This is a genomic window from Pelomicrobium sp. G1 (assembly GCF_051905455.1).
In the GTDB taxonomy this organism is placed as follows: Bacteria; Pseudomonadota; Gammaproteobacteria; order Burkholderiales; family UBA6910; genus Pelomicrobium.
In genome coordinates, this window is record NZ_JBQACR010000014.1 from 27,440 (window position 1) to 82,993 (window position 55,554).

The window sequence follows — 55,554 nt, forward strand, 5'->3', positions numbered from 1 at the left end:
GGGTTGTTCCTGCTTTCCATGCTGCTCGACCGGGCCGACGGTGAGCTGGCGCGGCTTTCCGGGAAAAAAAGCGCTTTCGGCCAGAAATACGATCTGGTGGCCGACGGCGTGTGCAACACGCTGGCCTTCGTGGGGCTGGGGTTCGGGCTCAAGACCGGGACCCTGGGCCCGTGGGCGATTCCCCTGGGCGCGCTGGCCGGCCTGGCGATCGCGGCGACTTTTTACCTCTTGTGGCGATGGGAAGCGCTCACCGGAGAAGACACCGCTCCATTGGGCGGTGCCGCGGGCTTCGACCCGGACGACGCGCTGATCGTCGTCCCGATCATGCTCTGGCTCGGGTTTGCCGAGCACCTGCTGGTGGCCGCCGCGATCGCCGCGCCGGCATTCGCCGCTTTCGTTTACTGGGGTCTCGTGCGCAGGCTCGGCCGCCCGACCGGCCGGCACCCCCAGTCTTCGTAGCCTAACTTGTGAGAAGCGATGGTTCAGCCGCTGACCCAAGAGCAGATTGAGAGCTTCCACCGCGACGGGTTTCTGATCGTCCGCGGTCTCTACGGGCGCGAGGCCGCGGCGCGCATCGCTGCCTGGACCGAGGAGATCGCGGGCTACCCGGAGGTTCCGGGCAAGTACATGATGTATTTCGAGACAAGCCGCCTGGAGCCGGGCCGGCGCCTGCTTAACCGGATGGAGAATTTTTGCCCCTACCACGCCGGCTTCGACGCCCTGCTCAACGGCCCCGGGCTGCGCGACGCGGCGGCCCAGCTTTTCGGCGCGCCGGCGGTCCTGTTCAAGGACAAGATCAACTTCAAGCTGCCGGGCGGGGGCGGCTTCACCCCGCACCAGGACGTACAGGCCGGCTGGGACCGCTACGCGAGCCTCCATATCACCGCGCTCGTCAGCATCGACGCCGCGACCCGGGACAACGGCTGCCTGGAGCTCGCGGCAGGGCGCCACCGGGAAGGACAATTAGGCCCCAGTTGGGCGCCGCTGCCGGAGGACGTGACTGCCCAAATGGACTTCATAGCGTGCGAGACGAAACCGGGCGACGTGGTGTTCTTCGATTCCTATACCCCCCACCGCTCCGCCCCCAACCTGAGCTCGCGGCCCCGGCGGGTACTCTACGTGACCTACAATAGACTGGACGAAGGCGACCACCGGGCCCGGTACTACGCCGACAAGCGCAAGAGTTACCCGCCCGACTGCGAGCGGGAGCCAGGCAGGGAGTACGTGTTTCGTGTCTGAGGCCCCTCGTTTCGGCTACGCCGACGCGGCCTGCCGCACCCGCCAATGCCCGACCCCCAGGCCCTAATTCTCGCTGCCGGCCGGGGAACGCGGTTCGCCGGCGACCCGGAGCACAGGCCGCTTCCCAAGTGCCTCCTGCGCTTCGGCGGGCGTAGCCTGCTCGAGCGCCATCTGCGGCTGCTGACGCGGGCCGGCGTGAGGGACATCTGCGTCGCGGTGGGTTACGGGGCCGAACGTGTCCGGGACGAACTGGCGCGCCTGGATTCCGGGGCCAGGGTGACGACGGTGTTCAACCCCGATTACGACCTGGGCAGCGTCGTGACCGTGTGGTGCGCCCGAGCACGGCTGCTGGCGGGGCGCGAGACCTTGCTCATGGACGCGGACGTCCTCTACGACGGGCGGATGCTCGCGCGCCTGCTGGGTTCGGCCCATCCCGATTGCCTGCTCATGGACCGCAACCTCGAGCCCGGCGAGGAGCCGGTCAAGGTGTGCGTGCGGGCGGGCCGCATCGTGGAGTTCCGCAAGCGCCTCGCCCCGGGACTGACGTTCGACCATTGCGGCGAGTCGGTGGGGTTCTTCCGCCTCTCGGCGGACACCTGCCTGGCCCTCGCGGCCCGGGCGACCGCCTACCGGGAGGCGGGCCGGGGCATGGAGCCCCACGAGGAAGCTCTGCGCGACCTGATGCTGGAGGCGCCGGAGCGCTTCGGCGCGGAGGACGTGACCGGGCTGCCCTGGATCGAGATCGATTTCGCCGAGGACGCGCGGCGGGCGCGGGAGGAGATCCTGCCGCGGTTAGAATGCTAGTTCCCGAACCGGCGCGGCCCGAGCACGATCCAATCCTCGTCATGGACAGACGCCCACGCCCCGCATCCAAGGCTGCCGCCCTGCGGGCGCTGCTCGCCTCCCCCGAGCTGGAATTCCTGATGGAGGCCCACAACGGCCTGAGCGCCCGCATCGTGGAAGAGGCCGGCTTCAAGGGCATCTGGGCGAGCGGGCTCACCCTCTCGGCCCAGTTCGGCGTGCGCGACAACAACGAGGCGAGCTGGACCCAGGTGGTGGACATGGTGGAGTTCATGGCCGACGCCACCCGCATTCCGATCCTCATGGATGGAGATACAGGCTACGGCGACTTCAACAGCATGCGCCGTCTGGTGAAGAAGCTGGAAAGCCGCGGCGTCGCCGGGGTGTGCATCGAGGACAAGCTGTTTCCCAAGACGAACAGCTTGATCGACGGCCACCGCCAGCCGCTGGCGGATGTCGCCGAGTTCCAGGGCAAGATCCGCGCCGGCAAGGACAGCCAAAGCGATCCGGACTTCGTCATCGTGGCGCGGGTGGAGGCGCTGATCGCCGGCTGGGGCCTGGACGAGGCCCTGCGCCGGGCCGAGGCCTATCACGCCGCCGGCGCCGACGCCATCCTGATCCACAGCAGGAAAAGCCGCGCCGACGAGATCCTGGCCTTCGCCCGGGAGTGGGCCGGACGCTCGCCCCTGGTGATCGTGCCGACCACTTACTACAGTACCCCCACCGACGTGTTCCGCGCCGCCGGGGTGAGCGTGGTGATCTGGGCCAACCACACCCTGCGGGCGGCCATTTCCGCCATGCAAGCCCTGGCCCGGGAACTTCACGCCACCGAAACCCTGGTGAACGTGGAGGACCGGATCGCGCCAGTGAGGGAGATCTTCCGCTTGCAGCGCGCCGACGAGCTGCTGGCGGCGGAACGCCAGTACGCCGCTCCCCGGGAGCGAACCACCACCGCGGTGGTGCTGGCGGCGAGCCGGGGGGAGGGGCTGGACGAGCTGACCGAGGATCGCCCCAAAGCCATGCTGCCGGTGGCCGGCCGCCCCCTGCTGCGCCGGCTGGTGGACGAGTTCAAGAAGCAGGGCATCGACGCCGTCACCGTGGTTGCCGGTTACAAAGCCCGGTCCATCGACCTGCCGGGCGTCGAGGTGGTGGAGAACCCGGGGCACGCCGAGAGCGGCGAGCTGGCTTCCCTCGCCTGCGCCCGCGAGGCCATCGGCGAGGACACGGTGGTGAGTTATGGCGACCTTTTGTTTCGCAGCTACATCCTGCGGGACCTGCTGGAGACGCCGGGCGAGCTGGCGGTGGTGGTGGACTCTTCGCCGGTGCCGGAGAGGCCGGAACGGCGGCGGGATCTCGCCTACTGCTCGGCCCCCGACGACCACGCCCTGTTCCCCCAGGACGTGAAGCTCCTGCGGGTGGACGCCCGGCCGCGACCGGGCGCGGGTGCGCCCAGCGGGCGCTGGATCGGCATGCTGCGCGTGCGGAGCGCCGGGCGCTCGTGGCTGCTCCAGGCGATGGACGCCCTGGCGCAAAGGCCCGACTTCCACCGGCTGGGGCTGCCGGACCTGCTCAACCACCTGACCGAGGCCGGCCGTCCGGTCCGAGTGCTCTACGTGAGCGGCCATTGGCTGGACGTGAACGACCCGGACGACCTGCGCCGCGCGGTGGATTTCGCCTACGGGAACCCGGGCGCCCAGGGCTCCGGCGAGGTCGTCCCGTGATCGAGGCGGCGGAATTTCTGCGCCAGGCGGCGGCCCTGGGCTACCGTTGGTACGCCGGGGTGCCCTGCTCCTTCCTGGCGGCCCTCATCGACCAGGCGAGCGCCGACCCGGCCCTCGCTTATGTTTCGGCGGCGAACGAGGGCGACGCGGTGGCCGCGGCGGCGGGGGCGTGGCTCGGCGGCCGGGCGAGCGTCGCCCTGATGCAGAACTCGGGCCTCGGCAACGCGGTAAGCCCCCTCACGTCGCTGAATCACGTGTTCCGCATTCCGGTGCTGCTCCTCGTCACCCTACGCGGCGAGCCGGGGATCGCCGACGAGCCCCAGCACGCCCTGATGGGGCGCATCACCCCCGCGTTGCTGGACACCCTGGAGATTCCCTGGGCCCGTCTGCCGGATTACCCCGAGGCCCTGGGGCCTACCCTGGCGAAAGCCCGGGCGGTCATAGAAGAGACCGAGCGCCCCTACGCCCTGCTGGTGGGCAAGGACAGCTTCTCCGCTTCTACGGCATCTCCAGGCGGCGCCCGGCCGCCGCGACGGCATTCCGGCGCCGTGCCCCGCGCCCGCTGGCAAGGGTCCGAGGCGCGGCGGCCGAGCCGGCGGGAAGCGCTGGAGCGCATTGCGGCCCTCGTCCCAGAAAACGCCGGCGTCCTGATCGCCACCACCGGCCACACCGGGCGGGAGCTCTACGCCCTGGGCGACCGCCCCCATCAGCTCTACCTGGTGGGCTCCATGGGATGCGCCTCGTCCCTGGCCCTGGGGCTCGCCTTGGCGCGCCCGCGGCTGCGCGTCATCGTGCTCGACGGGGACGGGGCGGCTCTCATGCGCATGGGGAATCTAGCCACCATCGGCGCCTATCGGCCGCCCAACCTGGTCCACGTGCTGCTGGACAACGAGGCCCACGGGTCCACGGGCGGCCAGGCGACGGTGTCGGCGGGCATCTCGTTCGCGGGCGTCGCCGCCGCCTGCGGCTACCCTGCGGTGTGGGAAGGGAACGCGCTTTCGTTGCTCGACGAAGCGCTGGGGCCGACCCAGGTCTCGGGTCCTGTCTTCGTGCATCTCAAGATCGCCCCCGGCGCCCCGGCCGGGCTGCCGCGCCCTTCCCTCTCGCCGGTCGAAGCGCGGCGGCGCTTCATGGCCCACATCGACGGCCTGGAGCTCCCTTGCGCGAGATCGACATGATCCTGCTCAACCCCGGTCCGGTGAACCTGAGCCCGCGGGTGCGGGCGTCGTTGACCTCCCCCGATCTATGCCATCGCGAAAGCGAGTTCGGCGATCTGCAGGAAGACGTGCGGCGGTCGCTGCTGGCGCTCTACGGGCTCAATCTCCTGGAATGGGCGCCGGTGCTCCTCTCCGGCTCGGGAACGGCGGCGGTGGAAGCGATGCTAGCCAGCCTGGTCCCGCCCGGCGGCGCCCTCTTGGTGATCGATAACGGCGTCTACGGCGCGCGAATGGCGGAGATCGCCCGCTGCCACGGCATCCGCCATGCCGTCTTGCGCCAGGAATGGGGCGCGCCGGTGGACCCGGAGGCCCTCGCCCGCCGGCTCGATGAGGCGCCGGAGACCAGCCACGTGGCGGTGGTCCACCACGAAACCACCACCGGGCGATTGAACGACCTCGCCGCCATCGCCCGCCTGTGCCGAGAGCGCCACGTGGCGCTGCTGGTGGACGGGGTGAGCAGCTTCGGCGCCGAGGCGCTGGAGTTCTCCGCCTGGGGCGTGAGTGCCTGCGCCGGGAGCGCCAACAAGTGCCTCCACGGCGCGCCGGGGTTAAGCTTCGTGCTGGTTAGGCGGGACGCACTGCCGCCGGGCGGCGCCGGCCGCGGCCTCTATCTGGACCTGGCGCGGCACTTGCGAGCCCAGGACGGGCGCGACACCGCCTTCACCCCCGCCGTGCCCCTGTTCTACGCCCTGAGGGAGGCCCTCCACGAGCTGCTGGAGGAAGGCGGCTGGCCCGCGCGCCACGCCCGTTACGCGCGCCTCGCCGCCGCCGTGGAGGACGGGCTTGACCGGCTCCAGGTGGAGCCGCTGCTCCGATCCGGCCCGCGCTCGGTGGCGCTGCGCGCCTACCGGCTGCCGCAAGGCATCGACTACCCGATGTTGCACGACGGGCTCAAGCGGCGCGGGTTCGTGATCTACGCCGGCCAGGGGGAGCTCTCCAAATCCATCTTCCGGGTCTCCACCATGGGCGCCATCGCCGCCGCCGACCTGGAGCGCTTCGTCGCCGCGGTGGGCGAGATCCTGGACGGGGCACCCTCCAGCGGAGGCTCCGGGTGAATCCTCCGGGCTCGCCGGCTGCGGCCGAGGACCCGCCATGAAGGCCGGTAGGCTGCGCCGGTTCCTGCGCCTCAGCTTGGTCGGCGGGCTGGCCTTGTTCCTGTATCTGGTGATCGAGCGGGGCACGGTGGAGCTGGCGGCGGCCTTGAAGACCGCGGGATGGGGGCTCGCGCTGGTGGCGGCGTTCCACCTGGCGCCCATGGCCGCCGACACCCTGGGCTGGCAGCGCCTGGTACCCGCGGCGGCGCGCCTGCCCTTCGCCACCCTGCTGTGGGCCCGCTGGATCGGCGAGTCGATCAACGGACTGCTGCCGGTGGCCCAAGTGGGGGGCGATCTGGTCAAGGCCCGCCTGCTCGGCCAGCGGGGCATGCCGGGGGAGATCGCCGGCGCCAGCGTGGTGGTGGGCTTGACCCTGGCGGTATTCACCCAGATTCTTTTTACCCTCCTTGGGGTGGTCCTCCTGGTCCTTCACCTGGGCGGGGAGCGCTTCACCGACGCCCTGCTGGCCGGGACGGCGATCATGGGCGCCCTGTTACTGGGCTTCTACTGGGCCCAGCGCCGCGGCCTGTTCTCGGCCCTGGTGGCGGCTCTCGGGCGCCTCGCCGGCGGCAGCGACTGGCGGGCCCTGGCCGGGGGCGCGGCCGCCCTGGACCGGGCCATCTCCCGCACCTACGCCGACCGCCGGGCGCTCCTGGCGTGCTGCGCCTGGCTGCTCGCGGGCTGGCTCTTGGGAGCCGGAGAGGTCTGGCTGGCCATGGCCTTCCTCGGCCATCCGGTGGGATGGGCCGAGGCCCTGCTCCTGGAGAGTCTGGGCCAGGCAGTGCGTGCCGCCGCCTTCCTGGTGCCCGGTGCCCTGGGCGTGCAGGAAGGCGGATACCTGCTGCTCGGCGCGCTCCTGGGGCTCGAGCCGCCCCTCGCCCTGGCGCTGTCCCTGGCGAAACGCGCCCGGGAGCTGGCCCTGGGCCTCCCGGGCCTGGTGGCTTGGCAGATCGCGGAAAGTCGTGGATGGTGGCGGGGGCGCCGGCGGCGGTCACCGCGGGCCGGGGTCCGTCCAGATGGGGGATGAGCGCCCCGCCCCGGATCGCCGGGAGAGCGCAAGGGAAATCAAGGTGGAACGGGATCAGGCGGAGACGCGCTTGAGGAGTGGCTGACATGGAGAGATCACTGAACGGGGCCAGGTCCCGGCGGGCGAGCCCCAAGGCGCTGGCCGCCTTCGCGGTGGCGGCGATTTGCGCCGCGTTCGCGCCGCTCGCCGCCGGGGCCGAGGAGAACCCGGCGGCGGTGGTCGAGGGCTTCCAGGCGGTGCTCGTATCGGTGATGAAAGACGCCGGCAAACTAGGCTACGCCGGTCGATACAAGCGTCTCGCCCCGGCGGTGGAGGAGAGCCACGATCTGCAAAGCATCGCGGCGTTCGCCGCGGGCAGGTACTGGCAGCCGTTGAGCGACGCCCAGAAGTCCCTGCTCGTGGCCACCTTCAGCGAGTGGAGCATCTCCACCTACGCGCACCGCTTCGATGCCTATTCCGGGGAAAGATTCAGGACGCTCTCGGTCGAGCAAACCCCTCGGGGCGAGGCGTTGGTGCGCAGCGAGCTCGTCAAGCCGGGGGGCGAAACCCTCCGCTTCGACTATCTGCTGCGCCGCCGGGAGGAAGGCTGGCGGATCGTCAACATCGTCGTGGACGGGGTGAGCGACCTCGCCATTCGGCGATCGGAGTTCGCGAGCATCCTGCGCACCGAGGGTTTCGACGCCCTGATAAAGAAGCTGAAGGACAAGATTGCGGCCCAGTCGAAGTCTGCGGGCTCTTGAAGGCGCGCGGCGGCTCCTGAGCGCCACGGGCGAGGCGTACCGCCGCGGCCTGGTCCGGCTGGTCACCGGGTCGGGCCGGGCCGCCCCCTGGGTATTGGGCGCGGCGGCGCTCTCGAGCGCTGCTCTCCTGTACTACGGGGCGAGCCGCCTCTCGATCAACACCGACACGGCGGACATGCTGGCGCCGGAACTCCCCTTCCGCCAGGCCGACCGGAAGTTCGAGCAAGCCTTTCCGCAGCTCTCCGACCTCATCGTTGTGATCGTGGAGGCCGGCGTCGCGAGCCGGGCGAACGATGTCGCGGACCAGCTCGCCGGGGCGCTCGCGCGCTCGAACGGCCCCTTTCGTTACGTCTACCAGCCCGGCCGCGGCCCTTTCTTCGCGCGCAACGGCCTGCTCTACCTGGACACGGACGAGCTCTGGCAACTGAGCGAGAAGCTCGCCGAGGCGCAGCCGTTCCTGGGAGCGATGGCCCAAGACCCGAGCCTGCGCGGTCTTTTCTCCGTGCTGGGGCGCGCCCTCGGGGAGAACTTGGGCACCGAAAACCGGGCGGCCCTCAAGAAAGTGCTCAACGAAATCGACGCGGCGGTACAAGCCCTGCTGGCGGGCACGCCCCAGCCGCGCTCATGGCGGGAAGCGCTGCTGGAGGGCGGCTCTGCGTCCAGGGACAACCATCGCAGCTTCATCCTGATCCAGCCGCGCTTCGACTACGCGAGCCTGAGGCCGGCGAAAGAGGCGCTGGACCGGGTGCACCGCCTCGCCCGGCAGGTGGAGGCCGAGGAACCGGGCGTGCAAGTCCACGTCACGGGGGAAGTGGCCATGGAGGACGAGGAGCTGGCGAGCGTATCGAAAGGGGCGGGTATCGCCACCTCGGTCGCTTTTGCCCTGGTCTGCGCCATCCTCTTCCTGGGGCTGGGCTCACCGCGGCTCGTGGCCGCCATCCTGGTCACCCTGGGCATAGGTCTCACGTGGACCGCCGCCTTCGCCGCCGCCGCCATCGGCCATCTGAATCTGATCTCGGTGACCTTCGCCGTCCTGTTCATCGGCCTGGGGGTGGATTTCGGCATCCAGTTCGCGATGCGGTACAAAGAGGAACTGGACGCGACGCACGACCATGTCGCCGCCCTGGAGCGGGCTGCGGCGGGCGCCGGCGGCACCCTCACCCTGGCGGCCCTCGCCGCCGCCTTGAGCTTCCTTTCCTTCGCCCCCACGGATTACCGGGGGCTGGCCGAGCTGGGCGTCATCTCCGGCTTCGGCATGATAGTCGCCCTGGGGGCGAACCTGACGGTGCTGCCCGCAGCGCTCAGCCTGATGCAGGTCGGCCCCTACAAGGGAAGGACCGGGGCGGGCCCGGTGGAGACTCTGTCCCTGAGAGTGCTCACCGTCCAGCGCAACCGGCGGATCCTGCTCAGCGCCGCGGCGGCGGCGGCCGCCGGCTCCCTCCTCCTGGTGCTCCAGGCCCGTTTCGATTTCCATCCCCTCAACCTGCGGGACCCGACCACCCCGTCCGTTGCCGCTTTCCTGAGCCTCTTGCAGGATCCATCCACCACCCCCTACACCATCGAGATCCTGGCCCAGGACCTGGAGGCGGCCCAGGCACTGGCCGCCCGCCTGGAAAGCCTGGACGCGGTCGACCGGGCGCTCACCCTGGCGAGCTTCGTGCCGGCGGATCAGGAGGAGAAATTGCGCATCATCGGGGACATGAACCTGGTCCTCGCGCCCCTGGTCACCCCCCCTGCACCCGCGGCGGCCCCCACGCCCCAGGAAGAGGCGATGGCCGTGGAGAAGTTCCGCCAGGACCTCGTGGCGGCCGGCGCCGGCGGAGACGAGCTGGCCGCCAGCGCCGAGCGGCTCGGCGGCACCCTGCAACGGCTCGCGGCCATGCCGGGCTGGCCCGGGGCGTTGGCGGAGGAATTGCGGCGCAGCGTCATCGGCGACCTGCCCCAAGTCCTGAACGAGCTGGGGCAGCTCCTGGCCGCAACCCGGGTCGCCCTGGCGGACCTTCCCGAGGACTTGAGGCGGCGCTACTTGAGCCCCGACGGGCAGGCCAGGGTCGAAGTCTTTCCCAAGGAAGACCTGAGGGACAACCCCGCCATGCGCCGGTTCGTGCGGGCGGTCCAAGCGGTCGCACCGGCGGCCACGGGAACCCCCGTCATTTTTGTGGAGGCCGGGGACGCGGTGGTGGAAGCGTGCCTGCAGGCCACCGCCATCGCCCTCCTCGCCACCCTGGTCCTCACGCTGGCGGCGTTGCGCAAAGTGGGGGATGCGCTCCTGGTTTTGCTCCCCGTGGTGCTGGCCGCCTTGTTCACGGCCGGCGCCGCCGTCCTGCTGGACATTTCCTTCAATCTGGCCAACATCATCGCCCTGCCCCTGCTGCTCGGCCTGAGCATCGCCTTCGGCATCTACCTGGTCAAACGCAGCCGCGCCGGATGGGACGTGAACCGCCTGTTCCGCAGCAGCACGCCCCGCGCGGTTTTCTTCAGCGCCCTCACCACGGCCGTCTCCTTCGGCGCCCTCGCCTTCTCCGAGCATCCCGGCATGGCGGGCATGGGCCGGCTCCTCGTGCTCGCCCTGTCCTTCACCCTCGTCTCCAGCCTTCTGGTCCTGTCCGCGATCCTGGCGGAGCTCGAGGGTCAACGTTCCTGAGCCGTGTAGGCAAGGGGGAACGGGTATCCCCGCAGGGCACGAGCTCAGGCGTTTCCGGCCGGACTCGAAACTTTTACTTTAAGCGGCCTGTCGAGCCCGGCCTGCAAAGACAGGCTTCCTGGTCCGACTAAATACCACATAGGCGAGCTGCCGGAAGTCCCGAAGCGTACCGGGAGCGGTCTCGCGGCCACCGCCCCCCAAGTGAAGCGGGCCGCGAGCAAAGGCGGAGGAGATTTCATGAACAATCTCTATCGGTCCATGGTTGCGGGTTTCGTTGCCACCGCCGTTATCTCGATCTTCATGGAGATCAAAACGATGGCGGGGTTCGCGCCCGAGCTGGACTTGATCCGGATGCTTAGCGCGATCTTCGGCGCTCCGAGTTTCCCGATCATCGGCTGGATGTTTCACTTCGTCATGGGAACGATTTGGTGGGGATTGTTGTTCGCGTGGTTTAACGAGTACCTGCCCGGTTCCAGACAATGGCAGAAAGGGATCTGCTTTGCGATCCTCGCCTGGTTGCTGATGATGATTACGATAATGCCTTTGGCGGGCGCCGGATTTTTCGGGGTACGCCTGGGCCTGACGGCGCCTGCCCTGATGCTGGTTCTGCACCTCGTCTATGGCGCCGTGCTTGGCACCACGTACAGAGCGCTTCTGGGCTCGCCCTTGCTCAAAAGAAGATGAGCGAACGGAAAAACGAGCCGCCGCCTAGGCCGCGGGCATCGGCCGGAGTGGCATCTCAGCATTCAGCGGAAATAGCCGTGCCGGCGAAACCAGTCGATGGCGTCCTGCAGCGCCTCGTCCGCCGGGCGAAAACGGTAGCCGAGCTGCCGCGCCGCCTTGTCGCTGGAGAAATACATCCGCTTGCGCGCCATGCGCAGCGCATCGCGGGTGACCCGCGGCTCGCTTCCGCCGGCCCACGACCACGCCTCCATGACCCACGCCACGGGAAAGAGCGCCGCCACCGGGAGTCGCACGCGGGGCGGGCGCCCGCCCGCCAGGCGGGCGATGCGGGCCAGAATCTCCCGCAGCTCCAGATTCTCGCCGCCCAGGACGTAGCGTTCTCCGGGAACCCCATGCCGGTAAGCCAGCAGATGGCCGTAAGCCACATCGTCCACGTGGACCAGGCTGAGGCCGGTGTCCACGTAAGCCGGCGTGCGGCCGCAAGCCGCGTCAAGCACCATCCGGCCGGTGGGGGTGGGCCGCCGGTCGCCGGGCCCCACCGGCGCCGACGGGTTCACGATCACCACCGGCAGGCCTTCTTCCCGGGCGAACCGCATCGCCTGCTCTTCGGCGAGAAACTTGGAGCGCTTGTAGGGGCCGATCATGTCCTCCAGCCGCGACGGCGTCGTCTCGTCGGCCGGCGCCCCATCGGCGCGGCAGCCGAGGGTGGCCACGCTGCTCGTGTAGACGACGCGCTCGACCCCGGCTTCCGCTGCCGCGCGCAGCAGGTTTACGGTACCCTGCACATTGGCGCGATGCATGGCCGACGGATCCCGCGCCCACAGGCGGTAGTCGGCGGCCGCATGGTAGACCCCGCGGCAGCCCGAAGCGGCCCGCCGCAGGGAATCCGGGTCAAGCAGGTCGCCGACCGCGGTCTGCACCGGGAGCCCCTCCAGATTGCGCTGGTCGCTGGTCGGACGCACCAGCACCCGCACGGGCTCGCCGGCGCCGACCAAGGCACGCACGATGGCCGCGCCGACGAAGCCGCTCGCGCCGGTGACCAGAAAGGGAGCGCTCATGAGGGCGGCACGAGGGCTCCGGACGCGCCGGCGGCCAGGCTCGCGCGCCGCAACGCCCGTCGAGCGAGGAGGAAGCCGGGAACGAGGGTCGCCAGGGGGGGCAGCTCCCGGGGACGGCGGGCGAGGGCGAGCAGCAGGGCTTTCGGCTGCAGGGCGCCCCCGGGACCCAGCGCGGCCAGGGCGCTTCCCGGGACGCTCCGGCTCACCGTGTCGGTGACGGCCCGCACCGCGGCGAAAGGGATCCCCGCCTCCCGGGCGACCCGGGCGATGGCCGCAGACTCCATGTCCACCGCCGCCATGGCGGACGCCCCGCGGTGGGCGGCCTTGGCGCCAGCCCCTCGCAGCGGGTGCAGCGCCTCGCCGATTGGCTCCGTGCTCACTTGCAACCGCGGCGCCAGGAGGCTGGCGAGCAGCCGCCCGTGCCACTCGGCGTCCACGGGAAAGCGCTCCCCGTCAGCAGCGATCACCAACGGCGGAAGGACGATCGCTCCGGAGCGCAGACGCGGATCGAGCGCCCCCGCGAAACCCCAGCTCAGAAGGGCCCGGGCGCCGGCGGCCACCCCGGCCCGGGCCGCCCGCTCGGCGTTCTCGGGACCGACGCCGGCGATCCTCACATGGACCGACACTTCCCCCGCCGATTCGTGGACAGGCGCTTTAGGCAAGCATCGGGCCTCGGCATGCAAGGCCGCCACCACGTCCACCCTCATCCCCATGGGGCGAGGACGCTCTTTGCCCGGGCCAACGCCCACAAGGGGAAGTAGACGCTGTAGCCGTGGTACTTGAGGTAGAACACCCGGGGAAAGCCCGGCGCGGTGAACTCCGGATCGTCCCAGCGCCCGTCGCTTTCCTGGGTGCGCAGCAGGTATTCCACGCCGCGCCACAACTCAGGCGCCCCGGTCTCCCCGGCCGCTAGAAGCCCGAGCACGGCCCAGGCGGTCTGGAACGCCGTGCTGCGGCTGGCCCGGCCGGCGAGGCTCGGGTCGGCGTAACTGTCGTTGGTCTCGCCCCACCCGCCGTCCGGCCGCTGCACCCGTTTGAGCCAGGCCGCCCCCCGCTGGAGCGCCTCCCGGGCTCGCGGATCGCCGCTGTGCTCGAGCGCCATGGCCGCCGACCAGGTGCCGTAGATGTGGTTCGTGCCCCAGCGGCCAAACCAGGATCCATCCGACTCCTGCTCGCCGAGCAGGTAGGCGGTGCAGCGCTCGAGGGCGCGGGCGTGCTCCGGGTCCTTCTTCAGGAGGGTGAGCAAGGTGGCGCAGCGGGCCGACACGTCGGCGGTGGGCGGGTCCAGCAAAGCGCCGTGATCGGCGAAGGGGATCTCCAGCAGGTAATCATGAGTATTATCGGCGTCGAAAGCGGCGAAGCCCCCGTTGCGCGATTGCATGCCGCAAATCCACCGGGCGGCCCGCTCAATGGCGACGCCATAGCGGGCCGCATCGGCACGCCGCATCGCCCAGGCCACGACCGCGGTATCGTCCAGATCGGGGTAGTGATCGTTGCGGAACTGGAACGGCCAGCCGCCTCCTGGCAAGTCCGGCCTCGATTCGCGCCAGTCGCCCTCGGCGTCCAGCAACTGACGCGCCTCCAGCCAGTCGAGGGCCTTGCGCGCCGCCCGGCGCCCCGGCTCGCTGCCTTCCTCCAGCAGGGCCAGCGCCGCCAGAGCCGTGTCCCAGACCGGAGACACGCAGGGCTGGCAATAGGCTGAGTCGTCGCGAACCACGAGCAGCTTGTCGATGGCTCTACGGGCAGTGCGGCAGAGAGGATGTTCCCGGGGATACCCGAGCACTCTGAAGGCCTCAAGGGTGTTGACCATGGCGGGAAAGATCGCGCCCAGCCCCCCCTCCCCGTTGAGCCGCTCGACGATCCAGCGTTCTGCCCGCGCGATCGCCGCTCGGCGTACCCTGCCCGGAATCAAAGGCTCCAGCAGCCGCACCGTCCGCTCGAGGCGGAGGAAGAGCCCGTTTAGCCGGGAGCGCACCGGGAAATAATCGCGCTCCTTCTCCGGATCGACGGTGAACAGCTCCCGCACATGGATGCCTTTCGGGTTGCAGGCCCGCGCCCGCAGGGAATAGAGGATCGCCAGGGGCACCATGACGGTACGGGACCAGTAGGAGACCTTGCTCAGGTGAAACGGAAACCAGCGGGGCAGCAGCATGATCTCCACTGGCAGGAAGGGCACCGCGCGCCACGGCACCTGCCCGAACATGGCCAGCAGGTAGCGGGTGAACACGTTGCTGCGGGCGGCGCCGCCCCGGGCGATGATCGCTTCCCGGGCCCGGCGCATGTGCCCCTCGCCGGGCGCGTCTCCCGCGAGCTTGAGGGCGTAGTAGGCCTTCACCGTACAGCTCAGATCCAGCCCGCCCCCCGGGTAGAGGGGCCAGCCGCCGTCCTCCTGCTGGCGGCTGCGCAGGTAGGCGGCGAGCCTCGCCTGCAGCGCCTCGTCCACCTCGCCGAGGAAGTGCATCATGCAGATGTACTCGGCGGGGATGGTGCAGTCCGCCTCCAGCTCGAAGCACCAGTAGCCCTCCGGGTGCTGGCGCGCGAGCAGCGCGTCACGGGCGCGCTCGATGGCCGCCGAAAGTTTCCGGGCCTGTTCGGTGACGGCGGGAGAAATCAAGTTCACCCTGGATTTGAGATCAACGTGTCCCATACGCCTCCCTGCACGGGAACGTCATTCCGCGACGACGGCAGTCCCCCTGGAGCCCGCCGGCTCCCCCACGCCGCCGACGGCGGGCACCGGCCTGGGCAGCCCGGGGATGGTGAGGGCGAAGGTGCGCGACACCTTCCAGGATCCGGTCCTGGTACTCCAGATCGGGTGGGCCGGCACTTGTCATCCCGCTCGTCCCGGGGGCGTAACGCCCGCGCTCGCCTGGGAGTAGCTACGCCCCTTCCATTGGACCCCGGCGCCGCGCCAGTGCCGCCAGGCCGAGGTCCAGGTCATTCCCAGGTAGAGCACCCCGATCAGCGGCAGCGCCGCCGCCCACAGGGGCGAGCGCCCGTAGTACAGCAGGGTCGGGATGTACGAGGCGGCCATGGCCACCATGGCAGCCAGGGCCAGCGCCTTCGCCAGCGCATGCGGCGCGGCGAGCGCCACCGCCGGCGGAGCGACGAATGCGAGCAGGAAGACAGCGCTCAACAGAGCGAGCAGCACGGTCGAGTGCCGGAGCTGCTCGAAGGCGTAGCGCGCCACCGCGTTCCAGATCCCGGCGAGGCCGCGCCAGGGACGCACGCTCACTGCGGAGTGGGTGAGGCCGATCCAGGTGGGGAAGCTGCACTCCTTGAACGCGCGGGCGAGGGCGCAGTCGTCGATCAGCGCCGAGCGAATCGCCGTGAACCCCCCGATGAGCCGCAACGCCCAGGTGTCCACCAGCACGCAGCCACCGGCGGCGGCCGCGACGCGCCGCGACTGGGCATTGTTGGACAGAGCGAACGGATAGAGCAGCTTGAAGAAATAGACAAAGGCGGGCGCGAGCAGCTTTTCCCAGAAGCCCCGCATCGGCGATTCCGCCGTTAAGGAAACGAGCATCAGGTGTTCCCGCTCGAGCTTTCCACGCAGCGCGGCTACGAGCCCCGGCGACAGGGCGATGTCGGCGTCGGCGAGCAGGGTCAACCGGGTGCGCACCCGGGCAAAGCCCTGGGCGAGAGCCCAGACCTTGCCCGCCCAGCCGGGGGGCGTCGGCGACCCGCGCACCACGGTCAGTCCCGGAACGCCGGTGGCGAGGGCCGCCTCCGCCGTGCCGTCCTTCGACTGATCATCCACTAGGACGATGCGCAGGCCCCGCCCCTGGGCGGCCAGGGCAGGAAGGGTCACCACCAAGGCTCGCGCCTCGTTGCGCGCCGGAACCAGCGCCGTGACCTCGCTCAGATCTTCCTCGGAGCTCGACTCCTCGGCGTCCAGCCTTTCGCGGGTGCTCCACGGCCGCCACGGCAAAAGGAGCAGCCCAACCCACAAGACGAAACCGGGCAACGCCGCCAGCAGCCACATCATTTGAGCGCCGCCCGCGCTGCGGCCCCTTCGGCCCGTCCCAGATCGTCGTAGACCACGGGCAGCTCGGGGGCCATGGGACCGTCGGTGCGCGGGCCCCGGAGCCGCGCGTACAGCGCTTTCCATGGACGGGAAAACGCGTCGTTCACCGCCGTCGGCTCGAACCCGCAGTGCACCATGCAGTCCGCGCACTTCGGGTTGCGCCCCACCCCGTAGCGGTCCCAGTCGGTCTCCTCCATCAGCGCCTTGAAGGTAGGCGCGTACCCCTCGTCCACCAGCAAGTAACAGGGCCGCTGCCAGCCGAAAACGTTGCGCGTCGGGTTGCCCCAGGGCGTGCACTGGTACGTCTGGTTGCCGGCGAGGAAATCGAGGTACAGGATCGACTGGCTGAAGCGCCAGCCGCGCCCCTTGCCGAGGGCGAAGATCGAGCGGAACAGTCGCTTGGCTGCGTTGCGGCGCAGGAAGATGTCCTGGCGCGGCGCGTGCTGGTAGCTGTAGCCGGGGCTGATGGTGACGCCCTCGACCCCCAGGTCGCGCACGAAATCGAGAAACCGCGCCACCTCGGCCGGGTCCTCGTCGCGGAACAGGGTGCAGTTGAAGGTCACGCGGAAGCCGCGCGCCAGGGCGAGCCGGGCGGCTTCCACCGCCTTGTCGAAAACGCCCTCGCGGCAGACCGATGCGTCGTGCCGCTCCCGCAGTCCGTCCAGATGGATGGAAAACACGAGATAGGGCGACGGGGCGAACTCGCGCATGCGCTTCCTCAGCAGCAGCGCATTGGTGCACAGATAGACGAACTTTTTGCGCCGGACGATCCCGGCCACGATCCGGGCGATATCCTTGTGGATCAGCGGCTCGCCCCCGGGGATGGAGACCACCGGCGCCCCGCATTCGTCCACCGCCGCCAGGCACTCTTCCATGCTCAACTGTCTGTTCAGGATGGGCTCGGGGTAGTCGATCTTGCCGCAGCCGGCGCAGGCCAGGTTGCAGCGGAAAAGGGGTTCCAGCATGAGCACCACCGGGTAGCGGGTGCGTCCGCGCAGCCGTTGCCCGGCGATATAGAGCCCGACGCGGAGGATCTGGCGCAGCGGCAATCCCATGGGCGTGTCAGACCTGCCGCTCGCCCGTCCTGGACCCGACGCTGGCGCGGGTCAGCCCGGCCGGAAGCCTGAAGGTGACATTCTCGCGAACCCCTTCCAGGGTGCGGATCGAGATGGCCCCAAGGGTGCGCAGCCGGTGGCACACCCGCTCCACCAGCACCTCGGGGGCCGACGCGCCGGCCGTCACGCCCACGCGCCGAACGCCTTCGAGCCACCGCGGATCGAGATCGCGCTCGTCCTGGATCAAATGCGCCGCCAACCCGCACTGCTCCCCTACTTCCCGCAGGCGGTTGGAGTTGCTGCTGTTGCGCGCGCCCACCACCAGTAGCAGGTCCACCTCCCGAGCCAGGGCGCGCACGGCGTTCTGCCGATTCTGCGTGGCGTAGCAGATATCGTCCAGGTCGGGTCCCTGGATGCCGGGGAACCGGCGCTTGAGCGCTTCGATGATCTCCCGCGTGTCGTCCAGGCTCAGGGTGGTCTGGGTCACGTAGGCGACCCGCCGCGGGTCGGCCACCTGGAGCCGTGCCGCATCCTCTACGCTGGAGATGAGGTGGACGATCCCCCGCACCGAACCCATGGTTCCGATCACCTCCTCGTGCCCGGCATGGCCGATGATGACGATCTCGTAGCCCTGGCGCCCATAGCGCTGGGCCTGAAGGTGCACCTTGGTGACCAGGGGACACGTGGCGTCGATGACTTGCAGCCCCATTTGCCGGGCCTGCTCGACCACCGTATCGGCCACACCATGGGCGCTGAAGATGGTCACCGCGCCCGCGGGTATGCCGTCCAGTTGCTCGACGAAAACGGCCCCTCGCCGCTCCAGGGATTCGACCACGAAGCGGTTGTGGACGATTTCGTGGAACACGTAGACCGGGGGGCCGTAGGCATCCAGAGCCAGCTCGACGATCTCGATGGCCCTCACCACCCCGGCGCAGAAGCCGCGGGGCTGAGCAAGCACGATCTCCATGCCGGTTCCCTCTCCTTCGTCGGTGGATCCCGCGGGCGGCGCTCGCGTCATTCCGCACGGTCTGTTTCACAATATAGACTAATAAGACGGACTTGCGGCCGTTTTATTACCGGCGGAGCACGAAGCGGGGAGAAGCCTCGCGCAACCTTGTCTTCCGCTGCGATCAGCGTGCCGGTGATGTCAGGATAATGTCTCCAGGCCGGTCTTTTTATCGAAATCCCGGTCCGGCATTCCCCGGACGGGGCGGCTCGCAAGCGACTCGCGCGCGAACGCAGCGCTATCCTACCGAAATATTGGCGTAGAGGATGCGGAAAATGATAAAAAAGGATCCGCCATCCCTGCTCGAATCGATCCACTCCCCCCTCGACCTCAGGCACTTGCCGGAAAGGCAACTAGCGCCCTTGGCGGCCGAGCTGCGCGCATACCTGGTCCGGTCGGTGGCGGGCTGCGGCGGCCACTTCGCCGCCGGGCTCGGCACGGTGGAGCTGACCATCGCCCTGCACTACGTGTTCGACACCCCCGAGGATCGCCTGGTGTGGGACGTGGGCCACCAGTGCTATCCCCACAAGATCCTGACCGGCCGCCGTGACCGGCTCCCCACCATTCGCCGCAAGGGCGGTCTATCGGGCTTTTTGAGGCGCGAGGAGAGCCCCTACGACGCGTTCGGGGCGGGCCATAGCAGCACGTCCATCAGCGCAGCGCTTGGCATGGCGCTTGCGTCGCGCGCCATGGGTGCCGACCGCCAGGTCGTGGCGATCATCGGCGACGGGGGCATGACGGCAGGACTGGCGTACGAAGCGCTGAATCATGCCGGCAGCCTGGACGTAGACCTGCTGGTGGTGCTGAACGACAACGAGATGTCCATTTCGCCCAACGTCGGGGCGCTCTCCCACTATCTTGCACGGCTGCTCTCCAGCCGCACCTACGCCACGGTGAAGAAAGGGGGTCGCAAAGTCCTGGAGGCAATGCCGGCCATGTGGGACCTGGCCCAACGCGCGGAAAAGCAGTTGAAGACCATGGTCGTCCCGGGCGCGCTGTTTGAGGAGCTGGGCTTCAGCTACTTCGGCCCGGTGGACGGCCACGACCTCAACGCCTTGGTGCAAGTGCTGCGCAACCTGCGAGCGCTGCCGGGACGCCGGCTGCTGCACGTGGTCACGCGCAAGGGCAAGGGTTATCCGCCGGCGGAGGCCGACCCGGTGAAGTACCACGGGGTCGTGCCGTTCGACCCGGCCGTGGGGCTGGGAACGGGGGGATCGAAAGGAGCCGCGACTTATACCAGCGTGTTCGGCGACTGGCTGTGCGAAATGGCCGCCCGCGATCCGCGCCTGGTCGCCATCACCCCCGCCATGCGCGAGGGCTCGGGGCTCGTGCGCTTCTCCAAGGAGTTTCCCGGGCGCTACTTCGACGCGGGCATCGCCGAGCAGCACAGCGTGACGCTGGCGGCCGGGCTGGCGTGCGAGGGGATGAAACCCGTGGTGGCGATCTACTCCACGTTCCTGCAGCGCGCCTACGATCAGCTCATCCACGACGTGGTGATCCAGAAGCTGCCGGTCCTGTTCGCCATCGACCGGGCCGGGCTGGTCGGGCCGGACGGCCCCACCCATCACGGCAGCTACGATCTCACGTACCTCAACTGCCTCCCCGGGATGGTGATCATGACCCCCGCCGACGAAAACGAACTGCGCCACATGCTGTACACCGGCTTCCTGCACGACGGGCCCGCCGCGGTGCGCTACCCCCGGGCGAACGCGACCGGCGTGGGGCTCGACGTGGAAATGAAGCCGCTTCCGATCGGCCGCGCCGAGGTGCGGCGGGAAGGCCGGCAGGTGGCCTTCCTGGTCTTCGGCACGCTCCTCGGCTCGGTGTCGCCCCTGGCCGAAGCCATGGACGCCACGCTCATCAACATGCGCTTCGTGAAGCCGCTCGACGAAGCCGCCGTGCTCGCCGCCGCCGAGGGGCACGCCCTCGTCGTCACCCTGGAGGAAAACGCGATAGCCGGCGGCGCGGGCAGCGCGGTGAACGAGTGCCTGGCGCGGCACGGGGTGCAGACCCGGGTGCTAAACCTCGGGTTGCCCGACCGGTTCATCGAGCACGCGAGCCGGGAAGAGGCGCTTGCGGACGCCGGGCTCGAGCCGGCGTCCATCGCCACGGCGGTGACCCGCCGCCTGCAGCGGGATTGGGCCGCGGGCCGCGTCTGCGGCGCCCTCGGCCGGGACGTGGCCTGATCGCGCGACCGGAAGGCTCAGTCCTTGAAACCGAACCAGGGGCGGAGCCTCACGCCCACCCAGTTGCCGGGCAGGGCCGCGGCGATCCACAGCCAGCCGTGGAGGCTCGTGGAAGCGATCCCGGAGAAGAAGGCGCCGATGTTGCAGCCGTAGGCGAGGCGCGCGCCGTAGCCCATCAGCAGCCCGCCGATCACCGCCGCGGCGAGGAGCCCCGCCGGCATCGCCATCCGCGGCGCGAAGCGGCCGGAAGCTCCCGCCGCGGCCAGCGCCCCGATTATCATGCCGATGTCCATGACCGAGGTGACGTCGGAGAGCAGCGGCGACTCCAGGGCGGCGCGCTGGAACGGGGCGCTCCAGAAAGGCTCGCCCTCGGGATCCCAGCCCAGCAGCATGGCCGCCTTGCCGCCCCACAAAGTGAACGCCCAGGTGATGCTCCACGGGTGCCCGGCCACCGCCAGCGTGGCGGCGTTGAGGAGGGCGAGCAGCACCGCCCCCGCCGCCAGGGGCCAGGGGCCCGCGAGGAGGCGTTCCCACCCGAAGCGCTCCGGCGGCGCCGGCGCCCGGCGGCGCCCGAAGCGCCCGGCGATCCCGGCGAGAAGGGCAAGCGCCGCGAGCTGGAGCGCCAGGGCTTGCGCCCAGCCCATGAGCTCCGCCAGGCTGCGCGATTCCCACACCGGAAGCCGCTCCCAGTGCTCCATATGCAGGCTCGCCCAGAAGCCTCCCGCGCAGAAGGCGGCGAGGGTGAAAAGCATGCGCAGGCTGCCCCCGCCCACGGTGTAGAGGGTGCCCGAGCCGCAACCGCCCCCGAGCTGCATGCCGATGCCGAAGAGAAACGCCCCGATCGCCACCTGCCAGCCGGCCGGCGCCACCGCGCCGGCGACCGGCCGGCCGAGGACGCTTCCGGCCTCGAGGACCGGCGCGAACAGAACGCTCGCCAGGGCCAACATCGCCAGTTGCGCCTGCACCCCGTCCACCTCGCCCCGGGTGAGCAGCCGCCGGTAGGCGCCGGTGAAGCCTAAGTGGGCGTGGTACATAGTGGTACCGATGAGGGCGCCGATGGCGAAGAGCAGCGCGAGCCGCGGCGACTCGGCACCGGTCAGCGCCGTCAGGATCATCACCGCCATCGCGGCGCACGCCAGCACCCCCCGTTGCGGGACGGCGCCGGAGCGCCGCGCCGATCCCGCCTCAGCGGGCAGCATCCGTGACGATTCTCTCGAAGATCGGGTCCAGCTCTTTCGCCAGAGCGTCCAGTTTGGCATTGCCGTAGGGGGCGAAGACCGCGCTCGGCCGGCGGTAGGTGATGGCTGCGGTGCCGTCGGCGTTTTCCGTCACGTACAGCCGCAGGGGCGCCTCGATCCCCGCCGGCACGCTCGCCTCCAGCATGCGCACCGCGTAATCGTTGCGGAACACCATGAGCACCGCGTTGCCGGGAATCTTGACGCCCCGCGCCGCCGCTCCCCGGCTGGCGCTCGCCTGGGCGACGAGCCCCAGGCCGTGGTCGGCGATGGCTTTTTCCAGCCGCGCCACCAGCGCGTCGAAGCCGTGGGAGGACTTCACCGTCACGGTGCCGGGATACGGCGCCGGATTGTCGGCCCAACCGGGCGCGGCTACGCACAACAGCGCCACGCCGGCCAGCGCGCCCGCGAGTCTCGATTTCGCCATGGAAGCCTCTTTCACCGTCGGATGGATCAGGGTCTGACCACCAGCTTGTAGTCCGGCGTCGGGTTCAACGGGCAGGAATACACGTAGTTTCCGGGCTTGAGCTCGATCGCGTAGTCCTGGGTCTTGCCGGTGGTCAGGCCGCCGCCCGAAATACTGGGCAGGGTCGCCCGGCCCACACCCCCTTCGCCCCGGAGCCAGAAGCCCAGCTCGTAGGGCACGTTCTTGTTGGTCACGCGAAAGACGTACTTCCCGGGCTTGAGCTCCAGGACCCGGGCCTTCGCCAGGCGCGCCTCCCCCGTGCGGGCGTTGATCGCTTCGCAGTCGGCGGCCCGGGCGCTCTGGAAGCCGTGGTCCTGGCCGTGCTCGCTCTCCAGGAACTGGCAGGGTGTCTGGGTCAGCTTGATCACCGCGGGCGCGGCGGCCGCGGCGTAGGGCGAGACCACCGCGGCGCCGAGGGCGACGGCGAGGGTCGATAGACCGGGCAATCGATGGGTCATGGCATGCCTTCGTAAAAGGTTCCAGAAATCCCGCTCCGACGCAGCGGGCGCTTATCGCCCCGCCCCCGCGCGCCGCCGTACCCCGCCCGCCAGGGCCCGCAGGCGCGCCACGTCCTGCTCCACGTCCACCGGAAGCCACCCCGTGACTTCCAGCCGGCGGTCCTCGTAGACGTCTTGTCCCGGGTGCTCGGCGGCCCAGCAGGCCACCACCTGGTCCCGGTGACGGAGCAGCGCCTCCATGTGGGGACGGTAGAGCCGGAACATGGCGGTGAGCCACCGGTTGAGGGGCCAGGAGGGATACGCATGGTCGATGGCGAACCGGTCCAGCATGCGGATCACGTCCGGGGCCGGGTACCAAGTGTCCCCGGTGACCCAGCGGTTCACCGCGAAGAGCCCGATGGCACGGCCGTAGGCGTCCATGGACACGGCGATCAGGTGGGCGATGGCCTCGCTCCCCGAAGGCCATGGCTCCTCGCCCTCGTGGGCGACAGGCGCGACCCCCAGCGGCATGCCGCCCGAGCGCAGGAAGGTGTGGAAGTGGCCGTGCTCCCCCGCCACGCCCCGGTGGGCGTGGTAGTAGTACTGGCTGAAGGTCTCGCCGTCGAAGACGTCGTTCGGCGGATAGTGCTCGTACTCGTAGAAGGTGCCGTGGCCCTTGAGGACTTCCCCCACCAGGTTGAGTCCCCCTTTCGCCAGCACCCGCTGGCACTCCAGCGCCTCTTCCCCCGCCGCCAGCATGGCCGTCAACGCTGGCCGGGGAAGTGCGGCCAGATCGGGGGGCGTGAGAGGCGGCGGGCCCGCGCGGCCTTTTCCTTTCGAGCCCCGGCTGGCTTTTTCCTTACGCGGTACGGAAGAAATCGTCACCGGTCGAACCCTTGCGGCCGTCCTGAAAAAGCCGGCGGGAGGGAACGTCCGCGTTTCCCTTCCCGCCGAAGCCAAATCAGTACATGAGAGCGCACTCTACCGCTCCCCGTCAGGCATCAGATTCCGTAGGGTGCGTTGAGCGAACGCGAAACGCACCACCCCACTAGTACCGCTTGCCCGCGCAAGGGTTTTTCTTGGGGGCGCAGGGGTTCTTCGCCGCGCAGGGGTTTTTACCCGCGCAGGGGTTCTTCGCCGCGCACGGGCTGCAGGGATTACAAGGGCTGCCCTTCTTGGTGGCGGTCTTGGCGGCGCAGGGGTTCCTCGCCGCGCAGGGATTCTTGGCGGCGCACGGGTTGCCGAAGACGGGCATGGCGACGCCGAGGGCCACGGCGCCCGCGAACAGCTTGGCTTTACGACGGGTGAGCTTCATGACTTTCTCTCCTTTTACACAAGCGTGATGAATCCGGAGCGGTTGCCATTCCCCGCCCCGGGGATACCCCACCGCCCCGCCAAGGGTTCCGCTGAAGCTCAGCGCCTGGCGGCACAGGGATTCTTCGCGGCGCACGGGTTTCTGGCCGCGCACGGATTCTTCGCCGCGCAAGGGCTCTTCGGCGCACATGGGCTCTTCGGAGCGCACGGACCGGCGGCGGCCGCTTTCTTCGGGTCGAAGGTCTTCTGCACTTTTTCCGTGTACGCCACCAGCGCCGCCAGCTCCTTGGAGTCCCACGGCAGGGGCTTCGCCGCCATGGGCATCACCATGCACGCCTGCACCATCTCGTCCAGGTACACCTTCTTGAGACCGATCTGCTGCTCGGTCATGGCCACATAGTGGGGATAGGGCTGGGCGAAGGTCGCCTGGAACCCGGCGTTATTCATGTGGCAAGTGTTGCACGAGAGCCCGTTGGTGCTCAGCTTGGTGTCGTTCCACAGCTTTTCGCCGTAGGCGGTCAGCTCCTTCTTGTCCCCCTTGTACGGCTTGTAGTTCTTCGGCCGGGTGACCAGCTTGGGATCGGCCTTGGCGGCGCAGGGGCTCTTCGCGGCACAGGGGTTTTTCGCGGCGCAAGGATTCCTGGCGGCGCAAGGGTTTCTTCCTGCGCAGGGGTTCGCCTTGGGCGCGCACGGGTTCCTCGCCGCGCAGGGGTTGCGCGGGCCGCAGGGGCCCGCCGCGTTGGCGATGCCCACCGACAGGGCGGTGGCCACCAGCCAGGGAAGCGTACGGTGACGACATTCGGGACGGCTCATGGATCTTCCTCCTTCTTTCAAGAACTTGGCGATTCGGCGACCGATGCTTTATCCGCGCGCATCGCGGAACCAGGTCTCGGACAGGCATTCCCGCAGCCGCACCCGCGCCCGGTGGAGGATCACCGAGCAGTTGGTCGCGGACACCCCGTGGATCTTACAGATGCTCTCGATGGACTCCCCCAGGATCTCCCGCAGGGCGAATATCTGGGCCGCCTTCCTCGGCAGCCCCTCGACACAGCGCTCGAACGCCTCCCAGAACTCCCGCCGCTCCAGCGCCCGTTCCGGGTCGCGCCATTCCTCCACCGGTGCGACCCGTTGGCCGCCGGCGTTGAACAACAAGGCCTCGAAGGCCTCCTCCTCTCCTTCCTCCCCGTCATCCGGCGCGACGCGCCGCGCCCTCTCCCGCTGCAGATCCACGATCTTGTGCCGCAGGATGGAGGTGAGCCAGGAGCGGACCGCGGCCCGTCCGGCGAAGGACGGCAAGCCCCGGATCGCTGCCAACAGGGTCTCCTGCACCGCTTCCCGGGCAAGTTCCCCGTCGCGCAGGGTGGCCAGGGCATAGCGGTGCAAGTAGCCCATGTGGGGAACGAGATCGTCCGCCACGACCCGCCCCGCCGGCGGCGAAGCCGCCTCGATCGCCACCGGGGAATCCGCTTTCCCCGCCGTCTCCTCCCGGGAAACCTGGCCTGGCATGAGCATGACTCGTCTCCTTTACGCCCGGAGGGCGTCGGCGATGCGCTGCGCCTGTTCGCGGGAGGGGGCCACCACCGCGAAGCTGCCGATCCCGGCGCTCGCCACCCGCGCCCATGCTCCGTTTCTCTCCGCCACCACCGGGGATTTCATCTCCAGGTCGGGGAACACCAGCAGCGTCGCCTTCCCCAGGGGCGTGTACAGGATCACGTGGTGGGCGTAGGTGCCGTAAACCGCGCAGGTTCCGGTATAGCGGACGTCGCGGGCTTGCCGCAGGGTGAGGCCTGTCGCCTCCAGGACCCGGGCCAGGACCCGCTCGTCGCCTCGGCGGCCGATGGCCAGCTCGCGGGGCTCCTCGCCGAGCACGTGGTCGATGGCCGCAAGAGCCGGGCGGGCCGCGTCGCCCGATCCCTCGTGGATCAGCCAGCCGCCTACCGCCGCTGCCGCCGCCAGCCCCGCCGCTTTCGCCATCCAGGCGCGCCGCCCCGGCGCTTCGAGGTGGTGGCGCAGCAATATCCGGTCCGCCAGCCCGTCGGGCACCGGTACCCGGGCCGCCGCCCCCAAGTCCTCGTCCAGCCGGCGCAGGCGCTCTAGGTGCTCGGCGCAACCGGGGCAGCCCCGTCGGTGGGCCTCGGCCGCGGGGCTCAGCCGCCGGGGATCGGCCAGCGCCTCCCGGCGGAACTCCAGGCACGTCATCGGCGTTCTTTCCATCGCGTCGCATCCTGCTCCAGCAAACTCCGCAGCGCCTTGCGGGCCCGGGACACCCGCTGCATCACGTTGGCCTCGCTCAAGGAGAGCAGCGCCCCGATCTCGGCGCAACTGAAGCCGCCCAGCACCTGCAGGAGCAGCGGCTCCCGGTACCCCTCGGGCAGGCGCTTCAGGGCGGCCTGCAGGGAGATACCCGCCTCCATGTCCCGCTCCACCCCAGCCAGCGCCTCTTCCGGGTCCAGCGCCTCGGTCTCCAGGCGCTTTTTCTCGTAGAGGCGGGCGTGCTCGTGGTGCAGGATCGAAAACAGCCACGCCTTGCCCGATTCCTCGCGCCTTAAGCTGTCCCAGGCCTTCCACGCCCGGGCGAAGGTCTCCTGCACCAGGTCCTCCGCCAGGAACCGGTCCCGGCACAGCCAGTAGGCGTAGCGGTACAGATCCGGCGCGTGGGCCCGCACCAGGGTCTCGAACGCCCGCCGCCGAAAGCCCAAGACCATTCCGCCTTTCCCCCTCCCGCGCCGGAGACCTGGGCTCCGGGCTTTCATTTCACAGGATAAGACCTGGAGGGCGGACGAAACCTGACATGCCCGCCCGCTTCCCATCTCCCAATCTACGCGGTGGCGGCCGCCTGTGTCGCGCCGGCGCCGGCCGGCGCTTCCTCCCACTTGAGGGAGCGGTAGTCGAAGCCGGCCTCCAAGGTGGGCTTCACCACCTGGAAGTAGGGAGAGATGTCGAAATCCCGGGGCGCGAACAGGCTGTGGTGCCGGATGTGGAAGATCTCGTCGTAGCACCAGTCGCACCCGGGCCGCGGCGCCGGGCGGCGCACGACGATGGGCAGGATCGGGTAGTGCACCGACTGGAAGGCCTGGGCGATCAGGGTAGAGCAGATGGCCCGGGTGGGCTCCCCGCTGCCCAAGGCCAGCAGGCGGCGGCGCCAGCGGGTGGGCACCGGCGGGGTGGGGAGCAAGTAGCGGGCCAGATCGACCAGGTTTTTGAGGTCATAGCTTAAGCCGATCCGCGAAATGGCGAACTCGACCACCTTCTGCAGATCCTCGGACGACAGCCCCACCGGGCGGCAGATGCGGGTGTGGTAGTCCGCATAACGGCTCAAGGGCACCGCCCACACTCCATGCACCATGTCGGCTTCGACCAGGACCGGCGGGTCGTTGGGGTCACCAGGCAGCCCCGGGATCGGTCCAACGTAAAGAGCCGCGTGGGACCAGGTGGATTGGGTCAGGTACTTGATGGCGGTGCTGATGCGCCGGTTGCCTTCCACCAGCAGCACGTCCCCGGGCCGGATCACCCGGGCGAGATGGCGGGGGTCCGCGGTGGCCAGGGGCTGGTAGCCGCGGGAGGGCTGGTTGAGGTAGCTCGCCAGCGCCCGGCCGATCCTTTCAAGAAGCGCGCCTCCCATGCACCGATTCCTTTCCAGGCCCGTTAGCGTCCTTTCGCCCGTTGCTCGCCGTCCACCCGATAGATCTCGGAATCGGGATTAAACGCGAGCCAGGCGAAGGCGAAATGGACGCCGCCGCTCAGGAGTTCAAGCCGCGTCCCCTCGAGAGGCCCGCCGACGGCCTGCCCCAGCAGGTTCCAGCGGGAGCCGGTTTCCCGGTCCGCGAAGCCGTCGCCCGCCGCTTCGAAGGTAAGGACGCGCCCGCCCACCCGCCGGCTGTAGGCCGCGGCGGCGCGGATAGTACGGGAGGACGTGATGATCCCCTCGTCCAGGGGCGAGAGCAGGCCGCCGCTGGAAAACACCACGAACGGCTCCCCCGCCAGGGTGTCGTTCACCACCGGCGTCTTCGCGAGCTCCTCCAGGGGATAGAGGCGGTGGCGGCCGCCCACGCTCACGTTGAGCACCCGCTCCATGGCGGGAAGTCGCGGGTCCGGGGTCTCGGCGAAGAGGAAGGGAATCTCGTCGATGCGGTCGTAGCCCCGGTAGGGATTGATGCCGTAGGGGCGGCTGAAGCCCGTCTCCCGGGACAGCACCTGCCCCTGGGGATGGGCGCGCTTGAAGTCCTCGTAGGCCACGATCCCGGAGGGGATCTGCCTGAGCACCGTCCCGGCGTAGTGGCCCACGATCGCCTCGCCCGTGAACTGCTGCCACCAGCTCTCCGTCTGGCGGTCGTACATCACCAGGTCGCTCTTCCTGAGTCGACCGGTGGTGCCGAAGTCCAGGAGCCGGTCCTTCACGCGGCGATCGAACACGATGGAGGCGTTGCACAGGGGACAGAAGGTGACCGCCACCAAGCGGCCGCCCACCTGGTCGTTCACGATCTCGTGGTAGATCAGGATCTGCAGGGGGTACGCCCGGGCGTCGCCCGCGATCTCCAGCGCGATCACCGGCTCCCGGGGGTGGAGCCAGCGGTCCGCCGAGGGGAAGGATTCGAAGCGGGGCCGGTCGATGGCAGGAATGCCGTCCTTGGGCGGCCCGCCCGGCTGGATTTCTGCCAGGGGCACCGTCGCACGGTTGAAATCGGTGCGTGGCCACTCCCGCTTGAGGGCTGCCGGCACCTCCCCGGCCGCCATGGATCCCGCAGCCACCAGGCCGGCCAGCGTCCAGGCCAGGAACCGCATCGTCGAATATCGCCCCGCTCCGCCCGAGCCCATGGAGCGCCTCCTTCCGAAATCCCCACTTGCGCCTTTATCCCGTTAGACCGCCGGCCAGGGCGGTTCCTGACAGGACGTAAGACGGGGCCTGCCGGTTCGACAAATTAAATTTGTTTTCGCGCCCCCCACGCTGCTTCCATCGCGCCGGCGTAAGAACGCTCCCACGTCGCGGACTAACTGCAGGCGAGACGGTCACGCCTCGCCCGCTTCGGGTCCTGAGAAGTCGTCAGGGCGCCGGTTGCACGTCGCTTCGCCATCTTCACCTGAAGGAGCCCGTCATGAAGACGCTCAAGCTTTTACCGGCCATTGCCATCGTCATCGCCGCGTTCGCCGTTGGCCCGCCGCCCGCCGAGGCGGGCTCCTCGGACGTGTGCGCCTGGTTGAAGAGAAACCAGGCGATCAGCGACGGTACCCCTTACCCGGAGGAGCGCACCGGCGACAAGCCGTCCGGCGCCGCCGGCCGGAGCGGCCCAGACCTGCTCCAGTCCATCCGGGAAGGCTGGAGAAGGTTCCTGACGCCCCGAGCCCAAACGGCAGTAGCAGCATCCTCGCCCCGCGACGGCGTTCGTGTGTGAAAAATCATCTTTCATCCGGCGGGAAAGAACAGCATCGCGAATCTCTCTCGCTTTGAGTTCCATGAGAGGAGGCAACCATGGACAAGACCCTCGTCGCCCTGGCGGTGGCGGGCGCCTTCGCGCTCCCGCTTTCCGCCGCCCAGGCCCAGGGCAGTGTGACCATCTACGGCACGCTGAACGTGAACTTCGAGAACTTCGAGTCGGACGGGGCGAGTCCCCTCGGCCCCATTCCCGGCAACTCCTTCGTGAACGGCAACGGCGTCAACGTCAGCTCCCGCAACCAGGTGACCAGCAACTCCAGCGCTTTGGGGTTCAAGGGCCAGGAAGACCTGGGCGGAGGCTGGAAGGCCTGGTTCCAGTTGGAGAACGACGTGCGCCCGGACGGCTCCACCGCCGGCGCCTTCGCCGGCCGCAACTCCGCCGTGGGCTTGAGCAGCCCCTGGGGCACGGTCTTTCTCGGCAACTGGGACACGCCGTACAAGGCCATGACCACCGGCTTCGGCATGCCGTTCTTTAGCACCACGACGGCCAATTACAACGCCATCATCGGCTCGCCCGGCTTCGGCGTGCGCAGCGGCACCACCGCGGGGGCCGGCAGCCTGAACGGCAACGCGGCCTTCGACCGGCGGCAGAACAACAGCGTCCAGTACTGGTCGCCGGAATTTCGCGGCGTGCGCTTTCGGGCGGTCTATGCGGAAAACGATTCCAAGCCCGCCGGCGGCACCACCAACCCGGCGGTGTGGGGCGGATCCCTCACCTGGGAAGGGATGGGCATCCAGCTCGGCGTCGCCTACGAGCGCCACGAGGACCTCTTCGGCACCCGCGCCATCGACGGGGGAAGCCTGGCGGCCCCCGCCGTTCCTGGCGCGGATTCCAAGGACACCGGCATCAAGGTTCAAGCCTCGTACAAGATCCAGGGCAAGTACCTGGTCGGCGCTCTCTGGGAGCGGCTCGAGTACGAGACCAGCGCCGCTGGCGCCAACCTGTTGACCGAGTACGAGCGCGACGCCTGGGGCGTCTACGCCATCCTGCCGGTGGGCCCCGGCGCGGTGCACTTCAACTACGTGACCGCCGACGACGGAGAGTGCCGGCTGAAAAGCGGCGCCCCCTGCGCTAGCGGCGGCACCGACGTGGAGATGTGGGCCATCGGCTACTACTACAACTTCTCCAAGCGCACCCAGCTCTACGTGCAGTACGTGGACATGGACAACGGGGAAGCCCAGTTCTATCGCCTGGGCGCCGGACCGGGGGAAGTAGGCGTCGGCGGTCCGGGCGCGGATCCGCGGGCCGTTTCCCTAGGAATCCGCCATTCCTTCTGAGGGAGGCGCGACGGCGGATCGAGACCTCGGTTCGGAGAATCGGGCGGGCGCCAGCGGGCGTCCGCCCCTTTTCTTCGCGCAACAAGCGGTGGGACCATGGCGGAGGGCGACGCTTCCAATAGCGTTGCGGGGCGCAACGACCCTTGCCCCTGCGGCAGCGGCCTCAAGTACAAAAAATGTTGCGGCCGGCCGGCTTCAGCCGCGCTCCCGGGGTGGGGGTTGTCAGGAGCGCAGCCTCTGCAACGCCACCACGGACGGACGTGCGACGGCTGCACCGCCTGCTGCGACGGCTGGGTGAGAATCCGCGTCTATGGCCACGACGTCTATCCCGGAAAGCCGTGCCCCTTCAGCACCGGGGGCGGCTGCCGCATCTACCAGCACCGGCCGGTGGAGCCGTGCCGCACCTTCGTCTGCGGCTGGCTCGCCGACGGGAGCCCGTTCCCGGACGCGTTCCGACCCGATCGACTGGGTATCTTGATTCAACAGGCCCATTGGAGAGGCGGGCTGTTTTACGTGCTGGTGCCGGCCGGGCGCGACCCGGACGGCGCCCTGATCCGGTGGATGGACGACCTCATGCTGCGCACGGGGACCCCTTTCCTCTACCGGGTGAGAAGCGACTGGTACGGGCGCGGGCCGCACGCGTTCCTGGAGGAAATCGCCGAGCGGCGCAGGCGCGGCCTGCCCCTCATCCCCCCGGGGCCGGGCGGATCACCGGCGTGATCCGCCGACCCTGGAAAAGGGTCATCACAAGCCCAACGATTCGCCGTCGGACGCCGAAAGCTGGCGCTGGAATTCCCGCGCGCGCGGGTCCAGGGCCTCGGGCGCCTCGATGCCCGCCCGCCCTTCGACGCCGCGCTTGCGCTCCATGCCGGCCTTTATGTCGGTGCCATAAGGACTGCCGTCGGTGATGGACTGGCGGAAAGCGAGGGAATAGCGATCCCCTTCCCCTTCCGCCGCCCGGACCGGCATGGCCAGGGCGGACACGGCCGCCGCCGCGAGAAACGCGTTCACGAGCTTCATTCCCTTCGTCATGGCAAGCCTCCTTTCCCGATCGTTCCGTGTTCCCGCAGATCGCGGGTTGCTCTGGGGTGAGCCTGCTGCTGCAACCAGCATTTCACCTGCCCATTAGTCTTTCGGCGCGGCCGGATCTTACGGTTTCTGTGCAAACGGACGGGGGTTGTCAGCTTCCCCCGCCCGGTCCGGTCTGATGGCATGCGGGAACGAGCGTGGAGATCGGCCGGCGGCCTCTCCGTTCCTCATCCCACTACCACGCCGCGCCGGCGCGCCGTTCCCGCACCTCATTTCCCGGAGCCCTTCGGGATGCGCTACCGCAAGAGCCTGGCCGTCGTCTACGGCGCCATCCTGGCGTTCAACCTGCTGCTCACCTTCGTCATCTATCTCCAGGGAGAGCGCACGCTCCAGGCGATCCGCCCCTTGATCGAAGAGGACTTGCCGCTGCTCGAGCGGCTCTCGGACCTCAAGGTGGCGGTGGTGGACGAGGAGCCCACGTTCTACGAGTATCTGTTCGCGGGCGACCGGGAGCGCTTCCTGGCGCGCCACGGCCGCAACCGGGCGGTCATCGAGGCCGGGCTCGCCGCCGCCCGGACGGCCTTTGCGGAGCACCCGGCGCTCCTCGAGATCGAGCGCCAGTACCGGGAGATCCTGGACCGAGCGGTACGCCTGGACCGGGCCTTGCAGGCGCCCCCGGCGGAGCGCGAGGCCGCGCGCGCCTTGATCGCCGAGCTCGCCGTCATCTGCGCCGGCATCAACGCCACGGTGGATCTGCTGGTGGGCGAGCTGCGGGGAATCGTCGCTGAGCGCGGAGCGCTGGCCCAAGCCAGGGTGCTGGCGACGGTGCTCTGGGTCGCGGGCTTCGCCGCGGTGGCCTTCGTGGTGGCGGTCCTCGTCGGCTACCACGTGCACGCCTACCTGGCCGAAGCGCGGGAGCGGCGGCGCTTGGGCCTGTTCCCGGAGCGCAACCCAAACCCGGTGTTGAGCCTCGCCCGGGACGGGACGGTGCTGTACGCCAACCCGGGCGCTGCGGCCTTGCTCGAACGTCTGGGCTTTCCGCCGGAGGCAAGGCGGCTCCTTCCCCCCGACATCGGGGAGCGGCTCGCCCAGGCGCTGCGGGCCGGGGAGGACACGGTGGAGTGGGAGCACGAGATCGGCGGCCGCATCCTGGACGGCCGCGCCCACTGGCTCTCCGATCCGGAGATGTTCCACGCCTACCTGGTGGACGTGACCGAGCGCAAGCGGGCGGAGTGCACCCTCGCCTACCTCGCCTATCACGACCCGCTGACGGGGCTGCCCAACCGCCGCCGGTTCGAGCGCGACCTGGAGGAGGTCCTCGGCCGGGAAGAAGGCTTCGGCGCCGTGATGCTGTTGAACGTGGATCGCCTGCGCCGGGTCGTGGACAGCCTGGGCCACAGCGCCGCCGACGAGGTCCTGCGCGCCGCCGGCCGCCGGCTGGCCTCAGCGCTGGAGGGTTTCGAGGAAGCGGCCCGTGCCCGCGTCTACCGGTTCGAGGGAGACCTCTTCGCCGTGCTCATCGCCGGCAGCCGCGTCGCCGATGCGGCGGTGCCGGCGCAGCGCCGCGTGCGCGAGGCGATGCTCGCCCCCCTCGCGGTGCGCGGCCACGAAGTGTTCGTGACCTTCAGCATCGGCTACAGCCTGTTCCCGGTCCATGGGCAGGACGGCAACCGGCTGCTCGCCATCGCCGACGCCGCCCTGCACCAGGTGCGGCTCGCCGGGGGAAACGGGATGCGCTGCGGACTGCCGGAGAACGACGTGGCGGCCGCCGCCCGGCTGGAAATGGAGGCCCTGCTGCAGCACGCCCTGGAGCGCAACGAGCTGAAAGTGGACTACCAGCCCCAGATCGGCATCGCGAGCGGCGCCCTGCTCGGCGTCGAGGCGCTGGCGCGCTGGCACAGCCCGGCGCTGGGATGGGTGCCGGCGGCGACCTTCGTCCCCCTGGCGGAGGAAACGGGACTGATCGCCGCGGTGGGCACGTGGGTGCTGCGGGCCGCTTGCCGCCAGGGGGCGGCGTGGAGCGCCGTCGGCCGCCGCGGTTTGACCATCGCGGTCAACCTCTCCGCCCGCCAGTTCGCCGATGAAGCCCTGGTGGATACGGTGGCCGGAGTGCTGGCTGAGACCGGCCTGGACCCCGGCCGCCTCGAGCTGGAGATCACCGAAGGCGCGGCCATGCAGGACCCGGCCCGCGCCGCCGCCGTGCTGTCCCGGCTCAAGGGGCTGGGCGTGGGCATCGCCATCGACGACTTCGGCACCGGCTATTCGTCCTTGAGCTACCTGCGCCGCTTCCCCATCGACCGGCTCAAGATCGATCAGTCCTTCGTGGGCGGGATGGCCGGGGACGCCGGCGACGCGGCCCTCGTCCGGGCGATCGTGGCCCTGGGCCACAGCCTGGGCCTCCAGGTGGTGGCCGAAGGGGTCGAGCATCCCGCCCAGCTCGAGGCCCTGGCTCGGTTCGGCTGCGACGCCTATCAAGGATTTCTCGCCGCGCCTCCCCCGCCTTGGGAGGAATTCACCGCCCGCTTCACAGCCCTCGCCCGGACGGCCGCTTAAGGGGTCGATGCGCTCCGCGCACCCTGAGAATCCGCGGTGCGTTTCGCCTTGCTCAACGCACCCCATTCGGTTTTGGATGGGTTCTAAAAAGGCCCGGATCGGCGGCGATGGACACACGCGCTTTCCCCATCCGATAATTGCAACGCATTTCTCGACCCCATCACCCGGGCCGTACCGGTCGGGCTCCAAAGGGGGTGGATTGTCGCTGCCCGCTACGGCTTCGGAGTCCGTCCCCAGTCTCCGAATGGACGCTGTCAACCAGCTCATCCTGTTCGGCGGCCTGCTGGCCCTCGCCGCCATCGTGCTCACCGCCGCCGCCTCCCGCAGCGGCGCGCCGCTTTTGCTCGTGTTCCTGGGGGTCGGCATGCTGGCCGGGGAAGACGGCATCGGCGGCGTGCGCTTCGACGACTTCGAGCTTTCCTTCTTCGTCGGCAACCTGGCTCTGGCGGTCATCCTGTTCGACGGGGGGCTGCGCACCCGCTACGAGAGCTTCCGCGCCGGCCTGTGGCCCGCCGTGTCCCTCGCCACCGTGGGCGTCGCCGTCACGGCGGGCTTGACCGGCTTCCTCGCCGCCCGCCTCCTCGACCTTCCTTTGTTGGAGGGGCTGCTGATCGGCGCCATCGTGGGGTCCACCGACGCCGCCGCCGTGTTCGCCCTGCTCCATACCCGCGGCATGCAGCTCAAGCAGCGGGTGGCCGCGACACTGGAGATCGAGTCCGGCAGCAACGATCCCATGGCGGTGTTCCTGACCGTCGTCCTGATCGAGCTGCTGCTCGCCGGCAAGACCACCTTGGACGCGACGGTCCTCGCGAGCTTCGTGCAGCAGATGGGCCTCGGCGCCGTGCTCGGCATCGCGGCGGGCCACGCCCTCGCCTGGCTGATCGATCGCCTGACCCTGGTGGCGGCGGGGCTTTACCCGCTGCTCGCCCTTTCGGGGGGACTGCTCGCCTTCGGGCTCACGGGGCTGCTGGGCGGCAGCGGCTTTCTCGCGGTGTACCTAGCGGGGCTCACCTTGGGCAACCGCCGCCCCCGAGGCGAGCTCTACATCCTGCGGGTGCACGACGGGCTCGCCTGGCTCGCCCAGATCGGCATGTTCCTGCTCCTCGGGCTGCTCGCCACGCCCACCAGGCTCCTGGAGGTGGCGGTGCCCGGGCTGGTGGTGGCGCTGGCGTTGATGCTGGTGGCGCGTCCCGTCGCCGTGTTGCTAAGCCTGGCGCCCTTCCGCTTTCCCTGGCGCGAGCAGGCCTTCATCGCCTGGGTGGGGCTACGGGGAGCGGTGCCCATCGTGCTGGCGGTCTTCCCCCTGTTCGCCGGCCTGGAAAACGCCTACCTCTATTTCAACGTGGCCTTCTTCGTGGTGCTGGTGTCCCTGGTGGTGCAGGGGTGGACCATCGCGCCCCTCGCCCGGCTGCTCGGGCTGGAGGCGCCGCCGCTGAGCGAGCCGGTGCAGCGCCTGGAGATCGACTACCCCGAGCGCAGCGGCTTCGAAGTGGTGGGGTACCGGCTTGCGGAGGAATCGGCGGCGGTGGGCCTGTCCCTCCAGGACCTGCCCCTGCCCACGACGGCCCGGCTGGTGAGCGTCGTGCGCCAGGGCCAAACGTTGCCGCCCACCGCCGACCAGGTGCTGCGGCCGGGGGACGCGGTCTACGTGTGGCTGCGCACCGAAGACGTGGAGCGGGTGTCGAAGATCTTCGGCCCCCAGCCGCCCGAGGCCCTCACCGACGCCCAGTACTTCGGCATTTTCGTCATTCACCCCGAGGCCGAGCTGGAGGGGCTCGCCGCCGTCTACGGGTTCGAGGTGCCCGAGCGGGCGAAGGGGCTGACCGTAGGAGAGTTCCTGGCCCGCTCCTTCAGCGGCCGGCCAGTGGTAGGCGACCGGGTGCGCTTAGGGGGCGTGGAGCTGGTGGTAAAGGAGGTGAACCACGGCGAAGTCACCCAGGCGAGCCTGGTGCTGCGGCGGGCCGGATCGGGCGGCGCCGTCGCGGAGTAGAATGCGCGGGATGCGGCCCCGCCGCAAAGGGCCGGCGCCTTGAACTCAACCTGCCCTATCCGAGACCATGCATCGAATGCCATCGTTTCGTCCGGCCATGGCCGCCGGCCCCTATCCCCGGCGCGAGCGCCCACCCCAGAGGGTTCCCGTGAAAGCGCACTCCGGCGCCACCCGCCGGGTGTCCCGGTCCCTGGCCGCGACCCTCTCCGCCATCAATCAGGCCGGGCTTACCGACGCCTAGAAGCGCATGCACGACGACTGCCGGGACACCGGCGTCTTCGACCGCAGCGTCCTGCGGAAGGCGGGCAGAGTCGCCGGGGCCGGTACGTGGCCCATCTCAAGCTCCAGCGATTCGACCAGGGCGAAAAGCAGCGCCTGGGCGCCTTCGGGCTGCGCCTGGTGGAGACCAAGTACGCGCTGGTCCACCCGTTCTTCCAGGTCTGGGACAGTCAGGACGGCAGCATCGTCTGGGAAGGCACCCAGGAGCTGCGCTACGCCTAGGACACGGTCGCCGAAGCGCCGGTCACCTTCCGCACGGTAATCGAGCGCACGGCGCGGGACCCGATCGCACGGCTTCCCTGAGCTCGCAGGGTTCGTAAAAGTAGCGAGCCGTGGTGCCGGGAGCGAGAGTCGAACTCGCACGGCCTCGCGGCCGCGGGATTTTGAGTCCCGTGCGTCTACCAGTTCCGCCATCCCGGCAAGCCGCGAGATTATCCCCCATCGCCCGAAGGGCCGGCAACCGGAGGGCGCGGCGGGCCCCACCCTCCCGGGTTGCAGGCTCGACCCGAACGTTTCACGAGGAAATTTGGGAGGAGGATCCGGGGCTAGGTGGCTTCGCAGCCGACGAGCCCGGGTTAACGTTCCATCCCGGCGGCCCAACCGTCGGTGGGCTGCCGCAAGGCCTCCATCTTTTGCGGATCGGACTGGGCGGCGGCCATGGGTCCCGACTGGCCCTTCACCCCGCGGGCGGCCTTTTCCACCCCGCCCATCGGCTCGAGCCCGTGTCCCGGAGCCGGAACGCAGTCCGAGACCCGGCGCATGCGCTCGAAGTGGTCCCAGACCCCGGCGTCCGCCCAGGCGGGCGCAACCCCCCAGGCGGCCAAGGCGATGACACCCGCCGGTAAGGTTTTCAACAAGCGCTTATCCATAAGGGTCTCCTGTCCATTGCCAAGGGGCGTTCCCGAGCGGCTTTCGACGGCCCGGCCCCGGCCGGGAGGAAAGCCGGCGACCTGGCGGGCGCCCTTTTCCTTTGACCGGTCGCAACCGTCCCCGTTACCCTGAGGGATGAAGCGGAGGGCCCGTTTTATAATGCCCGCCCATGCGGCTCTCCGACTTCGACTTCCACCTGCCGCGGGAACTCATCGCCCAGACCCCGGCGGCCGCCCGCAGCGCGAGCCGTCTGTTGCACCTGGACGGCAAAACCGGCGCGGTGCAGGACCTCCAGTTCCAGGATCTGCCCCGGCTCGTGCACCCCGGGGACCTGCTGGTGTTCAACGACACCCGGGTGATCAAGGCGCGGCTCCGGGGCCGGAAGCGCTCGGGCGGCCAGGTGGAGGTCCTGGTGGAGCGGGTGCTGGGCGAGCACGAGGCCCTGGCCCAGGTGCGGGCCAGCAAATCCCCCCGGGAGGGGAGCGAGCTGGTGCTGGCGGGGGAAATCCCGGCGACGGTGCTGGGCAGGGAAGGGCCCTTCTTCCGGCTGCGCTTCCACGACGAAGCCGACCTCTTCACCCTGCTGGAACGCCACGGGGAAGTGCCCTTGCCGCCCTACATCGAGCACGCACCCGACACCGAGGACGAGCGCCGTTACCAGACCGTCTACGCCCGCATCCCCGGCGCGGTGGCGGCGCCCACCGCCGGGCTGCATTTCGACGAGGCGATGCTGGAGCGGCTGCGCCAGGCGGGGGCGGAAACGGCTTTCCTCACCCTGCACGTGGGTGCGGGAACGTTCCAGCCGGTGCGGGAGGAGGACCTCTCGCGCCACGTGATGCACGCCGAGTGGTACCGCATTCCCGAGGAGACCGTGGCGGCGGTGGAGCGCGCCCGCGCCCGGGGCGGCCGGGTGCTGGCGGTGGGCACCACGACCCTGCGCGCCCTGGAAGCGGCCGCCGCCCGGGGAAACTTACGCCCCGGCGCCGACGAGACCAATCTGTTCATCCTGCCCGGCTACCGCTTCCGGGTGGTGGAACGCCTGCTCACCAATTTCCATCTGCCCAGGTCGACCCTGCTCATGCTGGTCTCGGCCTTCGGCGGCCTCGAGTCCATCCGCCGGGCTTATGCCCACGCCGTGGAACAGCGCTACCGCTTCTTCAGCTACGGCGACGCCATGCTGATCGAAAGGCAGCAGAGCTGACCGGTGACTTCCTCATGCAATTCGAGCTGATCGCCCGGGACGGCGCCGCCCGCCGCGGCCGTCTCGTCCTCGCCCACGGGGTGGTGGATACCCCGACGTTCATGCCGGTGGGCACTTACGGCACGGTGAAGGCCATGAGCCCGGCGGAGCTGAAAGGGCTGGGCGCCCAGATGGTGCTGGGCAACACTTTCCACCTGTGGCTGCGGCCGGGCCTCGCGGTGATCGAGGCCCATGGGGGGCTGCACCGCTTCATGGGCTGGGACGGCCCCATCCTCACCGACTCGGGCGGCTACCAGGTGTTCAGCCTGGGCCCGCTGCGCAAGATCAGCGAGGAAGGCGTCGCCTTCCGCTCCCCGGTGAACGGGGACCGGTGCTTCCTCACTCCCGAGGAGTCCATGCGCATCCAGCGCCTGCTCAACGCCGACGTGGCCATGGTCTTCGACGAGTGCACCCCTTACCCCGCCAGCGAAGCCGAGGCGCGCGCCTCCATGGAGCTTTCCCTGCGCTGGGCAGAGCGCAGCAAGCGGGCGTTCGAGGGAAGCGAGAATGCGCTCTTCGGCATCGTTCAGGGCGGAATGTTCGAGCACCTGCGGGAGGCTTCCCTGAAAGGCCTGATGGACATTGGCTTCGACGGCTACGCCATCGGCGGGCTTTCCGTCGGCGAGCCCAAGGAGGAGAGGCTGCGCGTCCTGGATCACACGGCGGCGCGCCTGCCCGCCGAGCGCCCCCGCTATCTCATGGGCGTGGGCACGCCCGCCGATATCGTGGAGGCCATCGCCCGGGGCATCGACCTCTTCGACTGCGTGCTGCCCACCCGCAACGCCCGCAACGGCTGGGTGTACACCCGCCGGGGCGTAGTGAAGCTGCGCAACAGCCGCTACCGGGCAGATCTCTCCCCCCTGGACGAGGAGTGCGATTGCTACACCTGCCGCACGTTCACCCGGGCCTACCTGCACCATCTGCAGCGGGTGAACGAGATCCTGGGGGCCCGGCTCAACACCCTGCACAACCTGCACTATTACCAGCGGCTGATGCGGGAGGCCCGAGAGGCGATCCAGCAGGGCCGCTACGCCGAATACGCCACCGCCTTCAACCGGGCGCCCTTGGAAGCGTGATAAAATTCAGCCCTTTATAAACCTGCTCGGAGAAACAAGGTGCTGATTCCCCAAGCCTTTGCCCAGGGCGCGCCAGCGACGGGTGGCGCCGACTGGCTGAGCCTGCTGCCCCTGATCCTCATCTTCGTGCTGTTTTACTTCATGCTCATCCGCCCGCAGATGAAGCGGGCCAAGGAGCACAAGGCGATGATCGAGGCGCTGCAGAAGGGCGACGAAGTGGTCACCGCCGGCGGCACCCTCGGCCGCATCACCAAGGTGGGAGACGGGTACGTGACCCTGCAGGTGGCCGACAACGTGGAGATTCAGGTGCAGAAGCAGTCGATCCAGCTCCTGCTGCCCAAGGGCACGTTCAAGTCGGCGAAAGGCGAAGGATGACGGCCTCGGGCAACGTCTCGGCCGGCTGCGCCCGTCTTAGTCCGGTCCCTTTTGCCGGCCCGCGCCGACGATGAACCGCTACCCTCTCTGGAAGTACCTCCTGATCGGGACCATCCTCCTCATTGGGGTGGTCTACACCCTGCCCAATTTCTTCCCCGAGGTGCCGGCAGTCCAGGTCACGCCAGCCCGCTCCGCCGCCAAGGCCGACCCGGCCCTGCTGGAGCGGGTGGAAGCGGCCCTCAAGACCGCGGGCATTCCCCACCAAGGCGCGTTCCTCGATCCCACGGGGGTCAAGGTGCGCTTTACCGACACCGACACCCAGCTCAAGGCCAAGGACCTGCTGGCGACCCAGCTCGGCGAGCAGTACGTGGTGGCCTTGAACCTACTCTCCAGCTCGCCCCGCTGGCTCGCCGCCATCCGCGCCCTTCCCATGTACCTGGGCCTGGACCTGCGGGGCGGCGTCCACTTTCTGCTGCAGGTGGACATGAAGGCGGCGGTGGAGAAGGCCGCCGAGCGCTACGTCAACGACCTGCGCACCCTGTTGCGCGAGAACAAGATCGCCTACGGCGGCATCAGCCGCACCGGCACCACGGTCCAGGTCCGCTTCCGGGATCCCGCCGCCCGCGCCGAAGCAGTAAAGCTGATCGAGAAAAATTATCCGGAGCTCCTCCTGCGAGAGGAGGCCCAGGGCGGTGAACTCCTGCTCTCGGCCACTTTGAGGCCCGAGGCCGAGAAGCGGGTGCAAGAACTCGCCCTGCAGCAGAACCTGACCACCCTGCGCAACCGGGTGAACGAGCTGGGCGTGGCAGAACCCATCATCCAGCAGCAGGGCTCGGACCGCATCGTGGTCCAGCTCCCGGGCGTCCAGGACACGGCCAAGGCCAAGGAGATCCTGGGGCGCACCGCCACCCTGGAGATCCGCCTGGTGGACGAGACCCACGATCCCCTGGAAGCGGAGCGCACCGGCAATCTCCCCCTGGGGACCGAGCTCTACCGGGACCGGGACGGCACGCCCCTCCTGGTGAAAAAGAGCGTGGTGCTGACCGGCGAGCGCATCACCGACGCCCAGCCGGGCTTCGACAGCCGCACGGGAGAGCCGGCGGTCCACGTGACCCTGGACGGCACGGGCGCTCGGATCTTCAAGAACGTCACCCGCGAAAACGTGGGCAAGCGCATGGCGATCCTGCTGATCGAAAAGGGCCAGGCGGAGGTGATCACCGCGCCGGTCATCCGGGAGGAAATCGGCGGCGGGCGGGTGCAGATCAGCGGGCGCATGAACACCGAGGAGGCGCGGGACATCGCGCTCCTCCTGCGGGCCGGGGCCCTGGCCGCGCCCATGGAGATCGTGGAGGAGCGCACGGTCGGCCCCAGCCTGGGCCGGGAGAACATCGAGAAGGGCTTCGACTCCACCCTCTACGGCTTCGTCGCCATCGCCGCCTTCATGGCAGTGTACTACCGGGTGTTCGGCGTCATCGCCGTCGTGGCGCTGGCGACCAACGTGTTCCTGCTGGTGGCGATCATGTCCATGCTGCAGGCGACCCTGACGCTACCCGGCATCGCTGGCATCGCCTTGACCGTGGGCATGGCCATCGACGCCAACGTGCTCATCATCGAGCGCATCCGCGAGGAGCTCAAGAACGGCAATACACCCCAGGCGGCCATCCACGCGGGCTATGAACGGGCCTTCGACACCATCCTGGACTCCAACATCACCACCCTGATCGCGGGCTTCGCCCTGTTCTGGCTCGGCTCCGGCCCGGTGCGCGGCTTCGCCGTGACCCTGTGCATCGGCATCCTCACTTCCATCTTCAGCGCGGTCATGGTGTCCCGCGCCATCACCAACCTGATCTACGGCCGCCAGCGGCGCCTCGAGCGCCTGCCGGTGTAGAACGTCCCAGGAAGGCTGTCCCGGCATGCTCGAAATCATCCGCCTCCAGCGCGACATCCCGTTCATGAAATACGCCCGGGCGACGATCATCGTCTCCTCGATGTTCTTCGCCCTCGCCGTGGGGGCGCTGATCTTCCGGGGCTTAAACCTGGGAGTGGACTTCACTGGCGGCACGGTCATGGAGGTGGCTTATCCGAACGCCGCCGACCTGCCGAAGATCCGGGAGACCTTGAGCCGCGCCGGTTTCGGCGACGCCGTCGCCCAGGCATTCGGCACCGCCCGCGACGTGCTGATCCGGCTCCCGGTGCGGGAGGGCGTCACCTCGGCCCAGCTCTCGGAGCAGGTGCTCGCCGCCCTCAAGGCGGCCGACGCCGCGGTCGAGCTCCAGCGGGTCGAGTTCGTCGGCCCCCAGGTGGGGGCGGAGCTGCTCTACGACGGGTCGCTGGCCCTGCTAGTGGTCACCATCGGCATCATGATCTACCTGGCGGTGCGCTTCGAGTGGCGCTTCGCCGTGGGCGCCATCGTCGCCACGGCCCACGACATCGTGTTCATCCTGGGCCTGTTCGCCCTGTTCCAGTGGGAATTCTCCCTCACGGTGCTAGCTGCGGTGCTGGCGATCCTGGGCTATTCGGTCAACGACACCGTGGTGGTGTTCGACCGCATCCGGGAGAACTTCAAGAAGATGCGCAAGGCGAGCACGGCCGAGATCATCGACCACTCCATCACCCAGACCCTGGCGCGCACCGTGATCCTGTCGGGCACGACCCAGCTCATGGTGCTCGCCATTCTGTTCTTCGGCGGCGAGACGCTGTTCAACTTCGCCCTGGCCCTCACCATCGGCATCGTGGTCGGCACCTACTCGTCGGTGCTGGTGGCGAGCCCCGTGGTGATGTGGCTCGGAGTCTCCCGCGCCGATTTCGTGAAGCCGGAGAAAAAGAGCCAGGCGGACGCGACGCCGTGAGCTCGGGGTGAAACTCGGCCCGTGGACCTCGCCACTCTCGTCGATCTCCTCGTCCATCTGGACCGCCACCTGGTCTGGGTGGTGGAAAACTACGGGGTATGGATCTACGCCCTGCTGTTCCTGATCGTCTTCTGCGAAACCGGGCTGGTGGTCACCCCGTTTCTTCCGGGCGACTCGCTGCTCTTCGTCGCCGGCGCCCTGGCCGCGGCGGGAACGATGGACGTCCATCTGGTGGTGCTACTGCTCGTCGCGGCCGCGATTCTGGGGGACACGGTCAACTACTGGGTCGGCAAGGCGGTGGGGCCGCGGGTGTTCCACGAGGAGAACGCCCGCTTCTTCAGGAAGGAGTACCTGGACCGGACCCACCGCTTCTACGAGCGGCACGGGGGCAAGACCATCGTCATCGCCCGCTTCGTGCCCATCATCCGCACCTTCGCCCCCTTCGTCGCCGGCATCGGCACCATGGAGTACGGGCGCTTCCTGTTCTACAACGTGACGGGCGCGGTGCTGTGGGTCGTCTCCCTCACCTACGCCGGCTACTACTTCGGCAACCTGCCCTGGGTCAAGGCAAACCTCACCCTGGTAATCCTGGGCATCGTCCTGCTTTCCATCTCCCCGGGGATCTTCGAGTACCTGCGCCAGCGGGCGGCGGCGCGTCAGTAGAGGGCGCTCGCCAGCAGCCGCCGGTACTTGCTCACCAGCTCCCCCCGCTTGCCCAGCAGGTCGAAGACGGAGAGCATGGTCTTGCGCGCCGCCTCTTTAGCCTCGCCCCGGTCCCGGCGGACGACTTCCAGGAGCTCGGCCATCGCCGGCTCGTACTCCCCCCGGCTCGCGTAGTGGCGCGCCAGTCTGAGCCGGGCCTCCAGGTCGCCGGGATCGGCGGCGATGCGCTGGCGCAAGGCCTCCACGTCCTGCCTCTCCGCGCCGGCGAATTCCGCCCGGGCGACGAGGGCCGCTACTCGGGGCTCGTCCCGCGCGAAGATGGAAAGGTTTTCCAGCAGGGCTTTCGCTTCCTCCGCCCGGCCCTGGTCCAGGAGGATCTCCGCCCGGTCCCCCTTGATCCCTTCGTTCTCCGGCTCCAGGGCCTGGGCCTCGTCCAGGCGCGCCAAGGCCTCCTCCAGCCGGCCCGCCGCCCGCAGCGCCGCCGCCAGGCGGCGCAGCTCCTCGGCCCGGGAAGGAAAGAGCCGCTCGATGAACTGCCGCACCATGGACTCGGGAAGAGCGCCGGAGAATTCGTCCCGCACTTCCCCGTCCACGAAGGCCTTCACGTTGGGAATGCCGCGCACGCCGTAGCGCATGGCGAGCGCCGGGTTGTCGTCGGAATTCACCTTGGCCAGGAGAAAGCGGCCCTGGTATTCCTCCGCCAGCTTCTCCAGGATGGGCTTGAGGGCCCGGCAAGGGGCGCACCACGCGGCCCAGAAGTCCACCAGCACGGGCCGGCGCTTCGAGCCTTCGATCACCACCGCATCGAAATCGGATGCGTTGACGTCCAACGAATGGGCACTCATTTTTCCCACTCCCTATCGAATTCCTGGAAGAATTAAGGCCGGCGCCGGGAATTTCAACCCGGCCCCGGAAAGGGGGCGGCCCGGGGCTAGATTCTGCGGGCGAGCCGGGCCGCGAGCCCGGTGTAATCCCGGGGCGTGAGCCTGAGCAGCCGCTCCTTCTCCGGCTCGGGCAACGGGAGGTCCCGGATGAACTGGTGCAGCGCAGCCCGGGTGAGGGTCCCCTTTCCCCGGGTGAGCCGCTTGAGCTGCTCGTAGGGGTCGGGAAGCCCATGGCGGCGCATCACCGTCTGTACCGCCTCCGCCAGGACTTCCCACGCCCCGTCCAAGTCCTCCTCGAGCCGGGCCGGGTTGGCCTCCAGCTTGTCGAGCCCCTGGAGCAGGGCCTCGAAGCCCAGCACGCTGTGGCCCAAGGCGACGCCCACGTTGCGCAGCACCGTGGAGTCGGTGAGGTCCCGCTGCCAGCGGGAGACGGGGAGCTTGTCCGAGAGGTGCCGCAGCAACGCGTTGGCGAGCCCCAGGTTCCCCTCCGAGTTCTCGAAGTCGATGGGGTTCACCTTGTGGGGCATGGTGGAGGAGCCCACCTCCTCGGCCTCCGCCCGCTGCCTGAAATAGCCCAAGGCGATGTAGCCCCACAGGTCCCGGTCTAGGTCGATGCACACGGTGTTAGCGGCGGCCAGGGCGTCGAACAGCTCGGCCATGGCGTCGTGGGGCTCGATCTGGATGGTGTAGGGGTTAAAGGCGAGGCCCAGGCCTTCCACGAAACGCCGGGCGAAGCCTTCCCAGTCGAAGTCCGGGTAGGCCGCCAGGTGGGCGTTGTAGTTGCCCACCGCCCCATTCATCTTGCCGGTGAGCGTCACCGACTCGACGCGGCGGCGCGCCCGACGCAGCCGGTAGGCTACGTTCGCCATCTCCTTTCCCAAGGTGGTGGGAGAGGCGGGCTGCCCGTGGGTACGGGCCAGCATGGGCTGGTCGGCCAGCCGGTGGGCGAGCTCCGCAAGCGCCGCCTCCAGCCGTCGGATCAGGGGCAGCAGCACCTCTTCCCGCGCGCCTTGCAGCATCAGGCCATAGGCTAGGTTGTTGATGTCTTCCGAGGTGCAGGCAAAATGGATGAAAACCGAGGCGCGCTCTGCTTCCGGGTTGCCGGAGAGCCGCTCCCGAATCCAGTACTCGATGGCCTTGACGTCGTGGTTGGTGCGCGCTTCGATCGCCTTCACCGCCGCGGCGTCTTCGAGACCGAAGCGCTCCGCGAGCTCCCGCAGCGCCTGCACCGTGGCGGGAGAAAAGGCGGGAAGCTCCCGGATGGCGGGCTCGGCCGCGAGGGCCAGCAGCCACTCGATCTCCACCTTGACCCGCAGCCGGATCAGGGCCGCCTCGCTGAACCAGGCCCGCAGGCGCTCCACTTTGGCATGGTAGCGGCCGTCCAGCGGGGACAAGGCCGTGAGGGAGGAAAGGGTCATGAAAGAAGCCATTGCAAAACGCGAATTTTATCATGAGGCATGGGCACGCCCGGGAGGAGAAGCGGCTTTTCGCCGATGCTATAATTCGCCACCGGTTCTCGACGCGAGCCACGCCCTTCCATGAAGCTTCTCGGATCCCTGACCAGCCCCTTCGTGCGCAAAGTACGGATCGTGATGGCGGAAAAGCGCATCGAGTGCGATTTCGAGCCGCACGATCCCTGGGACGAAGCCACCCCCATCCCCCGGCTCAATCCCCTGGGCAAAGTACCCGTCCTCCTCATGGACGACGGCACCGCCCTGTTCGACTCCCGGGTGATCGTGGAATACCTGGACGGGCTCACGCCCGTCTCCCGGCTCATCCCCGACAACGGCCGCCCCCGGGTGATGGTGCGCCGCTGGGAGGCCCTCGCCGACGGGGTGCTGGAGGCGGCCATCGCCGTCTATCGGGAGGGCAAGCGGCCGGCCGCCCAGCAGAGCGGGGCGTGGATCGAGCGGCAGCAACGGAAGGTCTCCGCCGGCCTGGAAATGATGGCCGAAGAGCTGGGGGAGAAAAACTGGTGCCACGGGGAAGGCTATTCCCTCGCCGACATCGCGGTGGGCTGCTGCCTAGGGTGGCTCGGCTTCCGGCTGCCCGACCTGGATTGGGCCGGCGCCCACCCCAACCTCAAGCGGCTCTACGACAAGCTCAGCAAGCGCCCCTCTTTCACCGACACCGCACCGCCCAAGCCATGAGCGGCGGGGAACGGGTTTCAAGGCCTCATTCGATGAGACCTCCCCCCAGGCATACCCGGCTTTCGTAGATCACCACCGACTGGCCCGGCGTGACCGCCCATTGGGGCGCGGCGAAGCGCACCGTGGCGCGGCCGTCCACGATGCTGTCGATGGTGCACGGGGCGTCCGGCTGCCGGTAGCGGGTCTTGGCGGCGTAGACCCAATGGCACCGGGGGGCTTCCCTGCTCACCCAGGACAAGTCGGCGCAGGTGAGGCTGTCGCGCCACAGCAAGGGATGGTCTTGGCCCTGCACCACGATCAGCGCATTGCGGGCCAGATCCTTGCCCGCCACGTACCAGGGCGCGCCGGGCCCGCCGATCCCCAGGCCGTGGCGCTGGCCGAGGGTGTAGAACATGAGGCCCACGTGGCGGCCCACCACCTTCCCCTCAGGCGTCTCTATGGGGCCAGGCTGCTGGGGCAGGTAGCGCCCGAGGAATTCGCGAAACGGCCGCTCGCCAATGAAACAGATGCCGGTGGAGTCCTTCTTGTCGTGGACCGGAAGGCCGGCCCGGCGGGCGATCTCTCGCACCTCCCGCTTGTAGAGCCTGCCCAGGGGGAAGAGGGTTCGACCGAGCTGTTCCTGGTTCAGCCGGTACAGGAAATAGCTCTGGTCCTTAGTGCCGTCCTCGGCCTTGAGCAACTGGTACTTCCCATCCACTTCCCGCACCTGGGCGTAGTGGCCGGTGGCGATCCAGTCCGCCCCCATGCCCAGGGCATGGTCCAGAAACGCCTTGAACTTGATCTCGGCGTTGCACAGCACATCCGGGTTGGGGGTGCGCCCGGCCCGGTGCTCGGCCAGGAAGTGGCTGAACACCCGTTCCCGGTACTCCCGGGAGAAGTTGACCGCCTCGATCTCGATGCCGAGGACCTCCGCCACCGAGACCGCGTCCACTAGGTCCTGGCGCGAAGTGCAGTATTCCTCGTCATCGTCGTCCTCCCAGTTCTTCATGAACAGGCCGACCACCTCGAAGCCCCGCTCCTTGAGGAGCAGGGCCGCGACGGAGGAATCGACGCCGCCGGACATGCCGACGACCACGCGGGGGCGGGCCATGGGTCAGCCGAGGTGGGTCAAGACGTCCAGGGGATAGCGCCGGCCGGCGAGATAATCCTCCAGGCAGCGCAGCACCAGGGGGCTGCGGTGCCGGTCCCGGCTGGCTCGGATCTCTCCCGGGGCGAGCCAGGCCGCCCGGATGATGCCCCGGTCCAGGGGGCGCTCAGGCTCGTGGCCGGTCACGGCGCCGCAGAAGGCGAAACGCAGGTAGGTGATGCCCGTCTCCGCGTAGTGCCAGCGGTAGACCCCCAGCAGCCATTGGGGGGCGAAGCGATAACCGGTCTCCTCCAGGGTTTCCCGGGCCACCGCCTCCATCAAGGTCTCGTGGGGTTCCAGGTGGCCCGCCGGCTGGTTGAATCGGCGCCCCTTGCGGGTGCGCTCCTCTACCAGGAGAAACCGGCCGTCCTGCTCCACCACGGCCGCCACCGTGACGTTGGGCTTCCACACCATGGGGAAAATCGGAAAAAGATCTATTTTACCCCGCCGCCCGCGACCGTCGACGGGAATAAAAAAGGCAGGGCGGCTGCGCCCTGCCTTCCCGAAAGAAACCGGGACGCCCGGTTACTTCTTCGTTTCCTCCTTCTTCGCTTCCTCTTTCTTCTCTTCTTTCTTCTTCTTGTCGCCGGCCTTCTTCTCTTCGGCCTTCATTTCTTTCTTCTCTTCCTTCTTCTCCTGAGCCATCACGGGATTGGCGGCGAGCCCGAGGGCGATCAGAGAAGCGAACAGGGCGGACAGCAGCTTGCGCATTTTTTCCTCTGTTTAAGGTTAGGTGTTGATATGGGAAAAGACTAGCGACCGGCGAACCGGTCGCTAGCTTTAACGCGCTGCGCTGCCGGCGGTTGACACTGCACCCGAACCCCGGGCCCGGCGCCTACGCGCCACCCAGCCCCCTTATCCGCCAAGAATTCGCTTGAGCTTAAGCGCCGAAGTTCTTGGCGGCAAAGGCCCAGTTGACGATCTTCCAGAAGGCCCCCACGTAGTCCGGGCGCCGGTTGCGGTAATCGATATAGTAGGCGTGCTCCCACACGTCACAGGTGAGGAGCGGCCGATCCGGCCCGGTCAGGGGGGTCTGGGCGTTGGCGGTGTTCACAATGTCCAGGGTCCCATCGGCCTTTTTCACCAGCCAGGTCCAGCCCGAGCCGAAGTTCCCCACCGCGGCCTTGCTGAAGGCATCCTTGAACGCCTCGAAAGAGCCCCATTTCTTCTGGATGGCCTCGGCGAGCCTGCCCGAAGGCTCCCCTCCCCCCTGGGGAGAAAGGGAGTTCCAGTAGAAGGTATGGTTCCAGACCTGGGCCGCGTTGTTGAAAATGCCCCCCGCCGGCGCTTCCTTGACGATCTGCTCCAGGGGCATGTTTTCGAAGGCGCTGCCCTTGATCAGGTTGTTCAGGTTGGTCACGTAGGCCTGGTGGTGCTTCCCATAGTGATATTCCAGCGTTTCCCTGGAGATGTGGGGCTCCAGGGCATCCAGGGGATACGGGAGGGGGGGAAGCTCGTGCTGCATGAGGACTCTCCTTTCTTGGTTGTGAGGATCTAACCCGGGTATTCCACGAAGACGCCCCGGGACGCAACGCCAGCGCCGGCCGGCATCTCCCCGAGACGCATCCCACGCCGCTCAAAGGCGACGCTTCGCTTCCGGCAATGGAGCGACACGGCGCCGGAGCGCGCCGGCTTTGCGCCGGCCGGAAAGCGCTTCGGAAGCGATACCCCTTGGGGGGACTGCCGGCGGAGGCGGGCGGCCTGCCGCCCGCCTCCCGGGAAAAATACGTGCTTCTGCGAGGGAAAAGTCTACACTATGGCGGCTCAGCCGAAAAAGGCGGTGCGCAGGATGCCGCCGCTCGCCACCATGAAAAAGATCATGGGGATGGAGAGCATGGTGTTGGTGCGGGAGGCCAGGAAGGCCACGCGCCGCGCCCGGTTCTTCTCCTCGTCGGTGGCCTGGGTGAGGCCCAGGATCTTCTTCTGGTTGGGCCAGATCAGCACCCACACGTTGAACAGCATGATGGTGCCGAGCCAAGCTCCGACGCCGATGGGGACGAAGGCCCGATCGAGAAAGAAGAACGCGTCGAAGAAATGCTTCCCCAGCAGATTGGCGCCCGCAAGCCAGGTGACCACCGCCGCCCAGCGGAAGTAGAGCAACGCCCGGGGGGCCACGTGCTTGGTGATGCCCGCCGCGGTGCCGTCGGCCTGAGCCGCTTTCAGGGCATCCACCTGGACGAAATTGAAGTAATAGAGCAGGCCGATCCACATGATGCCGGCCAGGATGTGGATCCAGCGGCCGATGCCGAGCTGAACGAATTCCATGGTCAGCCTCCCAGGGCGAACTTGACGATGTAATAGAGGATCAGCGTGATGACGAGACCGGAGATGATGGTGCCCCACAACGAATCCAACGGGTTTTTCATTGTTTGCGCCCTCCTCTTAGTGGATCGAGTCTGAGACTCGTTGCCAGTCTAGGAACAATTCCCTGCGGGCGCAAATGCTGCCCCGCAGGGCCCTGGACGCCGGCCTCGAAGGAACGGGCGGAAGCGCCGGACCGGAGCCGCCCCGCCGGGGGTCAGGGCGCCTCCACCAGCTCCTTCAGCACGGCGCTCCAGGCCGCCCCCAGGTTGGGACGGTCGTAGCCCCCGCCGCCGAAGGCCATAAGCCGGCCCTGGGCGTACTCCTCGGCGAGGGCGGCGAGCCGCCGCGCCGCGTGGGCATGAGCCGCCGGGGAGTAGCGCAGGTGGGCCAAAGGATCCCCCGCCAGGCTGTCGGCGCCGCACTGCAAGATCACGAACTCGGGTTTGAAGCGGCGCAGATGCTCTTCCACCCGCTCCCACACCTGGAAGAACGCCTCGTCCCCCGCTCCCGGGGGCATGGGCACGTTGAGCTTGGTCCCCTCGGCGGGGCCGGTGCCCGTCTCGTCGGCGTGGCCCGTTCCCGGGTACAGGTAGCGGCCGTCCTCGTGGATGTCCGCCACGATCACGTCCGGGTCGTCCTCGTAGGCGTAAAAGACCCCATCACCATGATGGACATCGATGTCCACGTAGGCCACCCGGCGGATGCCGTAGTCCCGGCGCAGGGTCTCGATCAGCACCCCCGTGTCGTTGAAGACGCAGAAGCCCGCCGCCCGGCCGCGGCGGGCATGGTGCAGGCCCCCGATCGCCTGGAAAGTGCGGCGGCATTCCCCGTCCATGAGCCGCCGCAGCCCGTCCAGGGCCGAGCCCACCACCGTGGAGGCCGCTTCAAAAACGCCGGGGAAGGCCGGCGTGTCCCCATAGTCCAGATAGCCCCGCCCGGCCCGGGAGGCCCGCTCCACCTGCTCCAGGTAATCCGGCGTGTGGAAACGCTCCAGCTCGTCGCGCTTGGCCACCACAGGGGTTCGCAGCGCCGCCCGCTGATGCAAACCCTGGCGGGTCGCTTCCCTCAGGAACGCGGCCTGGCGGTCGGGGCCGAAGGGATGGCCGTCGGGGAAGCCGTAGCGGGCGAGCTCGTCGCCCACGTAGAGATAGACCTTGTCGCCCATGGCTGACCTCCTCCTTTGTTTCATCATAGTACCGGTCTCGGGGACGAGGATGCGGCGAGCCGGTCAGAGCACCCGCCCGCCCAGGGCGGCCCGGGCCAGCAGGAAGGCCGCCGCGCTCCAGGATTGGCCCCGCATCCCCATGGGCTCGCCGGTGCGGCCATGGAACCACTCGTAAAAGGCCCAGCCGCCCGCCGCGTTGGCCTGGGCGAGCCGGGCAAGCGCTGCCTGGGCCCTGGCCTTCTCGCCCAGGGCGGCGAGGGCCATCACCCAGAAGCCGCCGACCAAGGGCCAGCACCCGCCGTTATGGTATTGGTAGGCCAGGTTCTGCCGGTGCCGTCCCATATAGGCGCGCCACAGGGGAGCACCCGGCTCGATGGGAGAAAGGGTCACCCGCACCGGCACCGGCCGCTCCACCCCGGCGCGCTCCAGGACGCGCACGATGGCCCGGGCTCGGGCCTCGGGAGCGAGGCCCAGCAGCAGCGCCAGGAGGTTGCCGAACACGTCCCCCTCCTCGCCCCAAAAGGAAAAATTGACGAAGGAAAGATAAAGCTCCCGGTTGCGCGCCTTGCGGCGCACGAAATGGCCGAGCAGGCGCAGCCGGCGGTATTCGGGAAGCTCGGCGGAGAAAGGAAAGAACAGGTGATTGAAGTGGCGCCAGGTCTCCCGCTCGCCCGGCTGGCGGTAGAGCCGCTTGACGTAATACCACAGGGCGTTGGAATAGAGGACGTAGCCCGAGCGCGGCATGAGGTCGGCCCAGTCGGCGGCCTCGTTCTGCGCCACAAGGCCGAGCTTCGGATGCTCCTGGCATCGTAGCCAGTGGAGCCCCCGCTCCATCGCACCGGCATGGGAGCGCTCGAAGGCGCGGTCGCCGGTGAGCCGCACGTACTGGCGGGCGGCGATCAGCCACCACAAGGTGGCATCGATGCATCCCACGTACCAGAAGTCGGCCTCCTGCTCTCGGGGGCGCACGAACTTGGGAATCTGCCCATTGTCCGCTTGGTGGCGGGCGAGGGTGGCGAGGCTCGCCCGGGCTCCCTCCACCAGGTCGGGATCGCCGGAGCGCGCCATGGCCAGCGCGCACAGGCCGGCGTCCCGGGCGAACACGGCGTCGTAGCTCCGTTCCCGGGCGCGCCCGCCCGGCGTCGCCGCGAGGATGCCGTGGGGAGTCAGGTTTGCCTTGAGCAGCGTCGTCGCCCGCGCCGCGCATTCCTCGATCAATGCGCCGTCCTGCGGCCGCAACCCTTCTTTCCCCATGGAGCGTGAATCATACACGCATTGGCCCGCGCGGTACGCTGTGCTATATTGAACGGCGAGCTTCCGAACAAGAAGCGTCCACTATATGGGTGCGCTCATTCTTTTGCGCGAGCGCGCCTGCCAGCGGTTTCGAACAGTTGAGCAACGCCGGGTATCCGAAGACGTCGGTTCCCGGGCCAAGCCCACCCGAAGTACCCGCGTGCCCGGCCAACGGAGAGGAGAGGCTCGAACCTCATGATGGACCTGACCGCTGAACGCGCCGCCGCATCCACGCTCACCGAGCACGACGTCTATCTCTTCAAGGAAGGCAACCACGCCCGCCTGTATGAAAAGATGGGCTGCCATCTCACGAGCGAAGGCGGCGTCGAGGGCGCCCGCTTCGCCGTGTGGGCGCCAAACGCCCGGCAGGTCGCCGTCATCGGCGACTTCAACGGCTGGGACCCCGCCGCTCATCCCCTGCAGGCGCGGGACGACGGCTCCGGCATCTGGGAAGGCTTCGTGCCCCGCGTGCATCCGGGCCAGGCGTACAAGTACCGCATCCACTCCCGCTTCCACGACTACCAGGCGGACAAGGGCGATCCCTTTGCTTTTTACTGGGAGATGCCGCCCCAGACCGCTTCCCGTGCCTGGCGCCTCGACTACGAGTGGCACGACCAGGAATGGATGGCGAGCCGGCGCGCCCGCAACGCCCTAGACGCGCCCATCTCCATCTACGAGGTGCACCTGGGTTCCTGGCGCCGCGTGCCCGAGGATGGGTATCGCTCGCTCAATTACCGGGAGATCGCGCAGCCCCTGGCGGAGTATGCCCGCAGCATGGGCTTCACCCACGTGGAGCTGCTACCGGTCACCGAGCATCCCTTCTTCGGTTCCTGGGGCTACCAGGTGACTGGCTATTTCGCCCCTACCGCCCGCTACGGCACCCCCCAGGACTTCATGTACCTGGTAGACACGCTGCACCAACACGGGATCGGGGTGATCCTCGACTGGGTTCCCTCCCACTTCCCCAGCGACGGCCACGGGCTGTGCTACTTCGACGGAACTTATCTCTACGAGCACGCCGACCCGAAGCAGGGCTTCCACCCGGAGTGGAACAGCTACATCTTCAACTACGGACGCCACGAGGTGCGGGCTTTCCTCCTGTCCAGCGCCCTGTTCTGGCTGGACAAATACCATATCGACGGGCTGCGGGTGGACGCGGTGGCCTCCATGTTATACCTGGACTATGGGCGCAAGGAGGGCGAATGGATCCCCAACGTCTACGGCGGCAAAGAGAACCTGGAGGCCATCGCCTTCCTGCGCAAGCTGAACGAGCTGGTGTACCAGGCGTACCCCGACGTGCAGACCATCGCCGAGGAGTCCACCTCCTGGCCCATGGTGTCCCGTCCCACTTACTTGGGGGGCCTGGGCTTCGGCATGAAGTGGAACATGGGCTGGATGCACGACACCCTGGACTACATGCGCCAGGACCCCATCTACCGCAAGTACCACCACGACCGGCTCACCTTCAGCATCTGGTACGCTTTCTACGAGAACTTCGTCCTACCCCTATCCCACGATGAGGTGGTGCACGGCAAGGGCTCCCTGATCGGCAAGATGCCGGGCGACGCTTGGCAGCAGTTCGCCAACCTGCGCTTGCTCTACGGCTACATGTGGGCGCACCCGGGCAAGAAGCTGCTGTTCATGGGGGGCGAGTTCGGCCAGCGGCGGGAATGGCAGCACGACGAGAGCCTGGAGTGGCACGTGCTGCAGTATCCGGAGCACGGCGGGGTGCGGCAGTGGGTAGCGGATCTTAACCGCTTCTACGCCAAGGAGCCGGCGCTGTACGAGCTAGACTTCCACAACGAGGGCTTCGAGTGGGTGGACTGCCACGACGCCCAGGCGAGCGTCCTGTCCTTCCTGCGCTTCTCCCGGGACCGCAAGCGCACGGTCCTGGTGGTGTGCAACTTCACCCCAGTCCTGCGCCAGAACTACATCGTGGGCGTTCCTCACCGCGGTTTCTGGCGGGAGGCGCTCAACTCGGACGCGCCCTTCTACGGCGGCAGCGGCGCCGGCAACCTGGGCGGCGTGGAAGCCGCTCCGGTGCCCGCCCACGGGCGCTTCCACTCGGTGACCTTGACGCTCCCGCCCCTCGCCGCGCTCTATTTCACCCACGAGGGATGAAGAGATGGACGCTCCTCAAACCCTGCCCGCGAGCCAGCCCGCCGCGTCCCGGGACGGGCGCGTGCGGGCGGTGATCGAGGGCGTGCGCCCGGAGGTGGACTGCGGCCGCTTCCCCATCAAGCGGGTGGTCGGCGAGCGGGTGGTGGTGGAGGCCGACGCCTTCGCCGACGGCCACGACGTGCTGGCCTGCGTGCTGCGCTACCGCCACGAGGCGGAAAACGAGTGGCATGAGAGGGCGATGAAGCCCCTGGGCAACGACCGCTGGCGCGGGAGCTTTCCGGTGGAGCGCCTGGGCCGCTACCGCTACACCGTGACCGCCTGGGTGGACCCCTTCCTGTCCTGGCGGCACGATTTCGCCCGCCGCTCCGAGCCGGAGGACCTCCTGGTGGCCGCCCGGGTAGGCGCCAGGCTGATCCAGGAGGCGGCCGAGCGGGCACGGGCCCCGGAGGCCCAGGCGCTGCGGGAGTGGTCCGAGTGCCTGGCGCAGGCCCGGGAAGCCGGGGAAGCCCGCCGCGTCGGCTTGGACGAGGGCCTGGCAGGGCTGGCGATGCGCTATCCCGACCGGCGCCTGGCCGCCTACTACGACCGGGAGCTGGAAGTAGTGGTGGACCAGGTACGGGCCCGCTTTTCCACCTGGTACGAGCTGTTCCCCCGCTCCGCCAGCCCCGAGCCGGGCCGCCACGGCGCCTTCCGGGACGTGGAGGCGCGGCTGCCCTACATCGCGGCCATGGGCTTCGACGTGCTCTATCTTCCCCCGATCCATCCCATCGGCCGGGTGCGCCGCAAGGGGAAGAACAACGTCGTGAAAGCTGGCCCGGACGACGTGGGCAGTCCCTGGGCCATCGGCGCCGCGGAAGGCGGCCACAAGGCGGTGCACCCCGAGCTCGGAACGCTCGCGGACTTCCGCCGCCTGGTGGAGAAGGCTCGGGA

Annotated in this window: 54 protein-coding genes, 1 tRNA gene and 1 pseudogene (1 of these 56 running past the window's edge); 27 read left to right on the forward strand and 29 right to left on the reverse strand. The window is 68.9% G+C overall.

All coding sequences use genetic code 11. The annotated features are described in order from the left end of the window. From ACTFO6_RS13460 to ACTFO6_RS13505, 10 genes are all read left to right on the forward strand, one after another. Positions 1–459 (forward strand): CDP-alcohol phosphatidyltransferase family protein (locus ACTFO6_RS13460; RefSeq protein WP_439934958.1); only part of this gene is annotated, 459 nt, incomplete at its 5' end. Between the two features lie 18 nt (positions 460–477). Next, positions 478–1,239 (forward strand): phytanoyl-CoA dioxygenase family protein, encoded by a 762-nt coding sequence (locus ACTFO6_RS13465; protein WP_439934959.1) that lies wholly within the window; start codon positions 478–480, stop codon positions 1,237–1,239. Positions 1,240–1,284: 45 nt separating this feature from the next. Continuing rightward, entirely contained in the window at positions 1,285–2,043 is a 759-nt protein-coding gene (locus ACTFO6_RS13470; RefSeq protein ID WP_439934960.1) for an NTP transferase domain-containing protein, read from the forward strand. Between the two features lie 41 nt (positions 2,044–2,084). Beyond that, a complete protein-coding gene (aepX, locus tag ACTFO6_RS13475; protein ID WP_439934961.1) occupies positions 2,085–3,761 on the forward strand; it encodes a phosphoenolpyruvate mutase in 1,677 nt (558 codons plus the stop codon). Then, positions 3,758–4,939 carry a phosphonopyruvate decarboxylase gene (aepY, locus tag ACTFO6_RS13480; protein WP_439934962.1) on the forward strand — a complete coding sequence of 394 codons (1,182 nt, stop codon included), beginning with the start codon at positions 3,758–3,760 and terminating at the stop codon, positions 4,937–4,939. The genes aepX and aepY overlap by 4 nt, the downstream gene beginning before the upstream one ends. Further along, positions 4,936–6,033 (forward strand): 2-aminoethylphosphonate aminotransferase, encoded by a 1,098-nt coding sequence (locus tag ACTFO6_RS13485; protein ID WP_439935020.1) that lies wholly within the window; start codon positions 4,936–4,938, stop codon positions 6,031–6,033. Before aepY ends, ACTFO6_RS13485 begins: the two co-directional genes overlap by 4 nt. Positions 6,034–6,070: 37 nt before the next feature. After that, positions 6,071–7,099: a lysylphosphatidylglycerol synthase domain-containing protein gene (locus ACTFO6_RS13490; protein WP_439934963.1), complete on the forward strand. Its 1,029-nt coding sequence runs from the start codon at positions 6,071–6,073 to the stop codon at positions 7,097–7,099. An 86-nt stretch (positions 7,100–7,185) separates the two neighbouring features. Continuing rightward, positions 7,186–7,839, forward strand: coding sequence for an ABC transporter substrate-binding protein (locus tag ACTFO6_RS13495; protein ID WP_439934964.1), 654 nt, complete (start codon positions 7,186–7,188; stop codon positions 7,837–7,839). Then, positions 7,808–10,483 (forward strand): MMPL family transporter, encoded by a 2,676-nt coding sequence (locus tag ACTFO6_RS13500; protein WP_439934965.1) that lies wholly within the window; start codon positions 7,808–7,810, stop codon positions 10,481–10,483. Before ACTFO6_RS13495 ends, ACTFO6_RS13500 begins: the two co-directional genes overlap by 32 nt. Positions 10,484–10,720: 237 nt before the next feature. Then, a complete protein-coding gene (locus ACTFO6_RS13505) occupies positions 10,721–11,167 on the forward strand; it encodes a DUF6789 family protein (RefSeq protein ID WP_439934966.1) in 447 nt (148 codons plus the stop codon). A 62-nt stretch (positions 11,168–11,229) separates the two neighbouring features. On the opposite strand, the gene hpnA is transcribed toward ACTFO6_RS13505, so the two are convergent. The 6 genes from hpnA to ispH all read right to left on the reverse strand — a co-directional run bounded on the left by hpnA (position 11,230) and on the right by ispH (position 18,271). Then, the gene (hpnA, locus tag ACTFO6_RS13510) at positions 11,230–12,225 is read right to left on the reverse strand and encodes a hopanoid-associated sugar epimerase (RefSeq protein WP_439934967.1); all 996 of its coding nucleotides are present in this window, start codon (positions 12,223–12,225) and stop codon (positions 11,230–11,232) included. Then, positions 12,222–12,938: a phosphorylase family protein gene (locus tag ACTFO6_RS13515; RefSeq protein ID WP_439934968.1), complete on the reverse strand. Its 717-nt coding sequence runs from the start codon at positions 12,936–12,938 to the stop codon at positions 12,222–12,224. The genes hpnA and ACTFO6_RS13515 overlap by 4 nt, the downstream gene beginning before the upstream one ends. Beyond that, positions 12,929–14,872, reverse strand: a complete 1,944-nt coding sequence (gene shc / locus ACTFO6_RS13520; protein ID WP_439934969.1) for a squalene--hopene cyclase — start codon at positions 14,870–14,872, stop codon at positions 12,929–12,931. Before shc ends, ACTFO6_RS13515 begins: the two co-directional genes overlap by 10 nt. A 180-nt stretch (positions 14,873–15,052) precedes the next feature. After that, on the reverse strand, positions 15,053–16,210 hold the full coding sequence (locus ACTFO6_RS13525) for a glycosyltransferase (protein ID WP_439934970.1): 1,158 nt from the start codon (positions 16,208–16,210) through the stop codon (positions 15,053–15,055). Further along, positions 16,207–17,304: an adenosyl-hopene transferase HpnH gene (gene hpnH / locus ACTFO6_RS13530; protein ID WP_439934971.1), complete on the reverse strand. Its 1,098-nt coding sequence runs from the start codon at positions 17,302–17,304 to the stop codon at positions 16,207–16,209. Before hpnH ends, ACTFO6_RS13525 begins: the two co-directional genes overlap by 4 nt. Before the next feature lie 7 nt (positions 17,305–17,311). Continuing rightward, positions 17,312–18,271, reverse strand: a complete 960-nt coding sequence (gene ispH / locus ACTFO6_RS13535) for a 4-hydroxy-3-methylbut-2-enyl diphosphate reductase (protein ID WP_439934972.1) — start codon at positions 18,269–18,271, stop codon at positions 17,312–17,314. Positions 18,272–18,585: 314 nt separating this feature from the next. Here ispH and dxs point away from each other — a divergent pair, with 314 nt between their 5' ends. Continuing rightward, positions 18,586–20,496, forward strand: a complete 1,911-nt coding sequence (gene dxs / locus ACTFO6_RS13540) for a 1-deoxy-D-xylulose-5-phosphate synthase (RefSeq protein ID WP_439934973.1) — start codon at positions 18,586–18,588, stop codon at positions 20,494–20,496. Positions 20,497–20,513: 17 nt separating this feature from the next. On the opposite strand, the gene ACTFO6_RS13545 is transcribed toward dxs, so the two are convergent. The 11 genes from ACTFO6_RS13545 to ACTFO6_RS13595 form a co-directional block, all read right to left on the reverse strand. Next, positions 20,514–21,695: a YeeE/YedE family protein gene (locus ACTFO6_RS13545; RefSeq protein ID WP_439934974.1), complete on the reverse strand. Its 1,182-nt coding sequence runs from the start codon at positions 21,693–21,695 to the stop codon at positions 20,514–20,516. Beyond that, positions 21,682–22,158 (reverse strand): DUF302 domain-containing protein, encoded by a 477-nt coding sequence (locus ACTFO6_RS13550; protein WP_439934975.1) that lies wholly within the window; start codon positions 22,156–22,158, stop codon positions 21,682–21,684. The genes ACTFO6_RS13545 and ACTFO6_RS13550 overlap by 14 nt, the downstream gene beginning before the upstream one ends. Before the next feature lie 26 nt (positions 22,159–22,184). After that, positions 22,185–22,655 carry a hypothetical protein gene (locus tag ACTFO6_RS13555; RefSeq protein WP_439934976.1) on the reverse strand — a complete coding sequence of 157 codons (471 nt, stop codon included), beginning with the start codon at positions 22,653–22,655 and terminating at the stop codon, positions 22,185–22,187. 51 nt (positions 22,656–22,706) lie between these two features. Beyond that, entirely contained in the window at positions 22,707–23,519 is an 813-nt protein-coding gene (locus ACTFO6_RS13560) for a DUF6969 family protein (protein WP_439934977.1), read from the reverse strand. Between the two features lie 163 nt (positions 23,520–23,682). Continuing rightward, positions 23,683–23,949 carry a hypothetical protein gene (locus ACTFO6_RS13565; protein WP_439934978.1) on the reverse strand — a complete coding sequence of 89 codons (267 nt, stop codon included), beginning with the start codon at positions 23,947–23,949 and terminating at the stop codon, positions 23,683–23,685. Between the two features lie 98 nt (positions 23,950–24,047). Next, complete coding sequence (locus ACTFO6_RS13570) at positions 24,048–24,761, reverse strand: c-type cytochrome (RefSeq protein ID WP_439934979.1); 714 nt, start codon at positions 24,759–24,761, stop codon at positions 24,048–24,050. A 48-nt stretch (positions 24,762–24,809) separates the two neighbouring features. After that, complete coding sequence (locus tag ACTFO6_RS13575) at positions 24,810–25,460, reverse strand: sigma-70 family RNA polymerase sigma factor (RefSeq protein ID WP_439934980.1); 651 nt, start codon at positions 25,458–25,460, stop codon at positions 24,810–24,812. A gap of 12 nt (positions 25,461–25,472) precedes the next feature. Next, positions 25,473–26,162, reverse strand: a complete 690-nt coding sequence (locus tag ACTFO6_RS13580; RefSeq protein ID WP_439934981.1) for a DUF3379 family protein — start codon at positions 26,160–26,162, stop codon at positions 25,473–25,475. After that, entirely contained in the window at positions 26,144–26,653 is a 510-nt protein-coding gene (locus ACTFO6_RS13585; protein WP_439934982.1) for a sigma-70 family RNA polymerase sigma factor, read from the reverse strand. Before ACTFO6_RS13585 ends, ACTFO6_RS13580 begins: the two co-directional genes overlap by 19 nt. Before the next feature lie 113 nt (positions 26,654–26,766). Beyond that, entirely contained in the window at positions 26,767–27,570 is an 804-nt protein-coding gene (locus tag ACTFO6_RS13590; RefSeq protein ID WP_439934983.1) for a YiiX/YebB-like N1pC/P60 family cysteine hydrolase, read from the reverse strand. Between the two features lie 23 nt (positions 27,571–27,593). Continuing rightward, entirely contained in the window at positions 27,594–28,763 is a 1,170-nt protein-coding gene (locus tag ACTFO6_RS13595; RefSeq protein WP_439934984.1) for a DUF3179 domain-containing protein, read from the reverse strand. A gap of 278 nt (positions 28,764–29,041) precedes the next feature. Between ACTFO6_RS13595 and ACTFO6_RS13600 the strand changes: the two genes are divergently transcribed. The 4 genes and pseudogenes from ACTFO6_RS13600 to ACTFO6_RS13615 all read left to right on the forward strand — a co-directional run bounded on the left by ACTFO6_RS13600 (position 29,042) and on the right by ACTFO6_RS13615 (position 31,377). Further along, the gene (locus ACTFO6_RS13600) at positions 29,042–29,338 is read left to right on the forward strand and encodes a hypothetical protein (protein WP_439934985.1); all 297 of its coding nucleotides are present in this window, start codon (positions 29,042–29,044) and stop codon (positions 29,336–29,338) included. Between the two features lie 77 nt (positions 29,339–29,415). After that, positions 29,416–30,657 (forward strand): porin, encoded by a 1,242-nt coding sequence (locus ACTFO6_RS13605; RefSeq protein WP_439934986.1) that lies wholly within the window; start codon positions 29,416–29,418, stop codon positions 30,655–30,657. A gap of 96 nt (positions 30,658–30,753) precedes the next feature. Beyond that, positions 30,754–30,846 (forward strand): annotated as a pseudogene (locus tag ACTFO6_RS13610) (SEC-C metal-binding domain-containing protein); the annotation flags it as partial. 30 nt (positions 30,847–30,876) lie between these two features. Next, entirely contained in the window at positions 30,877–31,377 is a 501-nt protein-coding gene (locus ACTFO6_RS13615; protein ID WP_439935023.1) for a YkgJ family cysteine cluster protein, read from the forward strand. Between the two features lie 24 nt (positions 31,378–31,401). On the opposite strand, the gene ACTFO6_RS13620 is transcribed toward ACTFO6_RS13615, so the two are convergent. Then, positions 31,402–31,689: a hypothetical protein gene (locus ACTFO6_RS13620; RefSeq protein ID WP_439934987.1), complete on the reverse strand. Its 288-nt coding sequence runs from the start codon at positions 31,687–31,689 to the stop codon at positions 31,402–31,404. Between the two features lie 288 nt (positions 31,690–31,977). Here ACTFO6_RS13620 and ACTFO6_RS13625 point away from each other — a divergent pair, with 288 nt between their 5' ends. The 3 genes from ACTFO6_RS13625 (at position 31,978) to ACTFO6_RS13635 (ending at position 36,730) form a co-directional block, all read left to right on the forward strand. Then, a complete protein-coding gene (locus ACTFO6_RS13625) occupies positions 31,978–34,239 on the forward strand; it encodes a putative bifunctional diguanylate cyclase/phosphodiesterase (protein ID WP_439934988.1) in 2,262 nt (753 codons plus the stop codon). Positions 34,240–34,483: 244 nt separating this feature from the next. Next, the gene (locus ACTFO6_RS13630; RefSeq protein WP_439934989.1) at positions 34,484–36,229 is read left to right on the forward strand and encodes a potassium/proton antiporter; all 1,746 of its coding nucleotides are present in this window, start codon (positions 34,484–34,486) and stop codon (positions 36,227–36,229) included. A gap of 327 nt (positions 36,230–36,556) precedes the next feature. Beyond that, positions 36,557–36,730, forward strand: coding sequence for a hypothetical protein (locus ACTFO6_RS13635; protein ID WP_439934990.1), 174 nt, complete (start codon positions 36,557–36,559; stop codon positions 36,728–36,730). A gap of 111 nt (positions 36,731–36,841) precedes the next feature. On the opposite strand, the gene ACTFO6_RS13640 is transcribed toward ACTFO6_RS13635, so the two are convergent. Then, positions 36,842–36,928, reverse strand: a tRNA-Leu gene (locus ACTFO6_RS13640). 155 nt (positions 36,929–37,083) lie between these two features. Further along, positions 37,084–37,377, reverse strand: a complete 294-nt coding sequence (locus tag ACTFO6_RS13645) for a hypothetical protein (RefSeq protein ID WP_439934991.1) — start codon at positions 37,375–37,377, stop codon at positions 37,084–37,086. Between the two features lie 170 nt (positions 37,378–37,547). Here ACTFO6_RS13645 and queA point away from each other — a divergent pair, with 170 nt between their 5' ends. The 6 genes from queA (at position 37,548) to ACTFO6_RS13675 (ending at position 43,581) form a co-directional block, all read left to right on the forward strand. Then, positions 37,548–38,579, forward strand: a complete 1,032-nt coding sequence (gene queA, locus ACTFO6_RS13650; RefSeq protein WP_439934992.1) for a tRNA preQ1(34) S-adenosylmethionine ribosyltransferase-isomerase QueA — start codon at positions 37,548–37,550, stop codon at positions 38,577–38,579. Positions 38,580–38,593: 14 nt separating this feature from the next. Beyond that, entirely contained in the window at positions 38,594–39,694 is a 1,101-nt protein-coding gene (gene tgt / locus ACTFO6_RS13655; protein ID WP_439934993.1) for a tRNA guanosine(34) transglycosylase Tgt, read from the forward strand. Positions 39,695–39,733: 39 nt separating this feature from the next. Then, the gene (yajC, locus tag ACTFO6_RS13660; RefSeq protein ID WP_439934994.1) at positions 39,734–40,069 is read left to right on the forward strand and encodes a preprotein translocase subunit YajC; all 336 of its coding nucleotides are present in this window, start codon (positions 39,734–39,736) and stop codon (positions 40,067–40,069) included. A gap of 70 nt (positions 40,070–40,139) precedes the next feature. Continuing rightward, positions 40,140–41,957: a protein translocase subunit SecD gene (secD, locus tag ACTFO6_RS13665; protein ID WP_439934995.1), complete on the forward strand. Its 1,818-nt coding sequence runs from the start codon at positions 40,140–40,142 to the stop codon at positions 41,955–41,957. A 25-nt stretch (positions 41,958–41,982) separates the two neighbouring features. Continuing rightward, entirely contained in the window at positions 41,983–42,918 is a 936-nt protein-coding gene (secF, locus tag ACTFO6_RS13670) for a protein translocase subunit SecF (protein WP_439934996.1), read from the forward strand. 21 nt (positions 42,919–42,939) lie between these two features. Next, the gene (locus ACTFO6_RS13675; RefSeq protein ID WP_439934997.1) at positions 42,940–43,581 is read left to right on the forward strand and encodes a DedA family protein; all 642 of its coding nucleotides are present in this window, start codon (positions 42,940–42,942) and stop codon (positions 43,579–43,581) included. Here the strand turns inward: ACTFO6_RS13675 and ACTFO6_RS13680 are convergent. Beyond that, a complete protein-coding gene (locus tag ACTFO6_RS13680; RefSeq protein WP_439934998.1) occupies positions 43,575–44,426 on the reverse strand; it encodes a tetratricopeptide repeat protein in 852 nt (283 codons plus the stop codon). The genes ACTFO6_RS13675 and ACTFO6_RS13680 overlap by 7 nt on opposite strands. A gap of 86 nt (positions 44,427–44,512) precedes the next feature. Beyond that, on the reverse strand, positions 44,513–45,883 hold the full coding sequence (gene purB, locus ACTFO6_RS13685; protein ID WP_439934999.1) for an adenylosuccinate lyase: 1,371 nt from the start codon (positions 45,881–45,883) through the stop codon (positions 44,513–44,515). A 120-nt stretch (positions 45,884–46,003) separates the two neighbouring features. Between purB and ACTFO6_RS13690 the strand changes: the two genes are divergently transcribed. Beyond that, positions 46,004–46,615, forward strand: a complete 612-nt coding sequence (locus ACTFO6_RS13690) for a glutathione S-transferase (protein WP_439935000.1) — start codon at positions 46,004–46,006, stop codon at positions 46,613–46,615. 25 nt (positions 46,616–46,640) lie between these two features. Here the strand turns inward: ACTFO6_RS13690 and mnmA are convergent, their stop codons facing one another. The 7 genes from mnmA to ACTFO6_RS13725 form a co-directional block, all read right to left on the reverse strand. Further along, on the reverse strand, positions 46,641–47,705 hold the full coding sequence (gene mnmA, locus ACTFO6_RS13695; RefSeq protein ID WP_439935001.1) for a tRNA 2-thiouridine(34) synthase MnmA: 1,065 nt from the start codon (positions 47,703–47,705) through the stop codon (positions 46,641–46,643). 3 nt (positions 47,706–47,708) lie between these two features. After that, positions 47,709–48,155 (reverse strand): NUDIX hydrolase, encoded by a 447-nt coding sequence (locus ACTFO6_RS13700; protein ID WP_439935002.1) that lies wholly within the window; start codon positions 48,153–48,155, stop codon positions 47,709–47,711. A gap of 111 nt (positions 48,156–48,266) precedes the next feature. Beyond that, positions 48,267–48,452: a hypothetical protein gene (locus ACTFO6_RS13705; protein WP_439935003.1), complete on the reverse strand. Its 186-nt coding sequence runs from the start codon at positions 48,450–48,452 to the stop codon at positions 48,267–48,269. Between the two features lie 169 nt (positions 48,453–48,621). Next, complete coding sequence (locus ACTFO6_RS13710) at positions 48,622–49,206, reverse strand: superoxide dismutase (protein ID WP_439935004.1); 585 nt, start codon at positions 49,204–49,206, stop codon at positions 48,622–48,624. Positions 49,207–49,505: 299 nt separating this feature from the next. Continuing rightward, positions 49,506–50,006 (reverse strand): urate hydroxylase PuuD, encoded by a 501-nt coding sequence (locus tag ACTFO6_RS13715; protein ID WP_439935005.1) that lies wholly within the window; start codon positions 50,004–50,006, stop codon positions 49,506–49,508. Positions 50,007–50,259: 253 nt separating this feature from the next. After that, positions 50,260–51,210 (reverse strand): acetoin utilization protein AcuC, encoded by a 951-nt coding sequence (locus ACTFO6_RS13720; RefSeq protein WP_439935006.1) that lies wholly within the window; start codon positions 51,208–51,210, stop codon positions 50,260–50,262. Between the two features lie 63 nt (positions 51,211–51,273). Beyond that, positions 51,274–52,464: an amylo-alpha-1,6-glucosidase gene (locus ACTFO6_RS13725; RefSeq protein ID WP_439935007.1), complete on the reverse strand. Its 1,191-nt coding sequence runs from the start codon at positions 52,462–52,464 to the stop codon at positions 51,274–51,276. Between the two features lie 237 nt (positions 52,465–52,701). On the opposite strand from ACTFO6_RS13725, the gene glgB reads away from it, so the two are divergent. Both glgB and ACTFO6_RS13735 read left to right on the forward strand, forming a co-directional pair. Beyond that, positions 52,702–54,624 (forward strand): 1,4-alpha-glucan branching protein GlgB, encoded by a 1,923-nt coding sequence (gene glgB / locus ACTFO6_RS13730; protein WP_439935021.1) that lies wholly within the window; start codon positions 52,702–52,704, stop codon positions 54,622–54,624. A 4-nt stretch (positions 54,625–54,628) separates the two neighbouring features. Continuing rightward, a protein-coding gene (locus tag ACTFO6_RS13735; protein ID WP_439935008.1) for an alpha-1,4-glucan--maltose-1-phosphate maltosyltransferase crosses the window boundary here: on the forward strand, positions 54,629–55,554 show its 5' end (the start). The gene runs 1,093 nt beyond the window's last position; 926 of the gene's 2,019 nt are visible here — the first part of the coding sequence; the start codon lies at positions 54,629–54,631; the stop codon falls past the right edge of the window.

Coding starts and splice junctions, on each gene's coding strand:
- ACTFO6_RS13465 (WP_439934959.1), top strand. CDS start 478: ATGGTTCAGCCGCTGACCCAAGAGCAGATTGAGAGCTTCCACCGCGAC.
- ACTFO6_RS13470 (WP_439934960.1), top strand. CDS start 1,285: ATGCCCGACCCCCAGGCCCTAATTCTCGCTGCCGGCCGGGGAACGCGG.
- aepX (WP_439934961.1), top strand. CDS start 2,085: ATGGACAGACGCCCACGCCCCGCATCCAAGGCTGCCGCCCTGCGGGCG.
- ACTFO6_RS13485 (WP_439935020.1), top strand. CDS start 4,936: ATGATCCTGCTCAACCCCGGTCCGGTGAACCTGAGCCCGCGGGTGCGG.
- ACTFO6_RS13490 (WP_439934963.1), top strand. CDS start 6,071: ATGAAGGCCGGTAGGCTGCGCCGGTTCCTGCGCCTCAGCTTGGTCGGC.
- ACTFO6_RS13495 (WP_439934964.1), top strand. CDS start 7,186: ATGGAGAGATCACTGAACGGGGCCAGGTCCCGGCGGGCGAGCCCCAAG.
- ACTFO6_RS13505 (WP_439934966.1), top strand. CDS start 10,721: ATGAACAATCTCTATCGGTCCATGGTTGCGGGTTTCGTTGCCACCGCC.
- hpnA (WP_439934967.1), bottom strand. CDS start 12,225: ATGAGCGCTCCCTTTCTGGTCACCGGCGCGAGCGGCTTCGTCGGCGCG.
- ACTFO6_RS13515 (WP_439934968.1), bottom strand. CDS start 12,938: ATGGGGATGAGGGTGGACGTGGTGGCGGCCTTGCATGCCGAGGCCCGA.
- shc (WP_439934969.1), bottom strand. CDS start 14,872: ATGGGACACGTTGATCTCAAATCCAGGGTGAACTTGATTTCTCCCGCC.
- ACTFO6_RS13525 (WP_439934970.1), bottom strand. CDS start 16,210: ATGATGTGGCTGCTGGCGGCGTTGCCCGGTTTCGTCTTGTGGGTTGGG.
- hpnH (WP_439934971.1), bottom strand. CDS start 17,304: ATGGGATTGCCGCTGCGCCAGATCCTCCGCGTCGGGCTCTATATCGCC.
- ispH (WP_439934972.1), bottom strand. CDS start 18,271: ATGGAGATCGTGCTTGCTCAGCCCCGCGGCTTCTGCGCCGGGGTGGTG.
- dxs (WP_439934973.1), top strand. CDS start 18,586: ATGATAAAAAAGGATCCGCCATCCCTGCTCGAATCGATCCACTCCCCC.
- ACTFO6_RS13545 (WP_439934974.1), bottom strand. CDS start 21,695: ATGCTGCCCGCTGAGGCGGGATCGGCGCGGCGCTCCGGCGCCGTCCCG.
- ACTFO6_RS13550 (WP_439934975.1), bottom strand. CDS start 22,158: ATGGCGAAATCGAGACTCGCGGGCGCGCTGGCCGGCGTGGCGCTGTTG.
- ACTFO6_RS13555 (WP_439934976.1), bottom strand. CDS start 22,655: ATGACCCATCGATTGCCCGGTCTATCGACCCTCGCCGTCGCCCTCGGC.
- ACTFO6_RS13565 (WP_439934978.1), bottom strand. CDS start 23,949: ATGAAGCTCACCCGTCGTAAAGCCAAGCTGTTCGCGGGCGCCGTGGCC.
- ACTFO6_RS13570 (WP_439934979.1), bottom strand. CDS start 24,761: ATGAGCCGTCCCGAATGTCGTCACCGTACGCTTCCCTGGCTGGTGGCC.
- ACTFO6_RS13575 (WP_439934980.1), bottom strand. CDS start 25,460: ATGCTCATGCCAGGCCAGGTTTCCCGGGAGGAGACGGCGGGGAAAGCG.
- ACTFO6_RS13580 (WP_439934981.1), bottom strand. CDS start 26,162: ATGGAAAGAACGCCGATGACGTGCCTGGAGTTCCGCCGGGAGGCGCTG.
- ACTFO6_RS13585 (WP_439934982.1), bottom strand. CDS start 26,653: ATGGTCTTGGGCTTTCGGCGGCGGGCGTTCGAGACCCTGGTGCGGGCC.
- ACTFO6_RS13590 (WP_439934983.1), bottom strand. CDS start 27,570: ATGGGAGGCGCGCTTCTTGAAAGGATCGGCCGGGCGCTGGCGAGCTAC.
- ACTFO6_RS13595 (WP_439934984.1), bottom strand. CDS start 28,763: ATGGGCTCGGGCGGAGCGGGGCGATATTCGACGATGCGGTTCCTGGCC.
- ACTFO6_RS13600 (WP_439934985.1), top strand. CDS start 29,042: ATGAAGACGCTCAAGCTTTTACCGGCCATTGCCATCGTCATCGCCGCG.
- ACTFO6_RS13605 (WP_439934986.1), top strand. CDS start 29,416: ATGGACAAGACCCTCGTCGCCCTGGCGGTGGCGGGCGCCTTCGCGCTC.
- ACTFO6_RS13620 (WP_439934987.1), bottom strand. CDS start 31,689: ATGACGAAGGGAATGAAGCTCGTGAACGCGTTTCTCGCGGCGGCGGCC.
- ACTFO6_RS13625 (WP_439934988.1), top strand. CDS start 31,978: ATGCGCTACCGCAAGAGCCTGGCCGTCGTCTACGGCGCCATCCTGGCG.
- ACTFO6_RS13630 (WP_439934989.1), top strand. CDS start 34,484: ATGGACGCTGTCAACCAGCTCATCCTGTTCGGCGGCCTGCTGGCCCTC.
- ACTFO6_RS13645 (WP_439934991.1), bottom strand. CDS start 37,377: ATGGATAAGCGCTTGTTGAAAACCTTACCGGCGGGTGTCATCGCCTTG.
- queA (WP_439934992.1), top strand. CDS start 37,548: ATGCGGCTCTCCGACTTCGACTTCCACCTGCCGCGGGAACTCATCGCC.
- tgt (WP_439934993.1), top strand. CDS start 38,594: ATGCAATTCGAGCTGATCGCCCGGGACGGCGCCGCCCGCCGCGGCCGT.
- secD (WP_439934995.1), top strand. CDS start 40,140: ATGAACCGCTACCCTCTCTGGAAGTACCTCCTGATCGGGACCATCCTC.
- secF (WP_439934996.1), top strand. CDS start 41,983: ATGCTCGAAATCATCCGCCTCCAGCGCGACATCCCGTTCATGAAATAC.
- ACTFO6_RS13680 (WP_439934998.1), bottom strand. CDS start 44,426: ATGAGTGCCCATTCGTTGGACGTCAACGCATCCGATTTCGATGCGGTG.
- purB (WP_439934999.1), bottom strand. CDS start 45,883: ATGACCCTTTCCTCCCTCACGGCCTTGTCCCCGCTGGACGGCCGCTAC.
- ACTFO6_RS13690 (WP_439935000.1), top strand. CDS start 46,004: ATGAAGCTTCTCGGATCCCTGACCAGCCCCTTCGTGCGCAAAGTACGG.
- mnmA (WP_439935001.1), bottom strand. CDS start 47,705: ATGGCCCGCCCCCGCGTGGTCGTCGGCATGTCCGGCGGCGTCGATTCC.
- ACTFO6_RS13700 (WP_439935002.1), bottom strand. CDS start 48,155: ATGGTGTGGAAGCCCAACGTCACGGTGGCGGCCGTGGTGGAGCAGGAC.
- ACTFO6_RS13705 (WP_439935003.1), bottom strand. CDS start 48,452: ATGCGCAAGCTGCTGTCCGCCCTGTTCGCTTCTCTGATCGCCCTCGGG.
- ACTFO6_RS13710 (WP_439935004.1), bottom strand. CDS start 49,206: ATGCAGCACGAGCTTCCCCCCCTCCCGTATCCCCTGGATGCCCTGGAG.
- ACTFO6_RS13715 (WP_439935005.1), bottom strand. CDS start 50,006: ATGGAATTCGTTCAGCTCGGCATCGGCCGCTGGATCCACATCCTGGCC.
- ACTFO6_RS13720 (WP_439935006.1), bottom strand. CDS start 51,210: ATGGGCGACAAGGTCTATCTCTACGTGGGCGACGAGCTCGCCCGCTAC.
- ACTFO6_RS13725 (WP_439935007.1), bottom strand. CDS start 52,464: ATGGGGAAAGAAGGGTTGCGGCCGCAGGACGGCGCATTGATCGAGGAA.
- glgB (WP_439935021.1), top strand. CDS start 52,702: ATGGACCTGACCGCTGAACGCGCCGCCGCATCCACGCTCACCGAGCAC.